This window comes from Neobacillus niacini, assembly GCF_048572935.1.
GTDB classification, from domain to species: Bacteria; Bacillota; Bacilli; order Bacillales; family Cytobacillaceae; genus Neobacillus; species Neobacillus niacini.
Genome location: NZ_CP183883.1, coordinates 5,505,016 through 5,562,686 on the forward strand (window position 1 = coordinate 5,505,016; position 57,671 = coordinate 5,562,686).

At 37.2% G+C, this 57,671-nt stretch carries 49 protein-coding genes (2 of these 49 only partly in view); 21 read left to right on the top strand and 28 right to left on the bottom strand.

Annotated features, from left to right (window positions below; translation table 11 throughout):
* The 5 genes from ACN6MT_RS27050 to ACN6MT_RS27070 all read left to right on the top strand — a co-directional run.
* A protein-coding gene (locus tag ACN6MT_RS27050) for a HesB/YadR/YfhF family protein (RefSeq protein ID WP_419888791.1) crosses the window boundary here: on the top strand, positions 1 to 60 show its end. 225 nt of this gene lie to the left of the window's left edge; 60 of the gene's 285 nt are visible here — the last part of the coding sequence; the start codon falls outside the window, past its left edge; its stop codon occupies positions 58 to 60.
* Between the two features lie 283 nt (positions 61 to 343).
* Complete coding sequence (gene atpB / locus ACN6MT_RS27055; protein ID WP_419888792.1) at positions 344 to 1,057, top strand: F0F1 ATP synthase subunit A; 714 nt, start codon at positions 344 to 346, stop codon at positions 1,055 to 1,057.
* Positions 1,058 to 1,106: 49 nt separating this feature from the next.
* Positions 1,107 to 1,493 carry an ATP synthase F0 subunit B gene (locus tag ACN6MT_RS27060; protein WP_419888793.1) on the top strand — a complete coding sequence of 129 codons (387 nt, stop codon included), beginning with the start codon at positions 1,107 to 1,109 and terminating at the stop codon, positions 1,491 to 1,493.
* Between the two features lie 5 nt (positions 1,494 to 1,498).
* Positions 1,499 to 2,476: a DUF3939 domain-containing protein gene (locus ACN6MT_RS27065; protein WP_419888794.1), complete on the top strand. Its 978-nt coding sequence runs from the start codon at positions 1,499 to 1,501 to the stop codon at positions 2,474 to 2,476.
* Between the two features lie 88 nt (positions 2,477 to 2,564).
* Entirely contained in the window at positions 2,565 to 3,821 is a 1,257-nt protein-coding gene (locus tag ACN6MT_RS27070) for a DUF445 domain-containing protein (protein ID WP_419888795.1), read from the top strand.
* 72 nt (positions 3,822 to 3,893) lie between these two features.
* Here ACN6MT_RS27070 and ACN6MT_RS27075 read toward each other — a convergent pair whose 3' ends face one another.
* Complete coding sequence (locus ACN6MT_RS27075) at positions 3,894 to 5,180, bottom strand: purine/pyrimidine permease (protein ID WP_419888796.1); 1,287 nt, start codon at positions 5,178 to 5,180, stop codon at positions 3,894 to 3,896.
* Positions 5,181 to 5,464: 284 nt separating this feature from the next.
* On the opposite strand from ACN6MT_RS27075, the gene ACN6MT_RS27080 reads away from it, so the two are divergent.
* Positions 5,465 to 7,174: a PucR family transcriptional regulator gene (locus tag ACN6MT_RS27080; RefSeq protein WP_419888797.1), complete on the top strand. Its 1,710-nt coding sequence runs from the start codon at positions 5,465 to 5,467 to the stop codon at positions 7,172 to 7,174.
* A 43-nt stretch (positions 7,175 to 7,217) separates the two neighbouring features.
* Here ACN6MT_RS27080 and ACN6MT_RS27085 read toward each other — a convergent pair whose 3' ends face one another.
* From ACN6MT_RS27085 to ACN6MT_RS27095, 3 genes are all read right to left on the bottom strand, one after another.
* The gene (locus ACN6MT_RS27085) at positions 7,218 to 8,438 is read right to left on the bottom strand and encodes an amidohydrolase (RefSeq protein WP_419888798.1); all 1,221 of its coding nucleotides are present in this window, start codon (positions 8,436 to 8,438) and stop codon (positions 7,218 to 7,220) included.
* Positions 8,439 to 8,451: 13 nt separating this feature from the next.
* Positions 8,452 to 9,690: an amidohydrolase family protein gene (locus ACN6MT_RS27090; RefSeq protein ID WP_419888799.1), complete on the bottom strand. Its 1,239-nt coding sequence runs from the start codon at positions 9,688 to 9,690 to the stop codon at positions 8,452 to 8,454.
* Between the two features lie 71 nt (positions 9,691 to 9,761).
* Positions 9,762 to 11,339 (bottom strand): glutathione ABC transporter substrate-binding protein, encoded by a 1,578-nt coding sequence (locus tag ACN6MT_RS27095; protein ID WP_419888800.1) that lies wholly within the window; start codon positions 11,337 to 11,339, stop codon positions 9,762 to 9,764.
* Positions 11,340 to 11,679: 340 nt separating this feature from the next.
* Here ACN6MT_RS27095 and ACN6MT_RS27100 point away from each other — a divergent pair, with 340 nt between their 5' ends.
* From ACN6MT_RS27100 to ncs1, 8 genes are all read left to right on the top strand, one after another.
* Positions 11,680 to 12,534, top strand: a complete 855-nt coding sequence (locus ACN6MT_RS27100; protein ID WP_235847118.1) for an ABC transporter permease — start codon at positions 11,680 to 11,682, stop codon at positions 12,532 to 12,534.
* Between the two features lie 14 nt (positions 12,535 to 12,548).
* Positions 12,549 to 13,469: a nickel ABC transporter permease gene (nikB, locus tag ACN6MT_RS27105; RefSeq protein WP_419888801.1), complete on the top strand. Its 921-nt coding sequence runs from the start codon at positions 12,549 to 12,551 to the stop codon at positions 13,467 to 13,469.
* A 16-nt stretch (positions 13,470 to 13,485) separates the two neighbouring features.
* Positions 13,486 to 14,499: an ABC transporter ATP-binding protein gene (locus tag ACN6MT_RS27110; protein WP_419956537.1), complete on the top strand. Its 1,014-nt coding sequence runs from the start codon at positions 13,486 to 13,488 to the stop codon at positions 14,497 to 14,499.
* Positions 14,499 to 15,491, top strand: coding sequence for an ABC transporter ATP-binding protein (locus tag ACN6MT_RS27115; protein ID WP_419888802.1), 993 nt, complete (start codon positions 14,499 to 14,501; stop codon positions 15,489 to 15,491). Before ACN6MT_RS27110 ends, ACN6MT_RS27115 begins: the two co-directional genes overlap by 1 nt.
* Before the next feature lie 99 nt (positions 15,492 to 15,590).
* Complete coding sequence (locus tag ACN6MT_RS27120) at positions 15,591 to 16,340, top strand: sensor histidine kinase (RefSeq protein WP_419888803.1); 750 nt, start codon at positions 15,591 to 15,593, stop codon at positions 16,338 to 16,340.
* An 18-nt stretch (positions 16,341 to 16,358) separates the two neighbouring features.
* Positions 16,359 to 17,051: a response regulator transcription factor gene (locus ACN6MT_RS27125; RefSeq protein WP_419953966.1), complete on the top strand. Its 693-nt coding sequence runs from the start codon at positions 16,359 to 16,361 to the stop codon at positions 17,049 to 17,051.
* Positions 17,048 to 18,361 carry a sodium:solute symporter family transporter gene (locus ACN6MT_RS27130; RefSeq protein ID WP_419953967.1) on the top strand — a complete coding sequence of 438 codons (1,314 nt, stop codon included), beginning with the start codon at positions 17,048 to 17,050 and terminating at the stop codon, positions 18,359 to 18,361. Before ACN6MT_RS27125 ends, ACN6MT_RS27130 begins: the two co-directional genes overlap by 4 nt.
* 12 nt (positions 18,362 to 18,373) lie before the next feature.
* Positions 18,374 to 19,816 (top strand): NCS1 family nucleobase:cation symporter, encoded by a 1,443-nt coding sequence (ncs1, locus tag ACN6MT_RS27135; protein ID WP_419953968.1) that lies wholly within the window; start codon positions 18,374 to 18,376, stop codon positions 19,814 to 19,816.
* Between the two features lie 70 nt (positions 19,817 to 19,886).
* Here the strand turns inward: ncs1 and ACN6MT_RS27140 are convergent, their stop codons facing one another.
* From ACN6MT_RS27140 to ACN6MT_RS27155, 4 genes are all read right to left on the bottom strand, one after another.
* A complete protein-coding gene (locus tag ACN6MT_RS27140) occupies positions 19,887 to 21,455 on the bottom strand; it encodes a glutathione ABC transporter substrate-binding protein (protein ID WP_419953969.1) in 1,569 nt (522 codons plus the stop codon).
* Between the two features lie 789 nt (positions 21,456 to 22,244).
* Positions 22,245 to 23,468: an amidohydrolase gene (locus tag ACN6MT_RS27145; RefSeq protein WP_419953970.1), complete on the bottom strand. Its 1,224-nt coding sequence runs from the start codon at positions 23,466 to 23,468 to the stop codon at positions 22,245 to 22,247.
* Positions 23,469 to 23,542: 74 nt separating this feature from the next.
* The gene (locus tag ACN6MT_RS27150; protein WP_419953971.1) at positions 23,543 to 25,108 is read right to left on the bottom strand and encodes a glutathione ABC transporter substrate-binding protein; all 1,566 of its coding nucleotides are present in this window, start codon (positions 25,106 to 25,108) and stop codon (positions 23,543 to 23,545) included.
* Between the two features lie 121 nt (positions 25,109 to 25,229).
* A complete protein-coding gene (locus tag ACN6MT_RS27155) occupies positions 25,230 to 26,699 on the bottom strand; it encodes an amidohydrolase family protein (RefSeq protein ID WP_419953972.1) in 1,470 nt (489 codons plus the stop codon).
* Between the two features lie 198 nt (positions 26,700 to 26,897).
* On the opposite strand from ACN6MT_RS27155, the gene ACN6MT_RS27160 reads away from it, so the two are divergent.
* The gene (locus ACN6MT_RS27160; protein ID WP_419953973.1) at positions 26,898 to 27,602 is read left to right on the top strand and encodes a response regulator transcription factor; all 705 of its coding nucleotides are present in this window, start codon (positions 26,898 to 26,900) and stop codon (positions 27,600 to 27,602) included.
* 61 nt (positions 27,603 to 27,663) lie between these two features.
* Here the strand turns inward: ACN6MT_RS27160 and arcC are convergent, their stop codons facing one another.
* From arcC to ACN6MT_RS27175, 3 genes are all read right to left on the bottom strand, one after another.
* Positions 27,664 to 28,641 carry a carbamate kinase gene (arcC, locus tag ACN6MT_RS27165; protein WP_419953974.1) on the bottom strand — a complete coding sequence of 326 codons (978 nt, stop codon included), beginning with the start codon at positions 28,639 to 28,641 and terminating at the stop codon, positions 27,664 to 27,666.
* On the bottom strand, positions 28,634 to 29,821 hold the full coding sequence (locus ACN6MT_RS27170) for a tetratricopeptide repeat protein (protein ID WP_419953975.1): 1,188 nt from the start codon (positions 29,819 to 29,821) through the stop codon (positions 28,634 to 28,636). Before ACN6MT_RS27170 ends, arcC begins: the two co-directional genes overlap by 8 nt.
* 101 nt (positions 29,822 to 29,922) lie before the next feature.
* Positions 29,923 to 31,470 carry a xanthine permease gene (locus tag ACN6MT_RS27175; protein ID WP_419953976.1) on the bottom strand — a complete coding sequence of 516 codons (1,548 nt, stop codon included), beginning with the start codon at positions 31,468 to 31,470 and terminating at the stop codon, positions 29,923 to 29,925.
* Between the two features lie 402 nt (positions 31,471 to 31,872).
* On the opposite strand from ACN6MT_RS27175, the gene ACN6MT_RS27180 reads away from it, so the two are divergent.
* The gene (locus ACN6MT_RS27180) at positions 31,873 to 32,742 is read left to right on the top strand and encodes an alpha/beta hydrolase (protein WP_419953977.1); all 870 of its coding nucleotides are present in this window, start codon (positions 31,873 to 31,875) and stop codon (positions 32,740 to 32,742) included.
* Positions 32,743 to 32,819: 77 nt separating this feature from the next.
* On the opposite strand, the gene ACN6MT_RS27185 is transcribed toward ACN6MT_RS27180, so the two are convergent.
* The 9 genes from ACN6MT_RS27185 to ACN6MT_RS27225 form a co-directional block, all read right to left on the bottom strand.
* Positions 32,820 to 33,269, bottom strand: coding sequence for a nucleoside deaminase (locus tag ACN6MT_RS27185; RefSeq protein WP_034673621.1), 450 nt, complete (start codon positions 33,267 to 33,269; stop codon positions 32,820 to 32,822).
* A 19-nt stretch (positions 33,270 to 33,288) separates the two neighbouring features.
* Positions 33,289 to 34,833 carry a xanthine permease gene (locus ACN6MT_RS27190; protein ID WP_419953978.1) on the bottom strand — a complete coding sequence of 515 codons (1,545 nt, stop codon included), beginning with the start codon at positions 34,831 to 34,833 and terminating at the stop codon, positions 33,289 to 33,291.
* Between the two features lie 367 nt (positions 34,834 to 35,200).
* Positions 35,201 to 36,628 (bottom strand): DUF1116 domain-containing protein, encoded by a 1,428-nt coding sequence (locus ACN6MT_RS27195; RefSeq protein ID WP_419953979.1) that lies wholly within the window; start codon positions 36,626 to 36,628, stop codon positions 35,201 to 35,203.
* Positions 36,629 to 36,630: 2 nt separating this feature from the next.
* Positions 36,631 to 38,178 carry an acyl-CoA synthetase FdrA gene (fdrA, locus tag ACN6MT_RS27200; RefSeq protein ID WP_419953980.1) on the bottom strand — a complete coding sequence of 516 codons (1,548 nt, stop codon included), beginning with the start codon at positions 38,176 to 38,178 and terminating at the stop codon, positions 36,631 to 36,633.
* The gene (locus tag ACN6MT_RS27205) at positions 38,172 to 39,059 is read right to left on the bottom strand and encodes a DUF2877 domain-containing protein (RefSeq protein WP_419953981.1); all 888 of its coding nucleotides are present in this window, start codon (positions 39,057 to 39,059) and stop codon (positions 38,172 to 38,174) included. The genes fdrA and ACN6MT_RS27205 overlap by 7 nt, the downstream gene beginning before the upstream one ends.
* Before the next feature lie 359 nt (positions 39,060 to 39,418).
* Positions 39,419 to 40,822, bottom strand: a complete 1,404-nt coding sequence (locus ACN6MT_RS27210; RefSeq protein WP_419953982.1) for an amidohydrolase — start codon at positions 40,820 to 40,822, stop codon at positions 39,419 to 39,421.
* Positions 40,823 to 41,227: 405 nt separating this feature from the next.
* Positions 41,228 to 41,764, bottom strand: a complete 537-nt coding sequence (locus tag ACN6MT_RS27215) for a CueP family metal-binding protein (RefSeq protein ID WP_419956538.1) — start codon at positions 41,762 to 41,764, stop codon at positions 41,228 to 41,230.
* A gap of 275 nt (positions 41,765 to 42,039) precedes the next feature.
* Positions 42,040 to 43,449, bottom strand: a complete 1,410-nt coding sequence (locus ACN6MT_RS27220) for a SpoVR family protein (RefSeq protein ID WP_063255296.1) — start codon at positions 43,447 to 43,449, stop codon at positions 42,040 to 42,042.
* Positions 43,450 to 43,537: 88 nt separating this feature from the next.
* On the bottom strand, positions 43,538 to 44,524 hold the full coding sequence (locus ACN6MT_RS27225) for a M14 family zinc carboxypeptidase (protein ID WP_419953983.1): 987 nt from the start codon (positions 44,522 to 44,524) through the stop codon (positions 43,538 to 43,540).
* A gap of 149 nt (positions 44,525 to 44,673) precedes the next feature.
* On the opposite strand from ACN6MT_RS27225, the gene ACN6MT_RS27230 reads away from it, so the two are divergent.
* On the top strand, positions 44,674 to 44,925 hold the full coding sequence (locus tag ACN6MT_RS27230) for a YhdB family protein (protein ID WP_419953984.1): 252 nt from the start codon (positions 44,674 to 44,676) through the stop codon (positions 44,923 to 44,925).
* A gap of 96 nt (positions 44,926 to 45,021) precedes the next feature.
* Here the strand turns inward: ACN6MT_RS27230 and ACN6MT_RS27235 are convergent, their stop codons facing one another.
* The 3 genes from ACN6MT_RS27235 to ACN6MT_RS27245 all read right to left on the bottom strand — a co-directional run bounded on the left by ACN6MT_RS27235 (position 45,022) and on the right by ACN6MT_RS27245 (position 48,067).
* The gene (locus tag ACN6MT_RS27235; RefSeq protein ID WP_034675145.1) at positions 45,022 to 45,744 is read right to left on the bottom strand and encodes an SDR family oxidoreductase; all 723 of its coding nucleotides are present in this window, start codon (positions 45,742 to 45,744) and stop codon (positions 45,022 to 45,024) included.
* Positions 45,745 to 45,789: 45 nt separating this feature from the next.
* Positions 45,790 to 47,532 (bottom strand): phospho-sugar mutase, encoded by a 1,743-nt coding sequence (locus ACN6MT_RS27240; RefSeq protein ID WP_419953985.1) that lies wholly within the window; start codon positions 47,530 to 47,532, stop codon positions 45,790 to 45,792.
* A gap of 148 nt (positions 47,533 to 47,680) precedes the next feature.
* Positions 47,681 to 48,067 (bottom strand): YhcU family protein, encoded by a 387-nt coding sequence (locus tag ACN6MT_RS27245; protein ID WP_335532665.1) that lies wholly within the window; start codon positions 48,065 to 48,067, stop codon positions 47,681 to 47,683.
* Between the two features lie 135 nt (positions 48,068 to 48,202).
* Between ACN6MT_RS27245 and ACN6MT_RS27250 the strand changes: the two genes are divergently transcribed.
* Positions 48,203 to 49,120, top strand: a complete 918-nt coding sequence (locus ACN6MT_RS27250; protein WP_419953986.1) for an RluA family pseudouridine synthase — start codon at positions 48,203 to 48,205, stop codon at positions 49,118 to 49,120.
* Positions 49,121 to 49,167: 47 nt separating this feature from the next.
* Here ACN6MT_RS27250 and ACN6MT_RS27255 read toward each other — a convergent pair whose 3' ends face one another.
* A complete protein-coding gene (locus tag ACN6MT_RS27255) occupies positions 49,168 to 49,422 on the bottom strand; it encodes a GlsB/YeaQ/YmgE family stress response membrane protein (RefSeq protein ID WP_034675137.1) in 255 nt (84 codons plus the stop codon).
* Positions 49,423 to 49,741: 319 nt separating this feature from the next.
* Here ACN6MT_RS27255 and ACN6MT_RS27260 point away from each other — a divergent pair, with 319 nt between their 5' ends.
* Both ACN6MT_RS27260 and ACN6MT_RS27265 read left to right on the top strand, forming a co-directional pair.
* A complete protein-coding gene (locus ACN6MT_RS27260) occupies positions 49,742 to 50,356 on the top strand; it encodes a DUF47 domain-containing protein (RefSeq protein ID WP_034675159.1) in 615 nt (204 codons plus the stop codon).
* Positions 50,357 to 50,367: 11 nt separating this feature from the next.
* Positions 50,368 to 51,360, top strand: a complete 993-nt coding sequence (locus ACN6MT_RS27265) for an anion permease (RefSeq protein WP_419953987.1) — start codon at positions 50,368 to 50,370, stop codon at positions 51,358 to 51,360.
* 46 nt (positions 51,361 to 51,406) lie between these two features.
* On the opposite strand, the gene ACN6MT_RS27270 is transcribed toward ACN6MT_RS27265, so the two are convergent.
* Positions 51,407 to 51,706: a hypothetical protein gene (locus ACN6MT_RS27270; RefSeq protein WP_034675156.1), complete on the bottom strand. Its 300-nt coding sequence runs from the start codon at positions 51,704 to 51,706 to the stop codon at positions 51,407 to 51,409.
* A 234-nt stretch (positions 51,707 to 51,940) separates the two neighbouring features.
* Here ACN6MT_RS27270 and ACN6MT_RS27275 point away from each other — a divergent pair, with 234 nt between their 5' ends.
* Positions 51,941 to 52,495, top strand: coding sequence for a YitT family protein (locus ACN6MT_RS27275; protein ID WP_174524448.1), 555 nt, complete (start codon positions 51,941 to 51,943; stop codon positions 52,493 to 52,495).
* Positions 52,496 to 52,542: 47 nt separating this feature from the next.
* Here ACN6MT_RS27275 and proC read toward each other — a convergent pair whose 3' ends face one another.
* The 3 genes in view from proC to ACN6MT_RS27290 are tightly spaced (at most 17 nt apart) and all read right to left on the bottom strand, a layout consistent with a single transcriptional unit that may run on beyond the window.
* Positions 52,543 to 53,346 carry a pyrroline-5-carboxylate reductase gene (proC, locus tag ACN6MT_RS27280; RefSeq protein WP_419953988.1) on the bottom strand — a complete coding sequence of 268 codons (804 nt, stop codon included), beginning with the start codon at positions 53,344 to 53,346 and terminating at the stop codon, positions 52,543 to 52,545.
* Positions 53,347 to 53,363: 17 nt separating this feature from the next.
* Positions 53,364 to 56,606, bottom strand: a complete 3,243-nt coding sequence (locus ACN6MT_RS27285) for a hypothetical protein (protein WP_419953989.1) — start codon at positions 56,604 to 56,606, stop codon at positions 53,364 to 53,366.
* On the bottom strand, positions 56,603 to 57,671 hold the 3' portion of the coding sequence (locus ACN6MT_RS27290; RefSeq protein WP_063255293.1) for a glycosyltransferase family 2 protein. The gene runs 344 nt beyond the window's last position; 1,069 of the gene's 1,413 nt are visible here — the last part of the coding sequence; its start codon lies beyond the right edge, outside the window; it ends in the stop codon at positions 56,603 to 56,605. The genes ACN6MT_RS27285 and ACN6MT_RS27290 overlap by 4 nt, the downstream gene beginning before the upstream one ends.

The window sequence follows — 57,671 nt, forward strand, 5'->3', positions numbered from 1 at the left end:
ACTTGTTTATCCTATAACGACGAAATAAATGAGATTCAAATAAGCTTTAAGGAAAAATAGTTAACTAATTGCTTCGATATTTTTTAGGGCAACCATTCAAAATGGCTGCCCTTTTCCTTTATAAAAACTATTCAAAACAATTATAATTGTGCAATCAGACCTACAGTAAAATGCTTACTAACTATGCTAACCAAATAATTCCGAATATTGAGAATTAATTGTGAACTATGTTGCAATAATAAATATTTAGCTTTATAATAAAAGCGCAACCTAGTAAGAATTTCCTATGTCTGAGAAGTATAACTTACTTCTTTAACCTACTATAAGAAAGGGGTTGGACATCTTGGAACACACTAGGCCTCAAGTAGTTCTTTTAAACTTAACCTTCGATTTATCCATTATCCTGACCACCACCATTGCCGCAATGATTGTTTTTATTATTGCCTACTTTACTACAAGACAGCTCACAGAAGGAATTCCGTACAAATGGCAAAATTTCATGGAATGGCTCGTAGACTTTGTTAGGGAAATTATGATTAATTCTTTGGGTCAAAATACGAATTTATTTATTCTGTCAACTGGTGTATCTCTTCTAATGTATCTGTTCATTGCCAATATTTTAGGTGTCCCATTTTCTATTATTACAAGTGAAGAACATCCTGTTTCGTGGTGGCGCTCTCCTACAGCTGATGCTCATGTCACCATGACTTTAGCAATCATGATTATCGCCTACACACACTTTATCGACATACGCCTGCATGGTTTTAAGCATTATTTTCTCAGCTTTTTTAAACCCTTTAAAGCTTTGTTTGCAATTAATATATTGGAACAATTTGCAACAACCTTAACCCTTGGCCTTCGATTATTTGGTAACATATATGCAGGAGAGGTTATGCTTGCATTATTGGCTGGTGCTGTAACCCATGGATTTGCCATTGCCTCGTTAGCAATCTTCCCGATGCTCATTTGGCAGGCATTCTGTGTCTTCATTGGTGCTATCCAAGCTTACATATTTGTAACACTTACAATGGTTTATATTGCTCACCGCTTAACATAATAAGAAAAGTGGAGGATACACAATGAAAAGTGAAAGGAGTTGAATTATTTTGGGTGATATTACACTGTTTGGACTCCCTATCTCATTAGGAACTATGGTGTATCAGGCTCTTATTTTTACTGTTTTAGTATTTATTTTAAAGAAACTTGTTTTCAAAAAATTAATTGGTGTCTTGGACAACAGGAAACAACATATCGAAAATCAACTTTTATTGACGGAACAATATAAGCAAGAAGCTGAAAAAAACTTGGAACTTAGTGCAGAAGTTCTTATTCAGGCTAGGAAAGACGCTAGAGAAATCAGGAAACATAGTGAACACCAAGCAAAATTAATGATTTTGGATGCGAAAGCTAAGGCGAAAGATATTCTCAAGGAAGCAAAAGAAGAATCATCCCGTTCCCGGTCATTTTTGCATAAAGAAAGTAAGGGGGCGTAAAGGGTATGAGACATAAATTCACAAAATACTTAGGCAGAGTGACAGAAAATCTTGAATTAGGTTTTGAAGAAAAGTTTATTTACGTACATTACACAAAAGGAGAAATAGAAAAAACTGCATGTATCTTAAAAAATAATAATAAAACCAAAGCGGAATACTTAGAGCCATTTTTCGAAGAAAATAAGGTTTCCGAGGACATGAAGAAAGAGGTTCGAAACTTTTTGAACAATGAAAAAAACTTTAACAATGAACATTGGAGCGAATTTACAAATTTTTTAATGAAGACTCTATCTTTAAATATGGTATTTGGCTTAACAATTGCACTAACTGTGTTCGGATTCTATAAACTAGGTACCTATTTCGATCATCGTTATGGCGTTGAACCTTGGCTAACAGTTATTTTCACTTTTGGCGGTTTAGGTTTAGGCGGTCTTACTGGATATGTCATGGTACAAAAATATTTTAAGAAATCAGTTGATAAGAACCCTAAGACCGATAATCAGTTTCAATCACAAAGACAAGTAAATGATAAAACTGAGTACCCAGTAGTTGATGTTACGATTGATCAGGTTCGTAAAGCTATCCGCCAATTTTCAGATAATCTTCCAAAAGGCGTATACAGGACAATCATAGTACAAGATGATAACAGTATTGATTTTAAACAACTAGCGACTATTTTAAGCGGTATTCCTTCTAAGAAGTTTTATATGTCGAAGGAAACTTATGATCTGTTTGAGGAAAAAGATAAGAAAATACCTCCCGAAATGGACATGGTTCAAAAGGCAGTAGACTTATATGTTAAAGAACGAAAAGAATATCCTATGCTGCAATTTGATCCACAGCGAAGAGTGAACTATTATCAATTAGTTCAAGAGAAATATTTAAAATCCACTCCTGATACACAGTTCTATATTACTGAAATGGATGGGCTCATTACTCATATTAGGCCTGAAAAAAAGAAAGTAGAAAACTCTTCTCATTAACGGTAGAAGAGTTTTTTTTTGCTTTTTTACATGATATTGAGATAATATCAATAAACAACCATATTTAGTAAAAATGAGGGAGACACAGATGTCGAATAAAAAGAATAAATCGAAGCATTTAGCGACGATTTCTCTAGCTGTTATGGGAGCAGGTTTTATTGTAACAATCCCTTTTCAGGATTCTCTTTGGGGATTAATTCTTCAAGGAGGTTTTGAAGCAGGCTTGGTTGGTGGTCTTGCAGATTGGTTCGCCGTTACTGCGTTATTTCGCCACCCTCTCGGTCTACCAATCCCGCATACCGCCCTTTTACCAAAAAACCGTAAAAGAATTATTGCAGCAATTATCTCAATGCTTGAAAATGATTGGCTGACAAAAGAAAGTATTAGAAAGAAAGTCTCAAGTATTCCTTTTATCGAAAAACTCTTTAATTTTGCCGAGCAGGCCATCACAGGGCATCATGTAAGAAATGTTACGATAAAAATCATCCAACATTTACTTCTTTCGGTTGATAGTAAAAAATTAGCCCCCATCATTGAAAGTGAATTGAAGTTAAAGCTAAAAGATTTAGATGCAAGCAAGTACCTTCCTGCCGCTATTGATCAACTACTAGAAAGGAAATATGACGAAAAGGCACTTGATTTTGTCCTTAAGGAAGTCGATGATTGGTCTAAGAAAGAGAGTACAAAAGAAAAACTTGGCAGGATGGCCGTTGACGCTCTTGAAAATATTAAAGCCGATGGTTTTATGCAATTTGCTTTAAAATCCTTTACTAATATCGTTAATGAAGAAAAGTTAGGAAACATCATTCAAGGTCTCATCCAAAAGGGTGTACAAAGCTTTAAGGATCCGTTTAATCAAAATAGACAAACCTTACTTTTTCATATAGACACCAAACTACAAGATATTAAAAGCGATGAGAACCTAGCTTCGGAAATAAACAACATAAAAGAACAAATGCTTTCACAATGGCACTTAGAGGATAAAATTACCGATTTTATTGAACAACTAAAAGAAAAAGCACTTACCCTAATTGAATCACCTAATTTTTACGAGGGTTATCTCCTTCCTCAATTATCAAAAGCACTTGAAAGTTTGAAAAATGATCATGAAAAAATGAATGCGATTGAACTCTGGATTCAGCAGCAAATTTCCATTTTCGTCGATAATAATCATTCGAAAATTGGAAAACTCGTAGAAGAAAACTTAGAAAAGTTGGATAATAAAACACTTATTGATATGATTGAAAACAATGTTGGAAAAGACCTGCAATGGATTCGTGTAAATGGTGCGGTCTGCGGCTTTCTGATTGGGCTCGTTTTAGTAGGCTTAAAATTAATTTTTTAGAAGTTTATTTGAAGAAAGATCTCAGACAGCAAAAAAAATAAAAAATAGCTGCAGAACAAAAGTGTTCTGCAGCTATTTTTTAGGTTTCCAAAGTTGTTCCACAATTATTGCTAGTAAGGTACCTACTAATAAACCATTTTTACCTATGTTTTGGGCGATGTATGGTAGACCGCTAAAGATTTCATCTGGTAAAAACATAACTCCAATTCCTACTAGTAAGGATAACCCAATAATTGTACTATTCCGGTCATTTAATGGCTGCTTTGTCAATGAGCGAATGGCTATCCCAAGCATCTCAATTAATGTGGTCAGGAGAGCAGCACTGGCTATGGGTAATGGTAAGGAAGCCAATAAACCTACAACACTTGGAAACATTGAAATGATTACCATAGTCCCACATGCAAACAGAAAAGGAAGGATTCGATATTCTTTTGTTAATCTGACAAAGCCAGCTGTAGCTGGTAAAGGTACCACACCAATGGTTGAGAATACAGCAGAAAAAAGATGAGAAACTCCCCCTATCCAAGTTCCACGATAAAGCCTAACACGGAATTGACCTTTATTATTTGGGATTGCTTCCTCTGCAGCGGTAATTGCGGCAAATGTATTAGAAATGAGTAAAAAAGTAAATAAGATCGTTGTGACCAATACACTCCCAGTTATCACGGGGAAACCCCATGGGAAAACTTCTGGCAGCTTAATGATATCAGTTGTTACTATTGTATTGCTTGGACGTACTTTTCCAAAAATCAGGAACGCACCCCATCCTGCTATGATTCCTAATAAGATTGCATAGTTTTTTATCCATCCCTTAGCTTTAGAGGAAAGTACAATGATAACAGAAAAAGTAAAAATAGCTATGAGACAGCTCACTACATCCAGCTGACCCGTGTTGCTATCCATTGTCACCATTCCCTTTAAAAAGACACCACTTAATTGAATAGCTAATATAAACAGAAACGTGCCAGTTACAATTGGTGTAAAGAGAACCAATAAGTGTTGAACCCACTTAGTTAAACCTAACAGCAATAATATTACCCCAGCAATGATTAATCCCGCCTCAAGGGTTTGTAATGTCTCCATCGATGTCAATCCTTGCTGTGTCCCAATGCTTGCAAAGATAACAAAAATACTAACCCAAGAACCAGCTGGTCCATCTACTATTGGATATCTATGACCAAACTTCCCTTGAATAAAAGAGCTTAATCCTACGACAAAAAACGTTCGTTGCATTAAGGATGATATTTCTGTTGCAGGTAGATGAAATACATTCCCAATTACGATTGGGAGCGCAATAGAATTAGCAAGTAAGTAGATAAACCATTGAAACACACTTAAATATTTGTTTTTTGTATTCATTGATCAATTAGTAACCTTTCAAATTCAAGAATATCAAAGTCCCGTAAGTGACAGCAACGGACTTTCTCAATTATAACAAAATGTGATGAAATGTTAAGCTTATGATAGAACCCAAAAATTAATTAGTTATCATGCCCAAAATACTTCTTAATTATTTGGGCATTATGCATAACAAATTGTGTTTATATTTTCATAAATACTACTCTAGGATACATAGACTTGATTTCATTTGAGCATGTTGTACAATAAAATGTGATGAAATGATAATTTAGGATGTGTATAGATTGCTGACCGTTAAGGACCTTTTTGAGATTAAAGCCATTGATGGATTAAAAATTGTAGCTGGGGAAAATGGAATTAATAATGAGATCGCGATTGTAAATATTATCGAAAATCCTGAGGTGTTCGATTGGCTATCACCAAATGAATTGCTTCTATCAACAGGATATATATTTAAAGACAATGAAGAATTACAAAATCGAATCATTCAAGAGCTCTCACAAATTAACTGTGCCGGACTTATTGTTAAAATGAAGAGATACTTTGATAAACTCCCGCAGAACATGATTGACCAGGCAAATAAGCTTGGATTACCTTTAATTGAGTTACCATTTGAATATACATTATCTAGGGTCATTTCGATTATTAATGAAAAAGCTTCAGGAAGATATGATTTATTAAATAGAAAAACCCTAGACATACATAATTTATTTTTTAGGATTACACTTGAAGGCGGAGGTATTGATAGAATTTTATCGATGTTGTCTGAGACCATTAATAATCCTATTATTTTTGTAAATGAAGATTGGAAGCTAGTGGACTTTACAGAACATATGAATAATAAAGTTCCTCTGTCATACTGTCTTAATTTGGTGAAAAATAGACCTGCGTTCCCAAAAGATTTCATTGACTCAATTCCAAAAAACGTTAGTGAAATGAAAAAGACTATTAAACGAATATATCAATTAGAAGGTATGGAAATAAATTGTAGAATCTTGCCTGTTGCTGCGGCAAGCTATATTTATGGATATATCATTGTATGGCAAACAGTCAGCGAACTAACTGAATTTGACTTCATCATTTTAGAACAAGCATCGACAAACATTGCGCTAGAAAGAATAAAAGCCAAAGAAATAGAAGAAGTGAAATTAAAAATTCGACAGGACTTTTTTGATGATTTACTCACTGGTAAAATAACCTCTAGTGAAACCCTCCATACGCTAAGTGAAATGCACGGACTTCATTCAAATTATATGTACTACTGTATTGTGATTCATATCCAATCAGAGGAGTTTGAAAAGTATGAGGATATGGTGGCTAGAAGGGTAAGCTTGGAGAATAAAGCTAGAAAATGTGTAGAGTTAATTTATGATTACGCTAATAAAGCAGACGGAGAAGTTACTTGCTTTTATCGAAACAATCGCATCATCATCTTAATTGGACAGCATGAAAATCGACCAGCTGTTTCTGTTTATGAAGCAAAACAATACACTAATAACCTTTATAATGTCTTGAATAAGCAAATTAGCAATTCCACTTTCTTAATCGGTATTGGCAGACAGTACGAAACGATTCGTTCTCTTCATAAAAGCTTTTCGGAGGCAAACGAATCGATAAGATTAATGCAAAAATTTGAAAACAGTGGCGGAGTATCCCATTTTGAAGATCATTCTATCTATCACTTCTTAGATTCCAATATAAGAGACATGGAATTAGAAGAATTTTTTATGAAGCGGCTTGGAAAGGTTTATGATCATGATCAGTTACATGGAACGAGTTACATTATTACATTAGAAAATTATTTTCAGAATAACCTTAATATCAGTGAGACAGCAAAAGCGATGTTCTTGCATCGGAACACGCTCATTTATAGAATTGAGAAAATCAAAGAAATATTAAATTCTGATTTAAAGAATTCGGAAGAACTACTTCAAATCCAATTAGCATTAAAAATTTTTAGATTACTAAATAAAAAACTCCGTACAGATTCATAAGGCAACAAGCCCCGTTAAATTTATAATCAACGGGGCTCTTCATTTACAATTTTCCTGATACTATTTTTCCTTTAAACATAACAGCCTCGCGCATTGGTGTTCTTGCTACTGCTTCTGCAGAACAGGATGCATTGACTAGAATAAGACTTGCTTCATCACCTTGAAGCGGCCAGGCAATTTCACCTTCCTTATTTAGAGGTGTTGGACCACCTGTTGCCCATTTTAAAGACTGCGCTAGTGAACGTTCATCACTTTTTCGAAAAAGTTCACCATAGCGCGTTACCTTTTCCAAGACATCACCTGTGCCAAATGGTCCCCAGGAATCATAGAAACCATCGCACCCTAAGTAAACATTTACTCCTTTTTGATCCAACAAATCGATTGGCGGAAGTGTCCTATTAATAGGTATTGTAGACATAATTGACATACCTGCTTTGCTCAATTTGTCTGCCATTTCCTCCTGTTGCGGCAGTGGTACTTCTCCTAAACAAAATGCATGACTAACTGCAGCCCGATGACGCCATTTTGCTTCTTCTACCATTTCAACAAATTTATCAACCGTATACAAGCCGACATGTCCATTATCATGTAAATGAATATCAATATCGGCATCAAATTCTGTTGCAAGATTCATCACTTCATATAGAGATTTTTCAATGTTGCAGTCAATTCCAGCTGGGTCTAGCCCTCCTACAAGGTTAGCTCCTGATCTCATCGCTTCTTTCATTAACGGAATCACGTTTTCTCTTAATAACCCATGTTGCGGGAAAGCTACGATTTCATAAGTTAGTTTATCAGAATAATCCTCAAGCGCTGCTTTAACACCCTCAAGATTTTTCAAACCAATATAAGGATCAATATTTACATGTGACCGAATGTGTGTAGAACCATGAGAAAGAAGTAATTCAATCATCGCACTTGCACGCTGTTTGGTTGTTGGCGCTAAAGCCTCAAGCTCTGCCGCTTCTAACCGCAGCCGTTCTTCTAAGTTTTTAGCAGGTGTAGGTGCCTTCCAATCAAGTGATAGATAAGTTTTATCTAAATGATTGTGCATTTCTTTAAAAGTTGGTAATGCTAAAAATCCTTTTCCATCGATTGTTTTTTCACTTGGTTGAATAAGAAAGCTATCACTCTGCTTTTCTACAATTCTTCCGTCCTCAATTTTCAAGTGAAAAAGCTCTGTTTTTGTTTCATAAATCCCTTTTTCATCCTGTATATAGCCAGTTTCTAATTTTACGTTTTTTAACCAATATGGTGTGGTCATTCTATTTCCCCCTTTATACCTGCACCGGATTTGCTTCTTCTTGCTTACGTTCAACCCTTTTCCCTTTGAAATATAGCGATTCAACAGAAGCTCTCCTCGCGACTGTTTCGGCAGAACAGGAGGCATTTACGAGCATCATCGTTGCTTCATCGCCAATCTTTGGCCAAACACGCTCGCCTTTCTCATTTAACGGGGTAACTCCTCCAGCTCCAAATTTTAAGGTTTTAGAAAGTGAATATTCATCAGACAATCGGAATCGCTCTGCTAGAATGCCAAGCTTTTGAATCGTATTCCCTGTTCCAAATGGGGACCAATGATCCGTAATACTGTCATGTCCTACGGAAACTTGAATTCCAAACTTGTCTAGAGTTGGAATTGGAATGGTAGGACGATTTACTGGGACAGTTGTAGTAATATCAATCTCTTGATCTTTTAATATTGTAATAATTTCTGCGAGCTCCTCCCCATGTAAGTCACCAAGTGCATTGGCGTGGCTGATGGTTGCCCTCCCTTTCAGACCTGCTTCTTTCGTATATTGCGCCATTCGTTCAAATGTAAATGCTCCTAAAGTGTTGGGGTCATGTAAATGGAGATCGACACCTTTATTGTTTTCAACGGCAATATCAAAAATGGTATATAAAGATTTTTCGATATTCCGGTCTACAGTTGCTGGGTCAACGCCGCCAACTAATGTTGCCCCATTCTTCATTGCATCACGAATCAATTGGACAGAGTTACTCTTCAACAACCCATGCTGCGGAAAAGCAACGATTTCATATGTCAGAACATCCTCGTATTTTTTCAATGCGTTCACTGTTGCCTCTAAATTTTTAAGACCAATTACAGGATCCACATTACAATGAGTCCGAATATGGGTATGACCATTCTTCAAATACAATTCAATCATTTTCTCAGCACGTTCTTGGGCGGTTGGCAGCAACTTCGGCAGTAGTTCTTTTTCCTCTTCTAACCGGGTAAATATGCCTTTTGTAAGTGGAGTACAAGCCTTCCATGGTCCTCCGTAGTATGTTTTATCGATGTGAATATGCATATCTCGTAACGAAGGAAGAAGGAGTTGATTGCAAGCGTCAACCTGTTTCTCTTCGACATTGGGAAGAATATTTGTAATCTCGGCAATCTTTTCATCTTCAATTTTCAAGTGGCATATTTCTGTCTCAGTACCAGAAATACGTTCATTATCCTTTATGAAGCCTTTTTCTAAACGGACATTCGTAAGCCAATAAGTAGTCAATCCTATTCCTCCTATTTAAAAAAATTAGGAAAAGTACTTTTTTACAAAAGTACTTTTCCGCTTGGTTACCTTTACTTAATTACTACATCATCAATCATGAGATAGTTTGCAGCATTAAGCCAAAAGCCGCTGACGTTTTTACTGTGAGCCGCTAAATGCTCGTAGTTCCGAATTGGAATATAAACCGCATCGTCCATTTCAATTTGCATAACTTCTTCATATAGCTTTAAACGTTTCGCTTCATCTGTTTCTTGACGTGCCGCTTCAATTTTTTTATCTACCTCTGGATTACTGTAGTAGAAATGGTTACCTGCAGGCCCCTGTGATGCAGTGTGGAATAAATTATACTGGTTATAGTCTCCGTCACCAGTTGCATTTCCCCAACCGTTAATTACCATTTCATGCTCACCATTATTAATCATTTCAATAAATGCCCCATACTCCATTACTTGAATTTCCACATTTACTCCAATCCCTTTTAATTGAGATTGAATTACTTCTGCCATGTTAATTCGTTCTTTTCGATCACTTGTTAATAATTTGATTTCTAAACCATTTTCGTATCCGGCTTCTTTTAACAATTGCTTTGCTTCATTTAAATCATAATCATAAGGCTTAACCTTGTCGCTATATCCTAATACTTTAGGGCTCATCGCTACGTTTGCGAGTGTTCCTACATTATTATAAACACCTTTAATAATAGCTGCTCTTTCAATCGCATGACTGATTGCTTTACGGACTTTTACATCATCAAATGGCTTCTTCTTTGTGTTAAATCCAAGATATTCGACAGCTAGTCCTTCTGTCCGATAAAGACCCATTGTATCAGAAGCTTCGATTCGTTCAATTTCAGTTACAGGTACTTGGTCGTTGATATGTGCTTCACCTGTTTCAATCATTGCAAGACGTGTTGCATCTTCAGGTACTACTTTAAAAACTACACGATCAATATTTGGCTTCTTACCCCAGTAATTATCATTTTTCGTTAATGATATTTCTTGACCACTCTTCCAAGCTTCAAATACAAATGGTCCTGTTCCAACTGGATGCTCAGCCAGTTTTTCTGGATTTTCAGCTAAAGCTTTTGGACTGATGATGCTGCCTTCCTGACTTGCCAAAATTGATAGAAGTGGGGCATAAGGATAGGCAAGTAATAATTGTACTGTGTATTCATCTATTACTTTTACTTCTGTAATCATTTCAAATTTCGTACGTTGTGGTGAGCCAGTATTTGGATCTAATAAACGATCAAATGTTGTTTTTACTGCCTCTGCGTTAAATGGGGTTCCATCATGGAAAGTAACATCATCTCTTAATTTAAATTCCCAAGTTGTATCATTTACTACAGTCCATTCTTTCGCCAACAGCGGTTGCACTTTAAAGTCTTTATCTGGAACTACAAGTCCCTGATAAACTTTTTGATAGATAATATTGGCTGATGGAATATCAGTAATAAAATGCGGGTCTAGCTTTGTTGCATCAGAAAGTCGAACAACTGTTAATGTACCGCCTTGTTTTTCCCCTTCTTTTTTACTTGCTCCTTCATTAGAAGAAGTTGATTTTGTTGAACACGCTTGAGTAATCACTAGCATTAATCCTATTAATACTAATAGAAACGCATTTCTTATAACTCGTTTCTTTCTCTCCATTTTCGTCTCTCCTTCGTTGATTTTTTACAAGATTCTGAATTCAAACGGAATAAAGATTTTCGCAATTCCTTTTAAATCCTTATCTGAATTATAGAAGAAGATTTACTGGAATATTTACAGAATATTTACAAGAATTTAAACTATTTTGACAAGAAAATTAAAAAATATTTACTTTCCCATTAATTTTGATAATTTTGTACATATCCCCAAAAAATAATAGTTTCTAAAGAGGAGGATTATGACAGCTAGAGACGACATCATTCTTTCAAAAAAAAATTAAGGAGGGTTTTACATGACATTAGAAGCAAAAACCGAACAACCAGTTGTAATTACACAAACAATGAATCAACCGAAAGAATCTAAAATAAAAGATTTTTTATCAATTTTAACCATGAACAAAGCTGCAATGGTCGGTGCAATTATCATTCTTTTCTATATATTTGTCGCACTCTTCGCACCCTTACTTGCTCCCTATGATCCATATGAAATAAATTTAGAAAATAAATTAATACCTCCCTCATCAGATCACTGGATGGGCACCGATGATAAAGGAAGAGATATCTTAAGCCGTATCCTATATGGTTCAAGACTTTCGATGGGGATTGGAATAACCGCTGTCATTTTCGGTGCCTTTTTTGGAATTATTTTAGGACTTATCGCAGGCTACTATGGAAAATGGATTGATTCGACCATTATGAGAATTATGGATATTCTATTAGCATTCCCTGGTATTTTACTTGCTTTAGCCATTATTAGTGCACTTGGCCCTGGTTTAATCAATGTAACGATAGCTGTCGGTGCATACTCAATTCCATTATTCGCAAGGATTGTCCGCGGATCAACCTTAGAAGTAAAACGACTCGAATATATTGACGCCGTCCGTTCACTGGGAGCAAATGATTTTACGATTATTTTTAAACATATTTTACCGAATATTCTTTCACCTATTATTGTACAAGGAACTCTTAGACTAGCTACCGTCATACTATCAGCAGCAGGTTTATCATTCCTTGGTCTTGGTGCCCAGCCACCATCTCCAGAGTGGGGAACGATGTTAAGCAGCGGCAGGGATTTCTTATTTTCTGCACCTTATATCGCGATATTTCCAGGGCTGGCTATTTCTATACTAGTTTTAGGTTTTAATATTTTTGGAGATGGATTACGTGATGCTTTTGATCCAAGAATGAAGAAATAGAGGAGGTATATTAGATGTTGATGTTTATAGTACGCCGGTTAATGCAAACGATTCCGGTCATTATAGGGGTAACTTTTGTCGTATTCTTTATTATGCAGCTAGTTCCAGGTGATCCAGCAGTTTTGCTTGCCGGCGAAGGAGCTTCAAAGGAAACTATTAATGCCATACGAGAGCAATTAGGCTTAAATAGACCATTATTGGTACAATATTTTGATTACTTAACGAGCGTTTTTCGTGGAGATTTTGGAGTATCACTTAAGAATAGTCAGCCTGTCTTAGATGAAATATTGGTGAGATTGCCTATTACAATTGAACTTGCCTTTTTTAGTATCCTTATAACCATTGTTTTAGGAATGGCCGCTGGAATAATTTCAGCGATTAAGCCTTATTCCTTAAAAGATACATCCGTTATGATTGTAGCTTTATTAGGTATTTCATTACCAAGCTTTTGGTTTGGATTAATGTTAATGTATTTCTTCTCAGTAAAACTGCAAATACTCCCTGTTGCCGGCTGGGATAGCCTCCTTCATGTTATCCTGCCTGCTCTGACATTAGGTGCGGGCGGTGCCGCCATTGTAGCCCGAATGACAAGATCAAGTATGCTTGAAGTTATTCGTCAGGATTATATCCGAACAGCTCGTGCTAAAGGGGTACGTGAAAGTGTAATTATTTATAAGCACGGATTACGTAATGCATTAATACCAGTTATTACAGTAGTTGGGTTACAATTTGGAGCTTTGCTTGGCGGGACGGTTCTAGTTGAATCAATCTTCGCTATCAACGGACTAGGCAGAATGATTGTCGACTCGATTCGAATGAGGGATTTACCAATGGTTCAAGGCGGAGTATTAGTTGCCTCTCTTGTTTTCGTCGTAGTGAATTTGTTGGTCGATGTACTATACCGATTCTTTAATAAACGGATTGAATTAAATTAACAGGTGGTGATTGATGATGACGGAGAATAACAAACCGATTTTAGAAGTAAAAGGATTAAAAACACATTTCTTTACAAAGCGCGGGGTAAGTAAGGCGGTTGATGGCATCGATTTTAGTCTGTATAAAGGGGAAACCTTAGGAATTGTCGGTGAATCCGGCTGTGGAAAAAGTATAACATCTCTTTCCATTCTGCGTTTGATCCCCTCCCCTCCTGGGAAAATAGCGGGCGGACAAGTTTTGTTTAAAGGAAAAGATTTGGTAACAATATCTGAAGATGAAATGAGAAGGGTTCGTGGTAATGAGATTTCAATGATTTTTCAGGAGCCAATGACTTCATTGAATCCTGTTTTACCGGTTGGAGAACAAATTGCTGAAGCGTTACGAATGCACCAAAACATGGGACGTAAAGCCGCGTGGGAAAAGTCAGTCGAAATGTTAAAGCTTGTTGGTATTCCTTCCCCGGAAAAAAGGGCAAAACAAGAACCTTTCCAATTAAGCGGCGGAATGCGTCAGCGTGTTATGATTGCGATGGCGCTTGCATGTACCCCAGAGGTATTAATTGCAGACGAACCAACAACAGCTTTGGATGTAACCATACAAGCTCAAATCCTAGAGTTAATTAAAGACTTGCAAAATAGGCTGGGCATGGGTGTCATTATGATTACCCATGATTTAGGTGTCGTTGCTGAAACCTGTGATACGGTAGCCGTCATGTATGCAGGTAATATTATTGAACATGCACCAACCGAGAAAATTTTTGCTAATCCAAGACATCCATACACACAAGGTTTACTAGATTCACTGCCTAAAATTCATGAAGACCAGGAAGAATTACAAACGATTGAAGGCAGTGTCCCTAGTCCCTACAATATGCCTGCTGGCTGTCGCTTTGCTTCAAGATGCCCTCATCAGCAGCCGATTTGTCACGAGCAGCAGCCAGAGTTAATGGAGCAAAATGATGGTGTAAAGGTTCGCTGCTGGATGTATACAGATCAATGGACTCAAGCAAAAGAGGAGGCTGTAAAATAATGCAGGCAGCAGCAGAAAAGAAAGTATTATTAGAGGTAGAACATTTAAAGCAATATTTTCCTGTTAAAACAGACTCTCTTTTTAAGCCTAAAGCCTATGTACAAGCAGTAGACGACATCTCCTTTAAGCTATACGAGGGAGAGACTCTAAGTATTGTAGGTGAATCTGGCTGCGGAAAATCCACAACAGGCCGTGCGATTTTAAGACTTGATGAACCTACAGATGGAAAGGTTTATTATTCAGGGACAGACATTTTAGGATTAAATAAGAAAGAAATGAGAAAGCTTCGAGGGGATTTACAGGTAATATTTCAGGATCCTTTCGCTTCTCTTAACCCAAGGCAAACCGTAAAGCAAATTTTAAATGAAGCCATGGCAATCCAAGAAGTAGTAGAAAAGTCAAAAAGAATGGATCGAATGCAAGAACTACTTGGCTATGTTGGTCTTCCCCAAGAAGCACTTGACCGTTACCCTCACGAATTTAGCGGTGGTCAGCGTCAACGAATTGGGATTGCCAGAGCACTTGCCGTTAATCCTAAACTAATAATATGTGATGAGGCTGTTTCGGCCTTGGATGTATCGGTTCAAGCACAAGTGTTAAATCTACTAAAGAAACTGCAAAAGCAATTTGGACTTACCTTTTTATTTATCTCTCACGATTTGAGTGTAGTCAGACATATTTCAGATCGTGTCATGGTTATGTACCTAGGGAAAGTCGTTGAGATAGCCGATAAAAAGGATTTATTTGATACACCGCTGCATCCATATACACGGGCTTTGCTATCATCGATTCCTGTCCCAAATCCGGAATTAAAACGGGAGCGGATCATCTTAAAAGGAGACGTCCCCTCTCCTATTAATCCACCAAGCGGCTGCCGATTCCATACTCGTTGTCCATTTGCAACAGAGAAATGTAAAACAGAAGAACCAGCTTTAAGAGAATTGTATACAAATCATATGGTAAGCTGTCATTACGCAGAAAAATTTAAGTAAGAGTGTTTTATAATTATAAGATATTACGGTAAAATATTATATTACAAAAGGGAGAAGCAACTGCCTCCCTTTTTCTTCATATAAAGGAGAATTTCGGTTATGTTAACAGTTGAAGCTTTCTCCCTAAACATTATGATTGCAGCTCTAGTGCCTTTACTAGGGGCCTTTACATTGCTTTTTTTATTTATTTTTGAAAAGCGAATAGACCTGCTGGAAAAAAAAACACGGGAAATCGCTTTAGAAAGAGAGCTGCAAACTGCTCTTTACAACCAATTGAATCAAGAGATTCAACCACATTTCTTTTTTAATACATTAAATTCAATCTTAAGCTTAGCAAGGCTGGATCGTAAAACAGAATTGATACGATCGATTGAGACGCTATCAAAGCTGCTTAAATTTAAGTACCAAACAAACAATACTTTTATTACAATCGATGAGGAAATAACCTACGTCAATTATTATTTAGAAATACAAAAAATACGTTTTCGGGACAGGCTGCATTATGAATTTTCAATCGATCCAAATGTAAACCAAGCCATTACCATCCCTTTTATTATTCAAACCTTTATCGAAAATGCTTTTAAACATTCTTTTGAGAAATATATTGGTGAGGCCTTTTTAAAAACAACCATTGAAAAACGGGATAAAGACATCCATATCACAGTATGGAACAATTCGGTTGAAGGTGCTGAGGAACTTACACAGGAAAGAGGGCTTGGTTTAGAAAACATTACAAAAAGACTCGAGTTATTATTTCCGGATGGTAAAACATCTGTACAATTAATCAACTCAGACAATGGAACGAGCGTTTTAGCTATTTTTCCATTTATACTGAGTTCTGAAATATAAGGAAGGTGAACATTTCGAATGAATATCCTGCTAGTTGATGATGAACCGCTAGAATTAGAGCAGCTCGAGTATTTAATCCTTAAAAAATTTCCAAACTGGAAGATTTTCAAAGCTCAAGATGCTTCCATAGCACTCCAAATCGTTAAGCAGCATGACATCTTTCTTGCATTTCTAGATATTCAGATTCCTGGGAAGAACGGATTGGATTTGGCTAAAGAACTAACGCAAACTTACACGATTGATATTATAATGGTTACTGCTTTTCAAAATTTTAAATATGCTCAAACTTCGATAAGACTTGGAGTTGTTGATTATATAACGAAACCAATTATTGAAGATGAATTAATGGGCGTGTTAAGCAAGTATGAAAGATTAGGGCGTTATTCAGAACAAATTGTAAATGCGATAAACATTATTCATGCGGAATATAGCGAAAAATTAACGTTAAATTATTTAGCGTCAAAAATTCATATTAATTCTGCTTATTTAAGCAGAAAATTTCATGAGGAGGTTGGGATGGGCTTTTCCGAGTATTTAAACGAGTTTCGTTTAAAGGAAGCTCAAAGAATGCTCGTTGAGTATCCTGATTTAAGTATTAGTACGGTTTCTGAAAGATGCGGTTTTAACAGTCAGCATTATTTTAGCCAAATTTTTCGAAAAATGACAGGACAATCACCAAGGGATTTTCGCTTAAGGGAGACATTCCATTGAAAAAGAATGATTATCAGTTATATATCAGTGGTGCCATTAAACTCGGGGTAAGCTTTGGGGTTGTTAGTTTATTGGCTCGATGGGTAACAGGAAATACGATCCTATCCTCTCCGGAAACCTTGATTAAGTATGGTCTTATCGGTGGAATTGGATACTCACTAGTAGGGGCATTATCCTCTATTTTATTTGGATTTTTAGCAAAAAAAATCCGTGAAAATCACCCTGGTCAGCACACGATTGGAGATGTTTTAAGACAAAAATTAACACCAAACGGATATTGGTTAATGATAACAGTTCTTATCCTAACAAGCTTTCATTCCTTATTTGTACAAGCTATGGGCGCAGGAATTCTTATTCAGATGATTTTTCCAATTCCTTATTTTATTGGGTTATTGCTTTTTTTAACTTTTTGTTTTTTTATCGGAGGAGCCGGGGGCATGCAGCGCCTTCACCAAGTAGCTGGTGTTAATGTCACCCTGATTTTTGCGGCCGTCATTATTATCCCCGTCTACTTTTATATTCAAGAAGGAGTTTATCCTGTTTATGACGGAATTAAGCTATATCATCCTTATTTATTGTATATTAAGAACACGGATGCCTTTTGGTTTATTTTCACAGCAATCTTTGTCTTCTTTGGTCAAATTTTGATTGACCGTCCTTCATGGCAAAGAATGTTTATCATTCAAAAAGAAAAGGTTCAAATAACCTTTACTTTAACAGGATTAATATGGGCAACCATCCCACTGGCTTTATCCTCCTTGTTAATGATTACAATATTCGGCAGAAGCTTTGATAATATTTATTCCTTGTTCTCTGAACTAGTAAACAGAATCCAATCTTCAATATTAATCGTCCTATTCGTGGTATTTGTTTTTAGTTCAATCGCTTCGGCCCTCAGTGCAGAATTGCACGCCACAACTACCCTTTTTGTAAAAAATATAATGGAAATGTTTTTTACTCTAACAAATGATGAAAAATGGAAATACACGTATATTTTTTCGGGTGCAGTTTGTGTATGTTTACTTGTCATTGTCAGTATTCTTACTCCCAGTCCGCTCACGCTATTATTTTTCACTGGGAATATTTATGCGGCGGTGATTAGCCCCATTCTATATATCATCCTTAGTAAAGGTGTTCTTCCTTTCATAGTCCCCTTTTCAACCTTTATTGGAACTATTGGAGGCTATATTTTTGTAACAAGAACGGAAGATTTTAAAGGAATATGGCTTAGCTTTATGATTTCAACAGCTCTTTGTTTACTTGTCTTAATCTATAAAACAATAATAAGAAATAATAGTAAGCTACTATAGGGGGCGGTTTGTTTGGGACAAAGTCATGCACAAGTTGAAAATCAAGCCCATTATAGCCCAGATTTATTACCAACTCCATCTGAGGCTAGGACATGGAAAATAGGTCAATTTTTCTCTATCTGGATGGGCTCTGTTCATAACGTGCCTTCCTATGTAACAATAGGCGGATTCTTTGCATTAGGCTTATCTATTTGGCAGGTATTCTTTATCATTATCATTTCTTCGATATTACTATCAGTCATGATGGTATTAAATGGGCATGCCGGCAGCAAATATGGAATTCCATTCTCTATTCTGCTCCGTGCAAGCTATGGAATAAAGGGTGCTCTCTTTCCTGGAGTCCTAAGAGGCGTTATTGCCGCGATTATGTGGTTTGGTCTTCAAACCTATGCAGGCAGTCTTGCCCTTAGTATTTTAATAGGTGAATTTTGGCCAGAGTATTTATCTTTAGGCGGAAGTTTTAACTTTTTCGGATTAACCCTTTCTGGTCTTCTTTCCTTTCTACTCTTTTGGATCATTAATGTTTTATTCATTTTTGCCGGTATCGATCGATTAGGGAAGTTAACCAAAATGGTATCACCATTAATTTTTTTGGTGTTTGGCGGAATGGCTATCTGGTCCATTAAATTGGCAGGTGGAATTGAAGCTATTCTAAACTATAGTTCAAGAGGGGTCCAAGGAAATAGTATTTTCGTTTTCATAAGTTGTGTTTCAGCAATTATGGCGACCTGGGTTGCACAAATTCTAAGTGTTTCTGATATTACTAGGTTTTCACGTTCTAATAAAGACCAGTCAATGGGACAGATTTCTGGGCTGTTTATTACCTATTTATTATTTGCTGTAGCCAGCATTTCAATCATTGTGGGTTCAGAGGTTGCTTTTGGTGTTCCGATTTGGAATGTACTTGAAGTGGTGGAGCGATTCGATAGTAGATTTGCGATTACCCTTTCACTGTTAACGATTTGCTTATCAACTTTATCAGTTAATATTGTTGGAAATATCATACCAGCTGGCTATCAACTTGCTTCTCTTTTTCCGAAGAGACTGAATTTTAAAACAGGAGCTCTAGCTGCAACCATTATCGGTATACTTATTATGCCTTGGAAGCTAATGGAGAACCCAACAAGCATATTTGCCTTTTTAAATGTTGTAGGAGGATTGTTAAGTCCCGTCATTGGTGTAACACTGACGAATTATTTCCTAATTTGTAAAAAAGAAATTAATTTACAAGAATTATATTCTATTAACCACAATCGATATTCTAACGGGGTTAATCTCCCCGCTATGATTGCAACCATCTTTGCAGGCATAATAAGCCTAATGGGTAATTTTGTACCCCTGCTTGGTCCGTTAACTCGGATTTCTTGGTTTACAGGGATATTTCTAGCCATTCCTTTATATCTAGCTTTATATTATTTTAATAAACAATTTGGATTAAGTGCAATAAAGGAATAAAAAAAGAGGCTAGTTCTAATGATTGTCACTTACCAACCATTAGAGCCAGCCTCTCCCTACTATTAACAGGTTATTTAATTGAGACATCATTAAGTTCTAAATACCCAGCCGCACTGATCCTAAAACCATTAACATTTTTAGAAACAGCAGCTACGTTTTCAATGACACGTACAGGTACATATACAGCATCCTGCATTTCTAATTCTTGTGCCTCCGCATAAATCTGTATGCGTTTTTCTGGATCACTCTCTATTCGTCCAGCATTAACTAACTGATCAACCCTTTCATTACTGTAAAAGAAGACATTACCAGCAGGTCCCTTTGAAGACGAGTGGAAAAGATTGTATTGATTGTAATCGGCGTCACCAGTTGCATTTCTCCAGCTATTAATAAACATTTGGGATTCGCCTCTATTTCTTTTCTCAATAAAAGTTCCAGCTTCAAATACCTGTATTTCTACGTCAACACCAATCCCTTTTAACTGTGATTGAACAACTTCTGCAAGGCTTACTCTTTCCTTTACATCATTGGTTGACAAGATTATTTTTAAACCATTAGGATATCCTGCTTCTGCCAATAATCTCTTAGCTTCATTCAAGTTATAATCATAAGCTTTCAAACCTTCATGATATCCAAATACTTGAGATCCTAATAGAGAATTCGCTTTTTTTCCTACGTTATTAAATACACCCTTGATAATAGAATCCATTTCAATGGCATGTGCAATCGCTTTTCGGACACGAATATCATTAAATGGTTTTTTCTCCGTGTTAAAACCAATATATTCCGTACCAAAACCTTCACTCCGATAGACTTCCATTGCTGATGAAGCGTCTACTGTATCCATCATCGTTACAGAAAGCGGCTCTGCTATATGTGCTTCACCTGTTTCAATCATTGAGGTTCTGGTTGTTTCCTCTGGAACAATTTTAAAAATAACTTTATCGACCTTTGCTTTATCACCAAAATATTGATCATTTTTAGCTAATACTATTTCTTGGCCTGGTGTCCAAGATTCAAATGAAAAAGGCCCGGTTCCATTTGGTTCATTGATGATGTTCTTGCCAAACTTCTCAATCGCATTAGGACTAATAATTCCTCCCTCATGACTGGCTAGAATGGAGAGTAAAGGGGCAAACGGTTCATCTAAGATAAATTGAACTGTAAATTCATCAATGACTTTCACTTCACTAACCATTTTGAAAACACCAGCTCTAGGTGCTTTTACATTCGGATCTAAAAGCCTGTCAAAATTAGTTTTGACAGCGTTTGCATTAAAAAGTGTTCCATCATGAAATTTCACATCATCTCTTAATTTAAATTCCCATGTTTTACTATCAATCTGTTTCCACGACTTTGCCAATACAGGCTGGATTTGAGCATCTTTATCTCGTCCTACTAAACCCTCATACACTTTTCCATGAGTTACACTTGCTGCATTAATGGTATTCATAAAATGGTGATCCAAATTCTCTGCGTCTGCTAAACGAACTATCACTAAAGTACCGCCATCTTTAGCTTTATCTTCTTCCTTTTTATTACCATTTGAGCTGCTACTTTGATTTGTAGAACAACCAGTAATTAACATTACCATTAGCAGTGCTATAATAAATTTTCCGATAATAAGTTTTTCTTTCATCAGCTTTCCCCCCAGTTCCCTTTAGTTTCCCTATATAAATCTGATTATATAGAATATTCGAACTTGTGTTGTCGAATATTTTTACTTAATTTTTCGATTTCTTTACTACTTTTTATAATCTATTAAAAAAAGAGGATGTGAAAAATACATCCCCAGATTTTTAAGAAAGGTATTTTTCTCGAAAATTTTTATTTTTTGCCTGCCCAAAGGCCTGTTGATTTCCGCTCCAGGTGCTTCGCTTTCCGCGGGCGTGCCGGGGAGCCTCCTCGGCGCCTTAGCGCCTGCGGGGTCTCCCCAGCCCCGTACTCCCGCAGGAGTCTTCGCACCTTCCACTCCAATCAACAGGGGGAATGAACCAGGAGATTGCCACACACTTTTTCAGACTTGGCCAAGTGTGTGGCAATCTTTTTCATGTTTTGGCATGCTGCGGTAAGTAACACTTGCTCACTCGCATTTTGTAATCCCCATAACCTACAATGAAATAATGGCTCTTTTCTAACAGATTGTTGCTTTTATTAAAATTGAAAGCAAAGAGTGGATTGGAGCGAAAGGTGCTTGACTCCTGCGGGATGTAGAGGAAAAGTCGAGACCCCAAAGACGCGCAGCGTCGAGGAGGCTCGACTTCCTCCCCGCGGAAAGCAAGCACCTGCAGCGGAAAGGAACGGTCCATTTGTATACAAAAAACTATATTCTATCGAAAAGAGCAAATTAAAAGACTGTCGAGAGTTTCTCGACAGCCTGAGGATGTGAAAAATACATCCCCTTTGCTGTATTTATTACAAAAATTAATTATTGTAGGGATTCAAAAACTACATTACCTTTATAAATCACGGCTTTGCGTTTTGCCCGTCTTGCAACTGCTTCAGCGGTACAGCTAGCTTCAACTAGTACCATACTAGCCACATCGCCTACTTTCGGCCATGACTGGTTCCCCTCGTGGTCTAATAGGGTCTTTCCACCTGTAATATACTTTAACGTTTGACCAAGTGAAACCTCATCTGTCCATCTGAATCGTTCAAGCAGACGTCCAGCCCTTTCAAGAACATCACCATTTCCTGTTGGCCACCAAGAATCATAGATATTATCATTCCCAACGGCTACATCCACTCCACAATCTGTTAAAATATTTACCGGTGGAATATTCCGACCAATTGGAAGACTGGTTACAATAGAGATTCCAGCTTCTCTTAAAATCCCTGCCATTTCTATTGCTTCTTCTTTGGAGACATCTCCCAATCCGAATGCATGACTGACAGCTACCCTTCCTTCCCACCCTGCTTGCTTGGTTAAATAAGCAAGACGTTTCATTGTGAACGTTCCTAAGTGTCCAGGATCGTGTAAATGCAAGTCGATATCAGCATTTCCTTCAACAGCCAAATCCATTAATTGTACTAAGGATGCTTCGATATTATTATCCACAGTTGCCGGGTCAACAGCCCCTACAATCCCTGCACCGTTTCTTACTGCTTCTCTTATCAGTTGAACAGTACCAGGACGCAGCAAGCCATGCTGGGCAAAGGCAACAATTTCTGCACTTAGCCTATTAGAATATGTTTCTAATGCTTGCTGGACACCTTCCAAATTGTGCAAACCTGCCTCCGGATAGATATCCACGTGGGTTCTTACATGGGTGGATCCATATGATAATAAAACTTCCAGCAAAGCTTCTGCACGCTGCTGTGTGCTGGAAGGAATGGATGCTAGAATATTTTTTTCTATTTTACATCGTTCAATTACACCTGAAGCTGGGATACAAGCCCGCCAGTCCTCCCCCATGTAAGTCTTGTCTAGATGAACATGCTTTTCAATAAAGGAGGGTAAGAGGAGCAAACCCTTTGCATCCTTTACAGGCAGTTCATTTCCAAAAGGCACTGATCCTTTGATTATTTTTTCGATATTACCATCCTCTATTAATAAGTGAAATAGCTCTGTTTTTGTTCCTGCTACTCTATCATTTTCTTTTATATATCCCGTTTCTAAGCGGGCATTTGTTAACCAATAAGTACGATTCATATTAAAACATCCTTTCTATTACTGTTACAAGATAAAAGGGCGTATCCTCATGGATATCCCTCTTATCCTTTTTCCTATTGTATTGAAACGTCATTAATTTCTAAATAACCAGATGGGCTGATTGCAAAGCCCTGGATATTTTTGGCTACAGCAGCGAGATTTTCAATCACCCTTACTGGAATATATACCGCTTCTTCCATTTCTAATTCTTGTGACTGTGCATATAGTTCAATACGTTTATTTGGGTCTTTTTCTTTACGGGCAGCTTCAATTAAGCTATCCACCTCTTTATTACTATAGAAGAAGGTATTTCCAGATGCTCCGTGAGAATTGGTATGGAAAAGGTTGTATTGATTATAATCGGCATCACCCGTCGCGTTTCTCCAACTTAGGATAAATATCTCTGAATCCCCGTTATTTGCCTGCTCAACGAACGTACCATATTCTAAGACTTGGATATTTACTTTAACACCGATTCCTTTTAACTGTGATTGAAGCACCTCTGCCATGTTGATTCTTTCTTTGCTATCCATTGTTTTTAATGTCGTTTCGAACCCATCTGGATAGCCAGCTTCAGCAAGTAATTTCTTTGCTTCATTAAGGTTATATTCATAGGCTTTCATATCAGCATGGTAGCCAAAGACCTTTGAGCCTAATAATGAATTCGCCTTTTTACCAACATTATTGTATACACCCTTTATAATCGAATCCATTTCAACCGCATGAGAGATGGCTTTACGAACACGGACATCATTAAATGGTTCTTTTTGAACGTTAAAGCCAATATACTCTGTACCAAATCCTTCACTTCGGTATACCTCAACTGCTGACGAAGCTTCTACTGAAGACATCATCGGCACGGAGAGCGGTTCAGCAATATGGGCCTCTCCAGCTTCAAGCATGGAGATTCTAGTTGTTTCTTCCGGCACTACCTTGAATACAACTTTATCCACTTTAGCCTTTGGTCCCCAGTATTCCTTGTTCTTCGTAAAGACAATTTCTTGACCAGGAGTCCAAGATTCAAAAACAAATGGACCTGTTCCATTCGGTTCATTAATACTTTTTTTACCGAACTTCTCAATTGCCTTCGGACTAATAATACCGCCTTCATGGCTGGCTAAAATAGAAAGTAATGGTGAGAATGGCTCGGATAAGATAAATTGAACTGTAAATTCATCCACTACCTTTACTTCTTTTACCATTTTAAATACAACCGCTCTTGGCGAACCAACAGCCGGATCTAGCAGCCGGTCAAATGTCGCTTTTACCGCCTCTGCATTAAAGGTAGTTCCATCATGGAACTTCACATCTTTTTTATGGTAAAATTCCCAAGTTAAATCATCAACCTGTTTCCAGTTTTCTGCAAGTAAAGGCTTAATTTCAGCATTTTTATCACGTCCTACAAGCCCCTCATAAATCTTCCCATGTGTAACACTTGCGGCGTTGATTGTCGACATGAAATGATGATCTAAATTCTCAGCATCTGACAAACGAGCAATAACTAATGTACCGCCATCATGTGAAGCGGTATCACCATTATTTTGCTTTGTACTTACGTCCTTTTTAGTAGAACAGCCGGTAATGACGATTGCAATAAACATGATTAGTAAGAATGTTCCTAATCTCCATTTTTCTTTCATGCCCTCTAACCCCCTGAATATTTTATTAGCATGTGTGCTTGACTAATTATAAAAAATATTCAGACTACTTTGTTTCAAAAATATTTACTTTATTTTTCAATATCTTTACTTCTTTTCAGAATTAGACGAAATCCACGGTTTTAAATGATGAAGTAAGCAATTCATTTTCGGGAAGTTGCTGAAAATCTCTTTCCAAATATCCTTTTCTCATTTTGTTAAAATATTTTTGACCTTTGGATTTGATTTCTTCTAAATCTAGATCTGGAATTTTTCGGTCTCGCATAACCAATCTGCCGTTAATAATCGATAATTTAACATCCCTTCCTGATCCATTAGCGATGATTGTACGAATCGGATCATCGATCACACCCATATGGAAGCCGTCTAAGTCAATCACAATAATATCGGCTTTCGCCCCTACAGCAATCCTTCCAAGGTCATCTCTTCCAAGGAAGTTAGCTCCGCCAAGAGTTGCCGCACGATATAAATCTGCATAGGTGGAGTCTTTAACATCTTTTTCTATTAGTCGTGACAGCATGCTGCCCGTGCGGATGTTCTGAAACATATCTGGAGGAAACGTATCAGTCCCCATTGCTAAATTAATTCCTGCCCTTTTATATTTGGCAAATGATTCTAATGCAGAAGCATGTCTTCCGATAATTAATGGACAATGGATTACGGTTGTATTTGTTTCTGTTAGCAAAGCTATATCATCACCTTCGCCCCCGAGAGCTTCACTATAACCCGCAATAAAATGAGCATGTGGGATTCCGGTTTTCGGTCCTAAAAAACCAAGATTATACAAATATCGAATAGGTGTTATACCGTGTTTCTCAAGTAGTGTGTGATACTCAAAGCTTCCCTGCGCAGCATGAAGTTTTATTGGAACATCTAATTTCTCACTATAAAATTTAGTTTGCTTCAAACTTTCCTCTGTTTGGCACTCAATCCGTTCAGGTGCAAGCATGCCTTTAACTAATCCATTATAGGCACCATCAAATTCTTCAACAAACTTTACGGCCCGCTCAAGTCCTGCTCTCCCTGCTTCTTCGTCCCAATAAAGCTTAATTGTTCCATCCGGCTCCACGACTCTAATCCCAGATTGATAACTAGGTCCCAGATAAATTCTTAATCCTAATCTTCCTGCATGATTGGCGGCTTCGGCTAGTTCCTCATACGTTTCTGCCCACTTTTTATAAAACACGGATGTAATCGGCATAGCAGTTGTTACCCCATGAAGAATCAATTGAGAATAAGCATAAAGTGATTTAAATGATTCTTCTTCAGCAGTCATAACTTCATGATGTCCGTTTTCAACATAACGCTCTGACCAAAGCAGGTTTTTCTGCTTGTCACTGCTTGCTTCTAAATGAAGAATATCGTGATCAATATCACCCAGTGCATTTAAATCGATAAATCCTGGACTTATGACCGCATTCCCAGCATCAATGACCGCATCTACTTCTTTAGAGTAGTTCTTTCCAACATAAATAATTGTATCGTTTTCGTATACAACCTCTGAATCTTTTAAAATGACATGATCATCTCCATCAAAACCAATCACATATTTTGCCTTAAGCTTTGTAATCATTTTTAATTCTCCTTTCAATCTAGTAATACTGATTAATAACTTAATTATAGGAAATGATAAACGTAATTATTTTCGGAATTATTACTCTTTTTTTAACTTTTTCTACTTCTTGCCTGCATTATATTTACTTCAAATTTCCTTTTGTTTAAATTAAATAAAAGAATAAAGTGGGAATCTTTACAGAGGGGCTGCATGAAAATGAATGTCTTATTACTTGATGATGAACCATTAGAGATAGAACAACTAGAATACTTGTTACAATGTGAATTTCCGTCATGGAATTTGTTTAAGGCTTCCGATGCGAGTCAAGCTCATTTCATTCATCTCAATAATGAAATCGATTTAGCGTTTTTAGATATTAATCTTCCAGGGAAATCTGGCCTTGAATTTGGGGAGGAACTGCGACAGAGCAATAAAGATATAGAAATAATCATGGTAACTGCCTGTCAGGATTTCAGCTATGCTCAGCAATCCATTAGAATTGGGGTTGTTGACTATTTAACGAAGCCGGTTATCGAGAGTGAATTGCTAAAGATTCTATCAAAGTATAAAGAGCATCAATATTCTCATAATTATTCCACCTTAATTCAATGCTCTCTCAAGGCCATTCACGAAAAGTATGCTGAAAAGATTTCACTTTCAGATATCGCAAATAAGGTTCATGCTAACCCTACCTACTTAAGCCGGAAATTTCACGAAGAAGTAGGTCTATCTTTTTCGGAGTATTTAATTCAGTATCGTATCCATATGGCGAAACGGTTTTTAATAACGACTCCAAAATGGACCATAGCCGATGTTGCAGAAAACTCAGGTTTTAGCAGTCAAAACTATTTTAGTACATTATTTCGGAAAATAGAGGGAGTTTCCCCAACCGAATTTCGGGAGAAGGAAAGAAGTAAATAACAATTTTTCAAAACAAAGTCCGGCACTTTTATAAATAGTGCCGGACTTCTGTTATCACCTACTATTGCATGCAATGAGATGTACTTAAACATTTGACAATGTGAGTACCTTGTTTTTCATTAATCGCATCTTGTAAACTTTCTGGGTTTGTAATAACGACTTTCTTTCCGCCATTTTCTAAGAAGCTTAAACTAGCCTCAATTTTTGGCAGCATACTGCCTGGTGCAAAGTGGTTTTCAAGAACATATTGTTTTGTCTCTTCAACAGTAATTTTTTCTAGGGCCAACTGATTTGGTTTTCCAAAATTAATACATACTCTTGGAACACCAGTTGTAATAATTAATGTCTCAGCATTGACTTGTCCAGCTAAAAGGCTGGTAGCAAAATCTTTATCTATTACCGCGTCAACACCCATGTACTCATTCTCTCTTGTTTTTATAACAGGAATACCGCCGCCGCCAGCTGCAATCACAACGTACCCAGCATTTATCAATGATTTGATGGCTTCTTTTTCAACAATATCAATTGGTTTTGGTGATGGAACCACTCTACGATAACCACGTCCGGAATCTTCCATAAAAGTCCACTCAGGATGTTCCATTTTCATTTGTTCTGCTTGTTCTAAAGTGAAGAACGAACCAACCGGTTTTGTTGGATTTTCGAAATTCGGATCATTAATATCAACTTCAACTTGTGTTATGATCGTAGCAACTTTTTTACTTATACCTCTTTTAGTAAATTCGTTTGTTAAGGCTTGTTGAATTTGATATCCAATACCGCCTTGTGTATCTGCCACACAATTGACAAGTGGCACATCTGTCATACCTGCAATTTCACTTGCAATTTCAGATCTTCTAAGTCCAAAACCAACCTGTGGACCATTTCCATGTGTCACTACTACATTGTATCCTTCTTGAACCATATCTGCGATATTAACTGCGGTTTCCTGAACTGCTTCATATTGATCTTGAACAGAGTCGCGTCCATTGTCCCGAACTAGAGAGTTCCCGCCAATTGCAACTATAACTAAATTACTCATTCACACTTTCCTCCTGTACATCTAATTGTTGTTTTAATAATTCAAGTGATTGGTTCTTATGCAATTGGTATAAAGGATTGGCTGGGTCGTTTGTAATTGCATTTTCAATTGCCTCAATCGCTTCTTCATGCCTTCCGAGGGACCTCAAACTGTTTGCTTTATGGAAAGAAAAGTCATATCTATTTGGCTGAAGTGCTAAAAGCTTATCCATTTCGGTTACAGCTTCCTCATGTCTGCCTAGTTCTCTAAGGTAATTTGATTTATGGTAACGGTAAAATGTTTCAGTAGGTTCTAATTCACATGCTTTGTCATATTCAGCTAGTGCTTCATCTGGTTTCTTCATTAGCCTTAAGCAATTAGCAGTATAAAAATAATAATCAAGTTCATTCGGGTTTAGGATTAACGCCTTTTGATATTCTTTGAGGGCTTCATCATAACGCTTTAGTTCTTGCAAAGAATAGCCTTTGTAAAAATAATAATCTACATTATTTGAATCTATCTCAATAGCGTGATTCATTTCTGAAATTGCTTCTTCATACTTATCATCTAGATAGAAAGCTTTTGCACGGTTTATATATTCATTTTGTTCAACATACTCATTCGTAAGAATCCTTACTACTTTTTCCTGCTTTAATTCTTTGGCATGCTGAAGTGACGACTTCCCATCCCTGTCTGGTAAATTTACATCCGCACCTGCTTTTACAAGTAATTCAATGATCAAGGAGTAAAGTCGTCCTCCATTGCCCAAAATGACTGACTCTAATAGAGCAGACCAGCCTAAATTGTTAGCGTGATTGACTGGAATACCAGCTTCCAAACATCTTTGTACCGTTTTAAGATAGCCTTTTTCACTAGAAGGTAATAAGGCAGTGCCTCCAAATCGATTTACACTTTTTAAATCTGCTCCGTAATGGAGCATGGAACTTAAAATTTCATGAAATCCATTTGCACCAGAACAAATAAATGGTGTTAATTGTGTAATATCTCTTGTATTTACATCACTGCCAGCTTCTAATAGCAGGTTCACAATTGAGAGTTGATTTTTTTGAGTAGCAGCCATTAATGCTGTTCGACCCTCAGCATCTTTAAAAGTGACGTCAACCCCGTTATCTAATAATTGTTTTACAGATTCTATATCTCCACGTTCACTTGATTGGATTAGCTCCATTTTTTGATTCATTTAAACATTCTCCCCCTTTATCCATTCTTTGGTGATAAATAAATCTCACCTTCGAGAGCCTGAAGGGCTTAACTATCGAAGGTGAATTCCGAAAAATTTAATTAAGCTGCATTTTTTCCGGTTTCAGGTTTTGGCTGCGATTTACTACGATCCATCACATATTTGATGACAAATATACCTGCAATCATTAGGTAGCCAAAGAAAAATTCTACAGAAGCACCCTTAGCAAATGCGACTGTTGGAGAGTGGATAAATCCTACGATAGACAATGCGGCTGCTACTGCTGCTGCGGCAGCACCACGTAACGGTTTATCATTAATAGCGAATATGGCTATACATCCCCATAATAGACTGGCAATCGGTGCACCATTTCCTAAATGGGATAATCCTTCGTAATAAACCCCTTTACTAGCAAGTTTATCAATCCCTACAGTGCCCGCGGCCGTTCCTGCAGCACCAAGTACATTATTAGCTAGAGTTAGAGCCCAGTTAGCGATCCATGGGAATAATGCAATAAAGATAACTGGCACTTCAAGTTTCGGAGTTTCACGAACCACTTGATTTGCTGTTACAACTCCGATATAAACAAGGATAGGAGCGATGGCATAGACCGGAATGACCGCTAATAAAAATGCACCTATACCAAAAAGTGAAAGAATTAACATTGATATACCCGTTGCAACTGTATAGCCAATACCAGCGCCCATTGATTTCCAGCCTGGGTGTCCAACATAAACTGTTACTGGATATGGATTTCCAAATGCTGCACCAATACAAGAAGCAATTCCATTTGTTAACATAACTTGTCTGGTTTGATATTCATCCCCTGCAGTATGGGCACTTTCAATATTTTCTAAGTCAAACACATAGTTCGAAAGACCTAGTGGTATAGCGGAAGCCAAATACGGAAGAGCGTGTGGCAACCCTTGCATAAAACCATCAATATTCAAAGATGGAGGATTGAATCCAAAAGATGATAATGATTGTGAAATTGCACCTGGCTCCATTACACCTAAAGCCCAGGCAATCCCTGTACCTACAGCAAGCAATAAAAACCCTGTTGGAATTTTTGCAAATACCGGTGATTTACCAAACCAATTTATAAAAATGATGATTAACACTGCAAAAGCGATCATCGGTGCTTCAAACGCTTGTAACATCGGATTCATGGCTAATAACAATAGTCCAAGACCAGATAAACATGATAATAATACTGTCCTAGGAATGACTCTTCTTATCGTATCTCCTAATAGTGACCCCACAACTAGAATCATAGCTTCTACGAAACACCATACTAATGCGATGCCAATCGCAAATTCATAATCTTTTGTTTGGGTATAAACTGGCAATATTACTAAAAATGTTACCGTGAATATCGACGGTGCACTTGGTCCCGAAGGCAATGCTGTTACATCTGTCCTTCCTGTCTTTTTAGCTAGTCGATAAGCAAAAAAGCCATACGCACAACTTGCGATAAATATCCCCATTCCAAAAGCTGGAGCAATTTTCCCGTAAACGACTGCTGATGGAATACCCACGACAAAAATTAATAACGACATCATGGTTAGGAGATTGGTTAAGTTATTAGCAAGTAAGCCGAAATAAGCTGCTAAATCCCCTTTTTTCCAAAATTTAATTGTTTGATCCATTACCTTTCACCTCTAATATGAATTAGTTTGTTGGATGTAAAAAATTTGCTCACATTATTGCATACTCTTTTATTTCATTTGCCTCCTTTGTAGCAGAGAATTATTTTTCTCTGGAGATTTTATAAATCAAAAAGAGAAATAATAGCATTTCGTAACCCCTTACATCTTTCATTTTAGTAGGTAAAGCTTTCTAGGTCATTGGCTACCAAAACCAAAAAGAAAGCTGTTCATTTAGGCAAGTTATACAATAATGTATGTACAAAATATGTCCTAAATTTTAGACTAGAAAAACTTAAAAACAACGCAATTATTTGTTATATTGCACAATCTTTTAATTGCATTATATGACTATTTTTTTTAGTATTAATTGAAACAATCATAAGACAGGACGTGTAAATAAAAGTGAAGAAAACTGTAATTTATAAAGAAGATGTAAATTTCTCAATAAAGGCAGATTTTTATGGGACTAATCGAGAAAATGCACCTGTCATCGTATATATCCATGGTGGCGGGTTAATTTGGGGAACAAGAGAAGAAATAAGTGAAGAAATGGTACAACTTTATACCAACAATGGCTTCTCACTTTTTTCAATAGACTACAGGCTGGCTCCTGCCACAAAGCTGCCGGAAATAATAAAAGATATTGAAGATGCTCTCCTTTGGATTCAAAGAGAAGGACCAAAACAATTTTCTATAGATCCGAAAAAAATTGCAATTGTTGGTAGTTCTGCTGGTGGCTTTTTAGCACTTACTACTGGAACTTTCACTCATAAGCCCTCTGCAATTGTTTCCTTTTACGGATACGGGGATCTTGTTGGGAGCTGGGCAACAAGTCCAAGTAAATATTATCGTCAAAAGGATATTGTTTCTAAAGAACTTGCTTACCAACTTATAACAGATAAAATAGTAACTGAGGCCTCTGTAGAAGAACGGTTTCTATTTTACGTTTACGCCAGACAGAATGGGGTTTGGATCGAAGAAATTACAGGTGTAAATCTTGTAAATAATAAAGAAGCAATGTATCATTTTTGCCCGAATCGTAATGTTACAAATGAATTTCCCCCAACTTTATTATTACATGGAACGAAAGATACGGACGTTCCATACGAGCAGTCCGTATTTATGAGAGGTGCGCTTATAAAACAATCGGTTGAAGCAAAACTTATTACGATTCCAAATGGTGAGCATGTATTTGACAAAAACTTCCACGATCCGATTGTTCAACATGCACTTAAACAAGTCATTGATTTCTTAAAAAACCACCTGAAGTAAAAAAAATGCCCAGCAGATTAAAAATCTTAGCTGGGCATTTTAATTTAAGTTTGTATATATTGAATGGGTGATATATGTTATTTATTAGATTTATGAAAAAACTCAAACAAATGATCACAATCTTCTCTTTGCTCTACTTTAACCATTTTGAGAACACTCTTATCTTCCCCTGTTAAATACTTACGTAAATGCATGTCAGAGAAGCCATGTTTATCAGCGTCTTCACTCGTATTACAGTAATATACCTCTTTAATCCCTGTCCAAATAATGGCTGATACACACATTGGACATGGCTCACAAGTTGCATAGATCACACAATCTGATAAATCCATTGTTCCTAACTTTTTACAAGCTTCACGAATAGCAACCATTTCAGCATGAGCAGATGGGTCAGTATCTCTCATCATGGTGTTGCTTACTACAGCGATAATTTCATCACCGCGCACGATTGTAGCACCGAATGGTCCACCAACTTTGTTCGCCATACCAACAAGTGTTGCATCGGCAGCTAATTTCATATAATCCATATCATAATTCCTCCTATTTTTACTCTGTTACAGGACCAATATTATCCTTCTTATTTACATAGAGTTTATACGCTAAGAAGACTGCAATTAGCAGATATCCCCAAACGAAAGGCATTGCAGTTGCTTGTGCAAATCCGATTGTGGTTGTATGAATGGCACCAACAAGTGTTAAAACGGCTCCAAGCACTGCAGCAATAATGCCTCCAATTGGCGTGTTACGGATGGTAAATACAGCTATACAACCCCAAAGAACACTTGAAATAGGAGCACCATTACCTAGAGCAACCAAGCCATCGTAGAAAAGTCCAGCATTGTGCAGAGCTAGTGAAGAAACTTGATTGGCAGCCTCGCCCACAGACACACCAGCAGCTGAAAGTGCATTATTAACCGCAACAAGTGCCCAGTTAGCAACCCATGGGAAGAAGCATACAAAGATTGCCGGAGCTTCAAATTTTGGACTTTCTTTGACAACCTGGTGCCCTGTTACAATCGCAATAAATACGAGCATCGGAACAATAGCAGCAATTGGGACTACAGCAAGCAGCAGACCCATAAGACTGAAAATTGATATTAAGAAAATGGCTGCAGAGCTAGCAATAGAATAACCTAAACCTGCACCAACTTCTTTCCAGCCAGCATGACCCACATATACAGTTACTGGGAATGGGTTACCACAAAGGTTGCCAATTAAAGTACAAAAACCGTTAGTAAGCATAACATCTCGAGTTTTGTATTCATCTCCACTAACCGCAGCAGCTTCTACGTTTTCCAAGTTAAAAATGTAGTTTGCTAACCCTAAAGGTACAGCCGTTAATAAATATGGTAAAGCAGCGTTAAAACTGTCGGCAAACCCAGTTAAATGCAACATTGGGGGATTAAAGCCGAATGATTTTAGAGCTTCCGTAACATCAGCAGGGTTTTGATACCCAGCTATCCAAGCAATGGCAGTTCCAACTACGATCAATAATAAGCCAGTAGGTATTTTCTTTAATATTGGATGTTTACTTAACCAGTTCATGAAAATGATTATTAATGCAACAAATGCTACTACAGGCATTTCAAAGGATTGCAGCATTGGATTCATGCCCAAGAATACAAATGCCAAACCTGCCAAAGCTGCCAGTAAGACAGTTCTCGGGACAATCTTTCGAATTGTTTCACCAAGGAATGCTCCTAGGAATAAAATTCCAGACTCAACAAAACCCCAAAGGATAGCAACTGTTGTTGTGAAAGCAGCATCCTGTGTTTGATGATACAGAGGAAGCATAATCACAAATACGATAAGAAATATACCAGGCGAACTAGAGCCTGATGGCAGTGCAGTAACATCGGTTCTGCCTGTTTTCTTAGCTAATTTATAAGCAAAATAAGCAAATACAATTCCAGATAGCAATACAGCAAGACCAAAGCCAGGGACAATTTGTTTAAAGACAAACTCTTTTGGCATACCCACTACACCAATTAATAATGAGATCATTACCAAAAAGTCTGTCAAAACATTAACGAACAAACCGAAGGAAGCAGCAAAGTCTCCTTTTTTCCAAAATTTAACTGTTTGAGCCATTATATTTCACCTCTTAATATGAATTAGTTTGTTGGATAAAAAAATTATTGCGAGTTACATTCTTAACTATTCGTTGCTATTGCCTCCCTTTAAAAGAAACTTCATCCTGTCTTAGATAAATTTTTTATAAAGCAGAATCGTAATACTCATAATGGTTAACCGGTTACATCTAGAATTTTATATGGAAACCCTTTCTTGGTCATTGGCTACCTAAACCAAAATAAAAGGTATTCATTTAGGCACGTTATACAATAAACTTTGTACAAAATATGTCATATAAATATGATTTGAATAACATGAAGGGCAGTGAGCTTATTGTTAAAAAAAAAGCCCAGCAGATTAAATCTAAGCTGGGCTTTTTTTGATATTATTGAATGTTTTCACTTAAAGCTAGCATTGCTTTTTCAAAGGCTTCAACCGGAGGATAGGTAATTCCTGCCCCTATCATTCCAATACCTGCATCTTTATGAGCAATCGCAGTATTAATGACCGGCATAATACCTGTTTGGATAACCTTACGAACATCAATTCCTGTCGGAAGTCCCATAAAATCAAGTAATGGAATGGTGATGTTAGAGTTTTCTGTTGTAGTGATTTCCTTCATTCTAGTTGAAAAACCAATAGCATCCTCTACTGTTCCACCTACCAATGCAACGATTGCTGGAGCTGTAGCCATCGCAAATCCACCGAAACCATATGTTTCAGTAATCGCGCTGTCCCCGATATCAAGTCCAGAGTCTTCAGGCTTATAACCTGCAAACATTGGGCCAATAACCTTTTGTGCTGGACCGGTAAACCATGTATTTCCAGGCATTCCGCTCACACGGATACCGAATTCAACACCGTTCCGAGCCATAGTTGTAACGATTGTACTGTTTTCAATGCCATGAGCAGCATCAAGTGCACATTTCGCCATTGCCATCCAAGTAGGACCAGAGAAGTAATCACTGCTTGCAACGAAATCAAATACTTCTTTCTTCTGTTGGATTGTATAATCCGTTTGTAAAATATACGGAGTTAAAGCTTGGATTAATAATGTTGTACCGGCAACATTGCGGTTATGACACTCGTCACCCATATGAAGGGCTTGTGCAAGCATTAAACGTAAGTCAATCCCATTCGGATTCAGCTTCATTGCATCCCGTAAAATAGGGCCGAAAACATCACGCATCCAAATCAAACGGTCAATAACACTTTGATCATTTGCACCCATACGAAGGATTTTTGCTAATTGTTCACTTAAGTTGGTGTAAGCAACATTGCCATATGTTTTGTTTTCAACAATATGCATAAACATCGACGCAGATGTAACGCCTGCCATAGATCCTACACAGTTGTGTTCGTGACATGGTGAAAAAGTGATTTCGCCAGATGCTGCTAGTTTGGCTGCTTCTTCTACATCCTTAGCTAATCCTTCAAACACGATTGCACCAGTAACGGCACCTTTCATAGGACCATTCATTTTATCCCAAGTAATTGGAGGTCCTGCATGAAGGATCGTCGTTTTTGTCATACCTGGTACGCAATTAATAGCTTGATCATATCCAATTAATACTGGTTGAGAATTAATGATTCTTTCGACTGCTAATTTATTAGCTGCTTCTATTTTTTCGATTAGTTCCGGACTCTCAAACTTGTCAAGTGCAGCAATTAAAGCTGGGTTTCCTCTGCCCGGAGGTGTCCATTCCAAATGAATGACTTCAGCACCCTGTTGTAATAGATCATCCTTAAAGGACTCAATTCCTACATTAATAACATGTGGTTTACTCTTAAATAAATCGCTAATTCTACTCATACCTATTCTCCCTTCACAACAAATTCTCTAGCCAATAATCCTGCATTTTGCATGCTGCTGGCATGTGTTACTCCTGCAGCTAATAATTTATCAATTTGCTCTTGATAATTTTGCGGATCTAATTCTGTTCCAAGAACATATCCAATTATCTCTAAATGTCTACCTTCTTCTTCTGCCTGTTGTTTTGCTTCAATGATTGCTGGAAGGAAAGCTCCAACTGGATCCTCATGTGCTCCAAAACCTATAACAAAGTCCATTACGATAGCTCCAACAGATGGATCTTTTGCCTCTTGAACAAATCTTGCAAGACGTGTAGATGGATCAATCATTGGGTGTGGTTTTCCCTGTGTATATTCGTCATCACCAAAGTCGATGAAAGTGTGCTCTTGGCTTGTATATCGGTCCTTTAAACGATACTCTGGATTTCTTTGAATATTGCTGTAAACATTATCAAATTTCTCCATTGCTGCATGCATTGCTTCATCTGCCAGAGTTCCGCCACTGAAAAGTCCACGAACATATTTCTGTTCAGGAGTTAACTTTGTTCGAACTTCTTCAATTAATGGAATGTTTAATGCACGCTTGTTTAACTTACTTTCGTCTGCTCCAGCTAATAGTACCGCTTTGAGTGCTGCTTCTTTAGACATTTTCGCAAAATGTGCGCCAGCTGCAGTTATTTTTTCTTCATTCCCGCCTACAAACCAAACGACAACTGGTTTTTTACATGTTCTAATTTTCGCTAATACTTTTTCTTCCACACTAGGTGCAGGTGGCTTGGAAATAACGACAATAACTTTTGTCTCTTCATCGTCTTCAAGTGCCTGAATACCATCAAGCATCATAATTCCGCCAACTTCTTCTTTTAAATCTCTGCCGCCTGTTCCAATCAATTGCGAGATACCAAAGCCAAATTCGTGAATGCGGACGCTTACTTCTTGGCTGCCTGTTCCTGATGCACCAACAATACCGATATTTCCTTTTCTAACCGCATTTGCGAAACAAAGGGCTGTATTGCCGATAATCGCTGTTCCACAGTCTGGTCCCATCATAAATAAACCTTTTTCATGAGCAAATCTTTTTAATTCAATTTCATCTTCAATGCTTACATTGTCGCTAAACATCATGACATGTAAATCATTTTCAAGAGCTTTTTTTGCTTCTCTAGCCGCATAAGCACCATTTACAGCAATAATGGCTAAATTAGCTTCCGGGTTACTTCCTGCAGCAGAAGAAATAGTAGAATATTTAATGTCATTTGTCCCTTTTTTACCTGAATTCTTTTTTGTAAATAATTCATTTATTTTTTCGAAAGCGGTTTCGCATAATTCGTCAGTTGCTGCTTTTACAACAATAATTAAGTCACTTGCCTCCGCTACCTCTACTTCAGGTGTCAGTAAACCGACATTTTTCATTACCTCTTTATTCATTTCCGTACCCATAGCAATAATGGCCTGTTCCACTTCTTCAATTTGATTTGCTTTAGTGGAAAGCGACATTAAAGATACTGAATCGAAATATGTGTTTGGCTTAATCAAAGCTTGTACTAACATACTTTTCCTCCTGCTCTAATAGTGGACTCCATTCCGAAAACAATGCCATAAGCTATATCTGTACCGGATGAAGAACCTATATTTAATAATTTATTTAAAGAGAGAATTAAGTCCTGATCATTCTCAACTACTATCGAGTTTAGTAATGAAATAATAGACTCTCTCACTTTTCCATTGGCTGCTTTTTTCAAAGCCATGTAACTGATGTCATTCGTTAAGGTTTTTGCTTTCTTTAAGACCTCTTCACAAAATGATCGGTAAGGATAAAAAACGCTGTTTTTCATGTTAAAGACGGTAAATAACCCAGTTAAAAAATCATCGCCAGAAGGTGTTAGCCCTGGCCCAAGACCTACAAGTGAAATCGCATGTGGCAAGGCAGTCGAAATTCGATTATTTAATAATTCGTTTAATAGTAAAACAGTTCGCTTCTCAAGCATTTTTGAGACTTCGATTTCAAAGGGATTTTGTGTTATAATGTTTTTTTTCATTCCCCCGCCTACACCATGTACGTTAAGATATTCCTTCATTTTGATTACATTTCGTTTCAGGATTTCTTCATTAGATGGGTAGACTGGTAAAACACTTTCCCATTTATCGACTTTATCAATTGAAATAGTCAGCTTCTCACCTATAAGCAAGAGATTTTCCACAACACGTACCGGGTCATTTACTTCAATTTTCTGAGACTTCATATTATCAGCATTAATGATTAAAGTATTAGGGCCGTTATCAAGTTTTCTGCATGCAATGGTAAATAAATCGCCATTCTCTAAACATTTAATATTGAATGTCCGATTGAATGTGCTATGCACAAAACCAGTGAATTTTGAGTTATTCATTTCCTTTATAAAATCTGAATCACCAGAGATTGCATTAATCATGAGTAACACCCCAAAAAATCAAGAATCAGTCAGTCCTATAAACTTTTTAAGCAAATCGAACCTCCTTTTAAAAAGTAATAAGCTATCTGGCTTACATGTTTATTTTAGACAATATGCATAATACCGTCATCGTTTAAAAAATCCAAAAAGCTATACATTCAATTGTGCAAATCGTACAATGGATTGTGTTTAAATTATGTCTAAGGGATACTACAAATAAGCCATGTTTTAATTCCAAATAGTTAAACCCCATAAAAAAAGATGTAAGAGTCCCTCCTACATCTCCACTCCTGTTATTTGGTTAATTTTTCGTCATTCAATGTCTAAATAATTTCACAACGATACCCACTAATTTTTATTTAATTTACAGCTTCAAGAGAGCCTGATGCTAGAACTCCTTTATGCAGAACGGCAGCACGCTTAGGCAGACGAGCAACTGTTTCTGCGGAGCAGCTTGCAGGAACTAGAACAGCATTTGCTATGTCTCCAACCTTTGGCCATATTTGCTTACCGGACTCATCTAAAGGTGTAATACCTCCAGTAGCCAGGGAAAGGGCACGGGATAGGGTGTATTCGTGTTTCCATCCGTAAAGCTGTGCAGCAAGATGAGCTTTCTGCAAGGTATCTCCAATTCCGAATGGATCCCATTGATCGGTAATACTATCATTACCCAGAAGTACTTTAACCCCTTTCTGCTGGAGCAGCGGAATTGGCATAACTCCCTTTCCGATTGGGACAGATGACGCGATGGATATTCCCTGAGAGGCTAGGAGGCTTGCCATCTCCTCATCCTCTCCAGCTGGTAACGACGCTAAGGAGAATGCATGGCTCACCGTCACTTTGCCTTGTAGTCCAGCTTGTTCTGTTAGATCAGCCAATAGTCTAATCGCTTTTATTCCAGTTTCTCCACCTTCATGGAGGTGGATATCAATTCCTGCTTTATAGTCCGCAGCAATTTGGACCATCATATTTAATGATTTTTCCATGTTCCCATCAACCAGGGTTGGATCTAGCCCGCCAACATGGGTAACTCCAAGCTGCATTGCGTCTCGGATCAAACCTTCTACATTTGAACGAAGTAAACCATGCTGAGGGAAGGCAACGATTTCATGTGTTATTTTATCGGAGTAGTTCGCTAATGCTTTTTTTAGATTCTCGAGATTCTTTAAACCTACGACCTGATCAATATTGCAGTGGCTTCTAACGTATGTTGAACCATAACTGAGGATTAGCTCAATTAATTTCTCTGCACGCTCCTGAGCAGTTGGCAGAAGCTCCAATAACAGTGTCTGTTCTAATTCAATCATATCAAAAATACCGTTTTTTCTTAGATGGGCTGCTCTCCAAGGACCGCCATAATAGGTCTTATCTAAATGAATATGCATATCTCTGAAAGAAGGTAGTAATAGCATGCCCTTGGCATCATAACAATCTAAATTTTTATTATATGTAGCTGTAGTATCTAGTATCTTGTTAATCTTTCCATTGGTAATTTGGAGGTTACGTAATACAGTTTCCGTCGAAACAACCAGACCATTTTCATATTTATAACCACTTTCTAAACGGACATTCAATAGCATATATTGGCTATTTTTCCCTGGCTTTTTGTTATTCACGCTGACCTCCGCTGCATTCGCTGTGTTCTCTTCTGGTAAAAATAAATCCATCGTGCCTGTGACGCCAAGAACAGCAGAGGCTCCGCCAATTTTCCCTGCATTACTAAGAAACTTTCTGCGTGAAAATCCATCATTTACCTTAACCATCTAAACTCCTCCTAACTAGTGTTGAGATATCAAAAGGCCTATAATTACAAGTGTATTTTAGGCGCTTTCAATCATTATTCTAGGTAGGAAAATGAATGAAGTCATTGGATAGAGCAACTGAAAATTCCCAAAATATTTAGTTATTTCATACAAATATTTGTGAATAAATTTTGAAATAATCTCTTTTTAGATATTAAATCAGCTATTCCTTAATTTTTTCTAAAAAAGGTGATGAAAGTAAAATAAGAGGAAAACAATAGCATATCAGGCTTGGGTCACTCCATTACATCTGCATTAACCCAAAATACTTTTCATGCCAGGCTTCGGTCACACCTGCACCTCTGCATTAAAAAATAATGGCTGTCGAGACTTTCTCGACAGCAAAAAGCACCTACATAGGTGCTTTTAAGTTAATTGCATATTTGTAATGCAGGTACCGTCATTCTCAAAGGTAGAAATTTCTGATTCCGCTACTTTTCCATCATATTCAATCTTTATTCGATATGTTTTATCGCGCGGCAACCATAAATCAAGAAATCCATTAGTTTGAGATTTCACCTTTTCGTCTAGAATCAAATTGCCATCAATATCTTCAATGTATACATTAAAATCTTCTTCAACCAATTCACCTTGACAACCTGTCAAGCTATGATTCGTTCAAGGGTGCGTTTCATTTACATAAGGTGCAATAGAAACGAAAAAGTCCTCTCCAGACAAGTCATAAACTAACTCATTGCCATCACTTTTCTTAACAATTAGCTCTTGAGAGGTAATAGACGCAGACACATTCTTGGTTTTATGTGAACTATAGTCTCCAACTAACTCTCTCACGTTTTCGACTTCTTTATTTTTTAAAGAAGTATCTTCTTTTGAATCAGCTTGTCCACAACCAGCAAGCACGGCTGATATAAACATGATTGGCAGGAAAACCTTTGCCTTCATGAAACGTTTCACTTCCTTTCCCTTTCTGGTTACCAAACTATTATAACATCGTTATTTCATCTATAGCTGATTGGGTGCTTTTTTCGGATTTTTTGATGTTACCTTCGTTTGACTGTCTAAGGAAGCCCCACAGAAAAAATATGCTTACGATCGTAATTACAACTGGCGGAGAAAGAGTGACAAATCACAAATGAGTGACGGAAAGTGAACCATCTGTCAAATAATAGTTAGCAACAAAGTAAGGCAGCTATTTTGAACAATAGCCGCCTTCCCTCTTACAAATATTTTCGATGAACACCTTTTCCGTCATAAGAAAACAACATTCTTCGATCTTCAATCATCGTTTCAATGTGAACAGGTCTTCCCCATAATTGTTGGATATATGGTAATACTTTTTCAAGATATTTCACGTCTAATTCGACACCTTCAAACCAATGTTTTAAATATAGTTCACCGTTCTTCAAATAGTCACCATCATTGACAGTAATGTATGGGAATCCTCCATTTACCCGCATATTAACTAACTGGTCACGTACATGTTCCCATTGTTTATCAACGATTTTGTAATCCCTTCCTTGTTTCTGGAAAAGATACATATCTTCTCTCATTACAAGGTCTTTGTTTAAATAATTTCGTAAAAACGATATATCTGATTCAACTTCGCGGACTTCAAACATCTTCTCCCGGCCAGAACCAGGCACAACCCCTCTTCTAATCATATCTTCCGTTGGGTTATTATAACGTTCTTCAATATCCTCAAATATTTTAATTCCTAGGTAGTAAGGATTGATTCCTGTTTTTGATGGCTGAACAACCCCTGCATTTAATTTTGCGAATTCAATTGCTTCACCACTGGTTAAATCCATTTCTCTGATGATTCGTTGATGCCAATAAGACGCCCAGCCTTCATTCATGATTTTCGTTTCAAGCTGCGGCCAAAAGTAAAGCATTTCTTCACGCATCATCGTTAAAATATCCCGCTGCCAATCAGTTAACTCTCTGCTATACGTTTCAATAAACAATAATAAATCCTTCTCAGGTCTTGGAGGAAATTGTTTCTTTCTAGGCTGAGCCGGCTGCTTTTTGTCTTTCTCGTCTAACCTCCATAAATCATCATAAGGAGTCGCTGTTTGTTGGATTTCTTCTTCAGCCTCATCTTCAAGTGACCAAGCAAGTTTCGGTCTCATCAGTGAAGGGTCAATATGTTCATCAATCGCCAGTACAGCGTCAAGAAAAGTCTCAACTTCCTTTTTACCGAATTGAATTTCATAACGGCGAATTCTCTCTGCTGTGGCTGCCATGCTTTCGACCATATCCCGCTTGGTATTTTGGAAACGAACATTATTTTTAAAGAAGTCACAATGTGCAAGTACGTGTGCGACGATTAATTTGTTTTGAATGAGCGAATTAGAATCTAATAAGAAGGCATAACAAGGATCTGAATTGATAACCAATTCATATATTTTACTTAACCCTAAATCATAGTGAAGTTTCATCTTGTGAAACTGCTTCCCAAAGCTCCAATGTGAAAATCTGGTAGGCATTCCATAGGCACCAAATGTGTAAATGATTTCTGCTGGGCAAATTTCATATCTCATCGGATAAAAATCTAAGCCAAAGCCTCGTGCAATTTCCGTAATTTCACTAATTGCATATTCAAGAGCTTTGCGATCGTCCCCATTCATCGCCATTCCCCCTTTTCCTCTTACCACAATGTATGAAGAAAATCTGGGAATGATGAAACAAGATGTAAAAAACAACAAGTCTATCTGCTTATTTTCGCTTTTTTAAGCGCATTGCTTCTTTTGCCAGTGTGAGTCCCACAAATTTATTTCTTTCCCATTCAGTCTCAAAAACCGACAGCGGCGGGGATGTTTCACCCACAAGCGGGCTAATTTCAATGGTCATAGCCGGAAGATGATAGCGGGTAATAAACCAATCGGTGAATCCTCCTCCAGTTGCCTGTTTTGGAGGCTTGCCAAGCTTATATCCTGTCAATTTTGACACTTTCTTAGCAATGCGCTTATCACGCTGAAGATGTTTACCATTATGATAATTCCAAAAAACCTCTTCGCCTGAAGAATGATAGGCGACAGCAATCACAGGATTAATTTCGCGAATAAATTTTGTTAATACCTTTACTTCTTTCGCTTCTAAAGGTTTCCTGCCTTTATAAAATTGATAAGAAGGGAATTTTGGTTGAGAATTTAAATTTTTCCATCCTGCAGGATATTGCCTATTCAAATCCACTCCCTGCCCGTTTGCTTTCCAACGCTCAAAATTTTCTACTCCTTCATTCATTGCTAACAAATGTTTTTGATGATTTTGAGGGAAGTTATCCAGTGTATTTTGTTGGATTGTCACACCATCTGGATTAAGCATAGGAATAAACCAAATGGCAACATCGTTTAAAATACAGGTTGAATACGTCCCAAAATCAGTTTGATTTTGATAGGCTTCTGCATACTCTTCTAGCTTCTTCATTAAAAGCATACTGGTCATCCATTCACGTCCATGATGCGCACCTATTAGAACAATGCTATGCTTTCCTTCACCAAGTCTAATCGCATAAATTTCCCTGCCAAAATGGCTTCTGCCAATACCTAATACATCTACGTTTTTATACCTTTGATTTATTTTTGCTATATCTTTTTTTAGTACGTCGTACGAATAAGGATGGTTTGTCTCAACAACCTTTGCCTTTGAATCCATTTCCAAATGTAAAAATAAAACTAACATAATTAGTAATACTTTCTTCATGCTGCCTCCTTTTAAAACCAATACCTTTCTTGTTATACAGGTAAAAGTTGAAAACACCGTTAAATCGGCATGTCCAACATTTTCTGTGAAATTTATCTGCAAAATATCATAAAATAACTTCAACTCCTAGTAAGGAGGAGACAAAACAAATGAATAAAATGGATTACGATCGAGCTTTGTATTATACACATCGATCTGAATGGGATAATTTGCTGATACTCATGGTACGAACAAAAGACCAATTGTTATCAAAGCGGATAGAGCAATTCCTGCATGCCTATCACTTTGAAAGTGATTACTCAGTTATAGAAAAGAAATTATATTCACTGCTTCGTTACATCGACCATGCTAACGAAACCGTTGAATCTGATAATGAGTTACCGATGTATAGTCTTTCCTGAAATATCAAGTGGATACTGTTGAGAAATATTTACCAAACCGGACCAAAGAATTCCACCAAAAAACGGCTTCCTCAAAGGAAGCCGTTTTAAAAGTTATTATGCAATTGGATATTGTTGTACTAGCGGATGAAGGACTATTTCATCAATAAGCATATACTTTGGAGCTGAAGCCATATACACAACTGCATTTGCTACATCTTCCACTTTAAGCCAATCATGTTTTTCTGGCAGTCCTTGCTTCGATTCAGCAAAATAGGTATCGACCATTCCTGGATTGATGGTACCCACCCGGATACCATACTCACGCACCTCTTGTGCTACTGATCCAGAGAAGCCTTGGACGGCATACTTCGTAGCCGTATAGGCAGCACCGTTAGGAATGGTATACCTGGCTACATCAGATGAAATCGTAATGATGGTCCCCGATTTTCGCTCTTTCATATGTGGAAGAACAGCTTTGGTTGCAAGGAAAACCCCTTGTACATTCACTTCAAAAACCTTTTTCCATTCTTCCAGTGTTACATCCTCTGTTAATTTAAAGAATCCAATACCTGCATTATTAACCAACATGTCTACATGACCATACTCTTCAATCGTTTTTTTAACGACTTGCTGCAGGTCTTCTTCTTTTGAAACGTCAGCTTGAATTGGCAGGATATTTGAAAATCCTTTTCTCTTTAGTTCATCTGCCGTTTCTGAAATTTGCGCTGAACTCCCAATTAGCGCCAGTTTCATTCCTTGTTCAGCAAGTTTTACTGCAATTTCTTTGCCAATTCCTCTTGAAGCTCCAGTTACAATCGCAATTTGGTCCTTGAGCACGGCTTTTCTTCCTTTCATGTTAAATCTAAGATGTGAGGACAGATTTTAGTTTTTTGTTACCATTTTAACCTTCTCGTCTACTAGTCCCATAAAATTCTTTTCAATTTCAAGTAACTTACTTCTGCTCTCCTCTAAGCTAGTACTATTTACACCAAAATAGAATTTAACTTTTGGTTCAGTGCCAGATGGTCTTAAACAAACCCATGAGCCATCTGTGAAGGTATATTTTAAAACATTCGATTTTGGTAATTCAATTATCTCATCACCATTTGCTGTTTGTCGGATACCTGTTAGGTAATCTTCTGACATGGAAAGGGTTAAGTCTCCAAGCTGCTTAATTGGCTCAGACCGGAAAGAAGCTAAAATACGCTGAATTTGTTCCGCACCTTCTTTACCTTTTAAGGTTAACGATCTAAGACCTTCCTGATAAAACCCGTATTTTTCAAAGACTTGCATTAAACCTTCATAAAGTGACATACCCTGTTTTTTATAGTAGGCACACACTTCTACCGCTAAAATGGCAGCTTGAACAGCATCCTTATCCCTTGCAAAGTCTCCGATCAAATAACCATAACTTTCTTCATAACCAAATAAGAAAGAAAACTCTCCAGTTAACTCATATTCCTTAATCTTTTCAGCAATAAACTTAAAACCAGTTAGGACATCAAAAGCAGCTAAATTGTAAGCTTCTGCGATTTTTCTGCCAATTTCCGATGTCACTATCGTTTTTAATACGGCGCCATTTTGAGGAATTGTTCCTTTGCTTTGCTTTTGGGTAAGGATGTAATCTAATAATAGCGCTCCTGTTTGGTTTCCTGTTAAAACAACATACTCACCTTGAGGATTCAGAACAGCAATTCCTAAACGGTCAGCGTCAGGATCTGTTGCAATTAACAGGTCTGCACCCACTTCTTTACCATCCCGTATGGCTAATTCAAATGCCGCATGTTCCTCTGGATTTGGACTTTTTACAGTTGAAAACTCAGGATCTGGCAGTTCCTGTTCCTTTACCACTGTAACGTTTGTATAGCCTAAAGCAGACAAAGCTTGGCGTACCGGTTTATTCGCTGTGCCGTGTAATGGTGTAAACACAATTTTTACATCTGTTTCACTTGAAATCGATGGATTTTCAGAAATGGTTTTTAATTTTTCGATATAAGCTTGGTCAATTTCTGCACCAATGGTGTTAATCAACCCAAGGGCTCTAAGATTTTCTTCAGAATCTACCTCTATCAACAACTCATTTTCTATTTCGTTTACTCTTGCAATTACCTCGTCGGCTGCTTCTGGAGGCAACTGCCCTCCATCAGAACCATATACTTTGTATCCATTGTATTCTGGCGGATTATGACTGGCTGTAATGACAATTCCAGAAAAGGCGTTTAAATTCCTTAACGCAAATGATAATTCGGGTGTTGGTCTTAATTCATCAAATACGTAAGTTTTAATTCCTTTTGTTGCAAGTGTTCTTGCTGCCTCCATACAAAACTCTGGAGACTTATGTCGTGAATCATAGGCAATTACTACGCCCTTTTCTTTTGCTTCAAGTCCTTGTTCTTCTATGTATGCTGCTAATCCAGCAGAAGCCTTACGAACCGTATATAGGTTCATCCGATTGGTTCCAACCCCAATCTCTCCACGCATTCCGCCAGTACCAAACTCAAGATTTTTATAAAAAACTTCCTCAAGTTGTTTTTCATCGTTCTTAATTCCCTCAAGTTGCTGCTTTAACTCTTCATTCAAGTTAGAGTATTCGATCCATCTGTTTGCATTTTCTTTCCAACCCATCACTAAATCCTCCCTGTAACTTCCATATTGATTATTGTTTGAATTTGCCAATAAATTTAACCTTCCTTTTATTTTATATTTTATCTCTATAAGTTCAAGGATAATAATAAAAAAAATGTCTGCTTTTTGCAGACATTTTTCTCCCTTATTAGACAAGTAATTCATTTGCTGCTTTGGTATAAATGCTAAATACACTGTTTTTCATATTTTTTGCTTCAACGAATTGTTCAAACTCAAACGGAAAGAAAAGACCAAATTCTTGCAGAGTGGTAACATTTTTATTGAATAATGCTGCATACTGATCATCGAGAGTTGGAGACTCGAGTATTGAAATCACTGTTTGCATACTTGCCATAACTTGAAAGGCGTCCTTTAAGGTATTAAAGTCATCAGGAGTATGCAATACTTTTAATTGTTCAAACTCACTTATTTCCTTATCCGTAAAATAGAGTGGAAAAACAGTTGAATAGATATACCTCACAAGTTCACAAATTTCTTCTTCCTGACCCGGTGTCGAGGCAAAAACAATTTTCACTTGTAACCCACCTTTGCGATAGACATAAACTATCGTAATATATATACATAAGAATAGCATATTTGTTGATCAATGTTCGGTGGTAATTATAACCACGGTATAAGATGGAGAAATCACAAGATTAAAGGAGTAAAAATGCTAAAAACAACGCGGAAAGGCAATTGGATGGAAATCATTACACAAAAAAAATGGGAAGGAAAAACGATTGAGAATATCTTTCGTAAGGAATGGGAGGTGCCTAAAAAGCTTACCCATTTATTCCGTATGGAAAATACCGTATTAGTAAATGGTCTGAGAGCAAATTGGAACCATCCGCTAAAAAACGGTGATAGGGTCCTAATTAAACTTTTTGAGGAAGTGGCACCTGCAAGCACACTGGATTTCTTTTATGATGTCCAGGTTCTATACGAAGACGATCATGTGATTGTTTTCAATAAACCTGCTAATATGAGTACACATCCAAATGATGAAAGTGATAAAGGCACACTGTTACACGCTGCGCAATTTCATGTACAATCCAATGGTGAAAAAGTGACGATACGTCAAGTACACCGGCTTGACAAGGATACGACAGGAGCGATTCTTTTTGCAAAACACGCATTATCCGGTGCCATCTTAGACAGAATGCTGGAAAAACATGAAATAAAAAGAACCTATCTTGCCATCGTCGATGGACATATAAAAAAGAAGAAAGCGACAATCAGTGAACCAATTGGGCGTGACAGGCACCATGCAACCAGAAGACGTGTTTCTCCTTCTGGTCAAGCAGCTGTTACACATTATCAGGTTTTTAAAGAGGAAAAAGGTCATTCTTATGTTAAATGCTGGCTTGAAACAGGAAGAACGCACCAAATACGTGTTCATTTTAGTCATATAGGTCATCCATTAGTGGGGGATAGATTATATGGCGGAAAGCCGTTATTCAAGAGGCAGGCATTACATGCAGCAAAACTAGAATTTACACATCCCATAACTGGTGAAAACATTATTTGTTATGCTCCATTTATTGATCAGCCACCTATCTTCAAAGGTATTGATGTTTATAATATATGAGTCAAACTTAGAGGCCTCCCGGCGTGGGAGGCCTCTAAGATTTTTTATTAGTCTGCTTTTCTGAAGCCCCTCATGACGAGTGATAATAGGAATACCAAGGCAACAGAACCAATAATGGCTGGGATAATCGCAAAGTCAGCGACATTTGGTCCCCAATCTCCTAATAGTAACGTACCAAGCCATGCGCCTACAAACCCAGCAATTATATTACCGATAATACCTCCTGGAACATCTCTACCCACAATAAGACCAGCTAACCAGCCAATAACTCCACCGACAATTAATGCCCATATGAAACTCATACTGAACACTCCTTTTGTGATGATTCAATTGATAACACGGTTTTTAACGTTAAAAATTGCTGCCGTGTACGATTAAAGTACCCATGTTATTAAATTTCATACAAAGGAAGATACAAGTTCTCTACATTACATATAAATATTTTTTTCTGGAGACATTAACAAAATAAATAAAGCCGCTCCTATAAAATAATTTTCGGAAAATTCTTTTGTTAAGTTTTTGTAAATTAGGTTAACTTTTTATGATTTTTTGGTATTTTTTCTGTAAAATGTTGTCCGTTAGTGTAAAAACTCTTTACATACTATTTAGGAGGATTCAAAAATGGCAAAAAAGGTTGATAAATTTTCAGCATTACTAAGTAATATTTCTTCAAACTTAAAGGAAGGCGCAAATTACTTTGCTGATTATAAATTAAAAAATATTAGTGATTTGAAAATCTTCTCAGAAAAGATGAAAGAAATCGAAACAAAGGGAGATTCATTTGTCCATGAAGTGATTAAACAATTAAATGATGCATTTATCACGCCTATTGAACGTGAGGATATTCTTCATCTTGCAAACAGCATGGATGACGTCCTAGACGGCCTAGAAGCGACAGCAGCATTGTTTGAAATGTATTCCATCACCCAAGCAGATGATTTTATGCTCCAATTTGTTGACGCAATAAAATCAAGTGTTCATGAAATTGATAAAGCGATGGAGTTGTTAGCGAATAAGAAACTTCCTCAAATGAGAGAACATGCAATCAAGATAAAAGATTATGAATCCAAATGTGATAATATCCTGCGTCAGTCCATTAAGCATTTGTTTACAGTAGAAAAAGATCCAATCCGAATTATTCAGTACAAGGAAATTTATGAAAATCTCGAGGATATTGCAGATAGCTGCCAGTCAGTTGCAAATACACTTGAAACCATCATCATGAAAAATGCATAAGGAGCAAACAAATGGAAATTTTAATTATTTTAGTTGTCATTGGTGCCCTTGCATTTGACTTTATTAATGGATTCCATGATACGGCAAACTCAATCGCAACCTCTGTTTCTACGAAGGCTCTAAGACCACGGCAGGCGATTCTGTTAGCCGCGATTATGAACTTTGTAGGAGCAATGACGTTTACAGGTGTCGCAAAATCTATTTCTAAGGATATTGTCGATCCTTTTACGCTTGAAAATGGTTCAGTGGTTATTTTAGCCGCATTAATATCAGCGATATTTTGGAACTTATTAACCTGGTATTATGGAATTCCAAGCAGTTCTTCCCATGCAATCATTGGATCTATTGCGGGAGCTGCATTGGCTTCAGCAGGTTTTGGAGCACTCAATTATGGGGGCTTTTTAAAGATTATACAAGCACTAATACTTTCGCCTATTTTAGCCTTTGCAGTGGGTTATATTGTTTACAGTATTTTTAAAGTGGTATTTAAAAATGCTAATTTAGCAAAAACCAACCGTAATTTCCGATATATGCAAATTGCCACTGCGGCACTACAGTCATATTCCCATGGAACAAATGATGCACAAAAGGCAATGGGGATTATCACAATGGCTCTCATCGCCAATGGTTACCTAGGTGCTAATGCAGAAGTTCCATTCTGGGTACAATTTGCGTGTGCAACGGCAATGGGTCTTGGTACTTCTGTTGGCGGATGGAAAATCATTAAAACTGTCGGCGGGAAAATCATGAAAATTCGTCCTATTAACGGAGTTGCAGCGGATTTGACTGGTGCAGCCGTAATATTTGGTGCTACTTGGCTCCATGTACCCGTTAGTACTACCCACGTTATTTCCTCAGGGATCCTTGGGGTGGGTGCTTCACACAGATTAAAAGGTGTAAAATGGAACACAGCTCAAAGAATGCTTATCACTTGGGTAATTACACTTCCGATTTCAGCAGGTATAGCAGCAATTTCATATTTTATCTTAAATCTTTTCTTTTAAAAAAAGAGTAATCCAATTCACCTACGAATTGGATTACTCTTTTTGTTTATAAATTTTTACCTGTTTTTCCTTTATAGTCATCATACAAGGCAACAATTACATCAATATTATTATCAATAAAACTTAGACGTTCTCTAGAAACCATTGTCCATTCATCCGAGAAATTTATGGCTGATAAAATGTGTCGAAAACTAAAGCTATATCTATCGTGAAGTTGGGAAATGACATAGCTTACTCCAGCATGTTTTCCTTCTTTACCCAAAATATCGTGTATGTCACTTTTGAGCCAATCCGGAGCAATCTCAACCGTTCTTTTCAGCAATAATTCATGTTCTTCTTGAAGCATTATTTATTCCTCCTGATTTATCCAAAAAACTTATAATTAATCTAGCTAATCCTATTATACCATACGTTAAGTATTCTCCTTATACTCTTTGAGCATACTACCTCCTTCAAACAGACCAACTCTGTGAATCCTCCTCTTTTTTATTTACCAACACTTCTAAATGGAAAACATATTCATACTTTTTATGTAGGGACAAGTTTGGGGTGGTTTAAATTGAAACAAAAAGTTATTGCAATGCTGATTGGCAGCTTATTATTAAGCTTAGGGGTAAATGGGTTTCTTGTGCCTTATCATCTGCTCGATGGCGGTGTTATTGGTTTAGGATTAATCTTTCATTATTTTTACGGATGGCCTACAGGACTTACGATGATTGTTTTGAGTCTGCCTCTTTATATCCTCGCCTGGTTTTTTGAGAGGAGATATTTTTATTATAGTTTGCATGGACTCATTATCTCTTCTTTTTGCATTGACTTACTTTCTTTTATCAATGGTAAAATTCAGATAGGTATTTTCCCCAGTACCATTATTGGAGGTATGCTTGTAGGAGTGGGTATTGGTTTAATGCTCCGTTATGATACAAGCACGGGTGGGACTGATTTATTAGCTCAGATTATTACTAAATTTACATCGGTTAATATTGGCATCATTATATTTTTGATAGATGGTCTTGTGATTACAAGCGGGATTCAAGTCGTTGGATTAGAGAAATTCTTTTATTCTCTTGTAACGATTATTTTTGTAGGATTAATGACTTCTCTGACAGTGATTCGAAAAGCTGAACCTTACTAAACAAAAAACAGAACCTGCCGCACTGTCGCAGGTTCTTTGTTTAAATATTAATGCAAAGACTTTACCTTTTCGGTACAGGTATCCATGGCTGCCAATACAGAACCGCGAAATTGTCTCTTTTCGAGTTCAGCTACTGCTTCTATTGTCGCTCCGCCTGGTGTACACACATTATCTTTTAGTTCTCCTGGGTGTCTGTTTGTTTCTAGTACCATTTTAGCTGCGCCGAGGACGGCCTGTGCGGCAAGTCGATATGCTTTATCTCTGGGAATCCCCTGCTGAACTCCTCCGTCAGCCATCGCTTCTATCAACATATAGACATATGCTGGGGAAGAACCACTTATCGCAGGTACAGCATCCATTAATTTTTCATCCAGCCTCTCTGTTTTTCCAAACGTATGAAAGAGGCGTTCAACCTCCAAGACCTCTTCCTCTGTCAGCCTCTCATTCGAACAAATAGCACTCATTCCTTCACCAACCAATGAAGGAGTGTTTGGCATGCTCCTCACCGCCTTTACGTTAAAACCAAATTCCTTTTCGATATCATTCAATGAAATCCCAGCTGCTATAGTAATAATTGTACATTCAGGATGAATGGCATTTCGTATCTCATGAATTACGTTGGTATGCTGGTCAGGTTTTACAGCTAGAATCAAAATATCCGCAAATCTTGCTGCTTCTTGATTATCACAGGTTGTTAAAATTTGGTAGTTCAATTTGATTTTTTCAAGGGTTGATTCTGTTTTAGCACTGGCAATCATATTTTGTTTTGGAATCATCTTTGATTTAAGGATTCCTTCAATCATCGCTTGAGCCATTTTTCCTGCACCGATAAAGCCGATTTTTTTATTCAAACCGCTGCACCTTCTTTTTAATTATCTAGCTTTGTTTTTCCAAATGTCTTCTTAATCACATCATATGATTTTTTTAGCCTTTCATAGAATAAAGGCTGTTCCCACTCATTCCATGAGTAAAGAAATACATCTTTTTGCTGGAGCAAATTATTTGATTGTTTGGGAATCGTTTGTACTAGATTACCTTGTTTCGTAGCTGCGGCTGCAACGCGAATCCCTTCAATTGTTTCACTTTTGGCTAAACCATATTGCCAGATGTCCCCCATCGCTTCTTTTAAACTTGGATCCTTTATATTTATAAGCTGCCAAGGGATTCTCAATTCGATAATTTTTTTATTCTTGCTTAGACTCACATCCGTCAGCGAGTTAAACGTTTCATGTTCCGGATTACCATTACCAAACTTTAATATACCTGTTTCATAGCCCTCAAACGGAACTAGTGTGTTTGTTGATGGGATAGTCAGTTCTTTATTAAGTGCTAACCGAATTGGGTGGAATACTCCATTATTTTTTACATTTGCATAGGATTCTCGTTTGACCATATCGAGGATATATGCGTATTGATAATAGTAGGTATCATAATAACTGTCTACCATAATTCTTGAACCTTTTTCACCTGAAAGGTTAATTAAGAAGTCCACACCTAAATCCGTTACTAGTGGAGTCTCTTTCGATAATGGTATAGTGGTTTGACCCTGTTCACCAATGGTATCAAGAAGTAAATACACAGACTGTTTTTCAAAGTCAACTGGCTGTTCAAAGGATACAAGAAAGTATAGATATCCACTATCAGAGGAAATCCTAACCTCATTGATTACTTCCTTCTCTTCTTTAGACTGAAAAATAGTTTTACTATTCTTTTCATTCCAATCAATTCTGTTACCATCTACTAAAATGGCTGCATCCTTCGCCCCAGGTTCAAAAGACAGCAATCCGAAATGCTGTTCGTTTGTTTGCTGATTATTCCAGTATGGTCTTCGGTCTGGATTATCAAAGTCCATTGTGTTCCACGTCCGTTTAAACCACTCATCCTGCCATGTAAAAATTAAACCTCCGGCATACCCTTCAGAAACAATGGAATGAAATAATCTGCTATTAATTTCCCCTTGTTCTTCTTCAGAATGAAATCCTTGATTCATACCATAGGCATTTTTATGTGTTAATCCCCTAGAAGAAGGAACACCGAATTCAGCCACTAGAACAGGCATTTGATGGGAATCTATCAATTCATTTAAATATCCTGCGTAATTGTTCTTTTCACCTGTTTTATCGACATATTCTAGATATTTTTTCTCGTAATTTAAAAAGTCAGGATAGTATGGGTAAATATGATAGGAAGCAAATAATCCCGCATAAAAGTGATCAGAGTTTAGAATATGGTTTGGATTTATCGAAACTAAATCTTCATTTTCCAATGGCTCTGATGGATGCTCTAACAAGTCAGTGGTTACCCAGTTTGTAAAACTAATCGTATGCTGCCAATCGTATTGTGTTGTTTCATAAGCAGCTGCATATTCCATCAATTGTGCTAACCAAATTTCAAATGCATTGGCACCCGTTGTTTTAAAATATTTTCCATTAAATGGTGCTATTTCATTATGCTTAAGGTTAGTGTTCGTAACCATATATGGATCCCACTCTGTCCCGACGATAAGTCCAAGAACATATTTTGAGATATCATATTTGTAAACACCTGAGGCGTGTCCAGGACGTTCAGGCAGTTCCGCCTGCCCATGAATGATGTCAATTAGGTATTTAATTTCCGTTTTTGCATCCTCGACATTTTCGGCAGCAAAGGCATCTTGATTATGAAGGAGCTTTTCTTCATTCACCCAGGAACCATGGAATAAGAATAACGGTTTTTCTGCAACTAAATTATATTCATAAAAAGCTTCGTAAAACTGAGGTGGATGCAGCGTATAGACTCTGATTGCATTTGCGTTCATTTCGCCAATTTTTTTAAACCAGCGTGCATATTCTTCTTTCGTGATTGCAGTCTCTCCTGGAAAATAGCCTGGCTTCCCAATCCCCATATTAACTCCTTTTATCAAGAAATCTTTCCACTCACCATTCTTTTGGACTTGTATATAGGAGTCTCCTGTAGTGCTATTGGTTTTAATGTTGTTAACCTTTACTATTTCTACTTTCTCTTGATTAACGGTGTTTTTTAGACCAGTATCTAATAAAGCCTTCATCATAGGAACATAAACTTCCCAATAGAAAGAATCCTGTGATCCAAAACGCTCTTTCCAAAAGCTAAGTCCTTTTGTTTGATAAATGGCAGGAACCTCTCCTTCATCTGCAAAATCCCCTGAAAAATAATAGGAATTATATCTTGCATTTTGATGATGGATGATCGCAGGGAAATTAGTCGGTATTCCAAGTCCTTGTAACTCTTCCCTCTTCTTTGCTGCAATAGGCAGATGATATTCTGCTAGAATTTCTTTTTTGCTTCCCGCTCGATTAATATCAAACCAATATTGATACTTCCCCTGTAGTTCCCGATTAAAGAAATTTTCCCCCTGTTTGGTTAGATTAAATAGGGCGCCGCTTTCTATTACATCCTTTTGGTCTACCACTACAATTTCATTATTCTTACTTACAAATACAAAGCCTTCTCCCTTATAATTCCATTTTCTGCCATTTGCTTCAAATTGGTCTCTTACCCATACTGGAACTTCCTTGTTGTTAAGGTCAGGAAAATACCTGCCAATCCAACCGGTCCATTCAAGATTTAAGAGGTTTGTTACTTTATCTCGGACGATAGCAGGAGTCGGACTAGCAAATGTATTAAATTCTGCAATTAATGTTTTCCCTTTAGAGGCTAGTAATGCTTGTTCTATTCGATCTACATCAGATAATTCTAAACCACCGTATATAATGGAAGATCTTTCACCGGTTTCGTTTTCACCAATAAAATCTTCTTCGTACACTCCATATTGATCAGTTAAATAATATACATCATATCTTTTTAAGTTCTCGGGTAAAGAAGAGACGGAATATTGTTGTCCATCTTTTGGGACAAATCCTTTATAATCCTCATTTATTCTATAAGGCTTTTGATTTCCTTTTACATATTTTGCATTATTTAAAATCCAAACGAGTCCTTTGTGTTCCCTATACGATTGATCTGGAACTGTTTTATCATAGATCAGTACATTTAATTCTTTAGAAGGCTGTAACAGCCAGAACCAAAAAGGACTTAATAGAATGATAACAAATAGAATTGCATATACAATTAAAGAGGATTGTCTTGTCATTTTGAAACACCTTTTCTTTTCATTTCTCCCCAACTCTTATCCCCAACCATCATTTGCCATATTCCCTCACATCTCCAAAAGACCGTCATAGGACGATACCAGATGGTTTCAGTGATTGAGTATAAAAAGAGTTTTACTATATCTGATACTTTTGGATATTTTGTTAAACTCCATTCTTCTAATAAAACTGCTGCCATAGAAAAAAGTGACCCATAAAGACAAGATAGAAGAAATAATAATATCGCAAATTCAATATAAACCCCGCCTAAAAACAGACAGAGCACCATAAAGATATACCCCAGAAATTCTATTATGGGGCCCAAAAACTCAACAATCCAAAAATAGGGAAAGGAAATAACCCCAATGGAACCATATTTAGGATTAAAGGTTAGCCCCCGATGTGTCCATAAACTTTCAAATAATCCTCGATGCCAACGCCGTCTTTGCCTTCTTAAAATGGTCATATCTTCTGGAACTTCCGTCCAACAAACAGGGTCGGGAACATACACAATCTTTTTATTTATTCGCTTTTCTTTTAATAAACGGTGAATCCTGACAACTAACTCCATATCCTCCCCTACGGTATCTGTTTTGTAGCCCCCCGCCTCAATGGTCCAATGCTTCGAAAAAACTCCAAATGCACCAGAAATAATTAACAGCAAATTATGTCTGCTTAAACCTATTCTCCCCATAAGAAAAGCGCGGAGATATTCAATGATTTGCATGATGACCAAAGGGTTATTGGAAAGGCCAATTTTCAAAATATGTCCATTCTTTATTTCACAGCCATTTGCAATTCGCACACTGCCGCCAGAGGCAATTACCTCTTCATTGGAATCAATAATGGGCTTCATTACCTTAAGAAAGGCATCCGGTTCCAATACAGAATCACCATCAAGGGAACAAAAATAGGGATAATGGGAAAAATTAAGGCCAACATTCAATGCATCTGCTTTCCCGCCATTCTCCTTATCAACTAAAAAAAGATTAGAAAGGATAGAGGATTGATAAATAGTCTTAATCGGTTTAGTATTAATTTGTTTACGAACAACTCTACTTATTTCT

Excerpts from the sequence above, each read along its gene's own strand:
- ACN6MT_RS27065 (WP_419888794.1), top strand. The coding sequence starts at position 1,499 with ATGAGACATAAATTCACAAAATACTTAGGCAGAGTGACAGAAAATCTT.
- ACN6MT_RS27070 (WP_419888795.1), top strand. The coding sequence starts at position 2,565 with ATGTCGAATAAAAAGAATAAATCGAAGCATTTAGCGACGATTTCTCTA.
- ACN6MT_RS27075 (WP_419888796.1), bottom strand. The coding sequence starts at position 5,180 with ATGAATACAAAAAACAAATATTTAAGTGTGTTTCAATGGTTTATCTAC.
- ACN6MT_RS27085 (WP_419888798.1), bottom strand. The coding sequence starts at position 8,438 with ATGACCACACCATATTGGTTAAAAAACGTAAAATTAGAAACTGGCTAT.
- ACN6MT_RS27095 (WP_419888800.1), bottom strand. The coding sequence starts at position 11,339 with ATGGAGAGAAAGAAACGAGTTATAAGAAATGCGTTTCTATTAGTATTA.
- ACN6MT_RS27100 (WP_235847118.1), top strand. The coding sequence starts at position 11,680 with ATGAATCAACCGAAAGAATCTAAAATAAAAGATTTTTTATCAATTTTA.
- nikB (WP_419888801.1), top strand. The coding sequence starts at position 12,549 with ATGTTGATGTTTATAGTACGCCGGTTAATGCAAACGATTCCGGTCATT.
- ACN6MT_RS27110 (WP_419956537.1), top strand. The coding sequence starts at position 13,486 with ATGACGGAGAATAACAAACCGATTTTAGAAGTAAAAGGATTAAAAACA.
- ACN6MT_RS27115 (WP_419888802.1), top strand. The coding sequence starts at position 14,499 with ATGCAGGCAGCAGCAGAAAAGAAAGTATTATTAGAGGTAGAACATTTA.
- ACN6MT_RS27120 (WP_419888803.1), top strand. The coding sequence starts at position 15,591 with ATGTTAACAGTTGAAGCTTTCTCCCTAAACATTATGATTGCAGCTCTA.
- ACN6MT_RS27125 (WP_419953966.1), top strand. The coding sequence starts at position 16,359 with ATGAATATCCTGCTAGTTGATGATGAACCGCTAGAATTAGAGCAGCTC.
- ACN6MT_RS27140 (WP_419953969.1), bottom strand. The coding sequence starts at position 21,455 with ATGAAAGAAAAACTTATTATCGGAAAATTTATTATAGCACTGCTAATG.
- ACN6MT_RS27145 (WP_419953970.1), bottom strand. The coding sequence starts at position 23,468 with ATGAATCGTACTTATTGGTTAACAAATGCCCGCTTAGAAACGGGATAT.
- ACN6MT_RS27150 (WP_419953971.1), bottom strand. The coding sequence starts at position 25,108 with ATGAAAGAAAAATGGAGATTAGGAACATTCTTACTAATCATGTTTATT.
- ACN6MT_RS27155 (WP_419953972.1), bottom strand. The coding sequence starts at position 26,699 with ATGATTACAAAGCTTAAGGCAAAATATGTGATTGGTTTTGATGGAGAT.
- ACN6MT_RS27160 (WP_419953973.1), top strand. The coding sequence starts at position 26,898 with ATGAATGTCTTATTACTTGATGATGAACCATTAGAGATAGAACAACTA.
- arcC (WP_419953974.1), bottom strand. The coding sequence starts at position 28,641 with ATGAGTAATTTAGTTATAGTTGCAATTGGCGGGAACTCTCTAGTTCGG.
- ACN6MT_RS27170 (WP_419953975.1), bottom strand. The coding sequence starts at position 29,821 with ATGAATCAAAAAATGGAGCTAATCCAATCAAGTGAACGTGGAGATATA.
- ACN6MT_RS27175 (WP_419953976.1), bottom strand. The coding sequence starts at position 31,470 with ATGGATCAAACAATTAAATTTTGGAAAAAAGGGGATTTAGCAGCTTAT.
- ACN6MT_RS27185 (WP_034673621.1), bottom strand. The coding sequence starts at position 33,269 with ATGGATTATATGAAATTAGCTGCCGATGCAACACTTGTTGGTATGGCG.
- ACN6MT_RS27190 (WP_419953978.1), bottom strand. The coding sequence starts at position 34,833 with ATGGCTCAAACAGTTAAATTTTGGAAAAAAGGAGACTTTGCTGCTTCC.
- ACN6MT_RS27195 (WP_419953979.1), bottom strand. The coding sequence starts at position 36,628 with ATGAGTAGAATTAGCGATTTATTTAAGAGTAAACCACATGTTATTAAT.
- fdrA (WP_419953980.1), bottom strand. The coding sequence starts at position 38,178 with ATGTTAGTACAAGCTTTGATTAAGCCAAACACATATTTCGATTCAGTA.
- ACN6MT_RS27205 (WP_419953981.1), bottom strand. The coding sequence starts at position 39,059 with ATGATTAATGCAATCTCTGGTGATTCAGATTTTATAAAGGAAATGAAT.
- ACN6MT_RS27210 (WP_419953982.1), bottom strand. The coding sequence starts at position 40,822 with ATGGTTAAGGTAAATGATGGATTTTCACGCAGAAAGTTTCTTAGTAAT.
- ACN6MT_RS27220 (WP_063255296.1), bottom strand. The coding sequence starts at position 43,449 with ATGAATGGGGACGATCGCAAAGCTCTTGAATATGCAATTAGTGAAATT.
- ACN6MT_RS27225 (WP_419953983.1), bottom strand. The coding sequence starts at position 44,524 with ATGAAGAAAGTATTACTAATTATGTTAGTTTTATTTTTACATTTGGAA.
- ACN6MT_RS27230 (WP_419953984.1), top strand. The coding sequence starts at position 44,674 with ATGAATAAAATGGATTACGATCGAGCTTTGTATTATACACATCGATCT.
- ACN6MT_RS27240 (WP_419953985.1), bottom strand. The coding sequence starts at position 47,532 with ATGGGTTGGAAAGAAAATGCAAACAGATGGATCGAATACTCTAACTTG.
- ACN6MT_RS27250 (WP_419953986.1), top strand. The coding sequence starts at position 48,203 with ATGCTAAAAACAACGCGGAAAGGCAATTGGATGGAAATCATTACACAA.
- ACN6MT_RS27255 (WP_034675137.1), bottom strand. The coding sequence starts at position 49,422 with ATGAGTTTCATATGGGCATTAATTGTCGGTGGAGTTATTGGCTGGTTA.
- ACN6MT_RS27260 (WP_034675159.1), top strand. The coding sequence starts at position 49,742 with ATGGCAAAAAAGGTTGATAAATTTTCAGCATTACTAAGTAATATTTCT.
- ACN6MT_RS27265 (WP_419953987.1), top strand. The coding sequence starts at position 50,368 with ATGGAAATTTTAATTATTTTAGTTGTCATTGGTGCCCTTGCATTTGAC.
- ACN6MT_RS27270 (WP_034675156.1), bottom strand. The coding sequence starts at position 51,706 with ATGCTTCAAGAAGAACATGAATTATTGCTGAAAAGAACGGTTGAGATT.
- ACN6MT_RS27275 (WP_174524448.1), top strand. The coding sequence starts at position 51,941 with ATGCTGATTGGCAGCTTATTATTAAGCTTAGGGGTAAATGGGTTTCTT.
- ACN6MT_RS27285 (WP_419953989.1), bottom strand. The coding sequence starts at position 56,606 with ATGACAAGACAATCCTCTTTAATTGTATATGCAATTCTATTTGTTATC.